At 69.8% G+C, this 56,723-nt stretch carries 52 protein-coding genes and 2 pseudogenes (2 of these 54 cut by a window edge); 34 read left to right on the plus strand and 20 right to left on the minus strand.

Features of this window, described 5'->3' with window-relative positions:
* The 5 genes from BJ998_RS31545 to BJ998_RS31565 all read left to right on the plus strand — a co-directional run.
* Positions 1-398 carry the 3' portion of an oxidoreductase gene (locus tag BJ998_RS31545; protein WP_312890418.1) on the plus strand. Its footprint begins 1,732 nt before the window's first position, so the window shows 398 of its 2,130 coding nt (coding positions 1,733-2,130); its start codon lies off the left edge, out of view; the stop codon is at positions 396-398.
* Positions 391-1,353 carry a carbon-nitrogen hydrolase family protein gene (locus BJ998_RS31550; protein ID WP_184866969.1) on the plus strand — a complete coding sequence of 321 codons (963 nt, stop codon included), beginning with the start codon at positions 391-393 and terminating at the stop codon, positions 1,351-1,353. Before BJ998_RS31545 ends, BJ998_RS31550 begins: the two co-directional genes overlap by 8 nt.
* A gap of 10 nt (positions 1,354-1,363) precedes the next feature.
* Entirely contained in the window at positions 1,364-2,284 is a 921-nt protein-coding gene (locus tag BJ998_RS31555; protein ID WP_184866970.1) for an aldo/keto reductase, read from the plus strand.
* A 117-nt stretch (positions 2,285-2,401) separates the two neighbouring features.
* A complete protein-coding gene (locus BJ998_RS31560; protein WP_184866971.1) occupies positions 2,402-2,998 on the plus strand; it encodes a helix-turn-helix domain-containing protein in 597 nt (198 codons plus the stop codon).
* A 9-nt stretch (positions 2,999-3,007) separates the two neighbouring features.
* The gene (locus tag BJ998_RS31565) at positions 3,008-3,610 is read left to right on the plus strand and encodes a TetR/AcrR family transcriptional regulator (protein ID WP_184866972.1); all 603 of its coding nucleotides are present in this window, start codon (positions 3,008-3,010) and stop codon (positions 3,608-3,610) included.
* On the opposite strand, the gene BJ998_RS31570 is transcribed toward BJ998_RS31565, so the two are convergent.
* A complete protein-coding gene (locus BJ998_RS31570) occupies positions 3,600-4,256 on the minus strand; it encodes a peroxiredoxin-like family protein (protein WP_184866973.1) in 657 nt (218 codons plus the stop codon). The genes BJ998_RS31565 and BJ998_RS31570 overlap by 11 nt on opposite strands.
* 120 nt (positions 4,257-4,376) lie before the next feature.
* A complete protein-coding gene (locus BJ998_RS47800) occupies positions 4,377-4,922 on the minus strand; it encodes a YdcF family protein (RefSeq protein WP_246489985.1) in 546 nt (181 codons plus the stop codon).
* Between the two features lie 54 nt (positions 4,923-4,976).
* Here BJ998_RS47800 and pyrH point away from each other — a divergent pair, with 54 nt between their 5' ends.
* From pyrH to ligD (BJ998_RS31585), 3 genes and pseudogenes are all read left to right on the plus strand, one after another.
* Complete coding sequence (pyrH, locus tag BJ998_RS31580; protein ID WP_312890419.1) at positions 4,977-5,720, plus strand: UMP kinase; 744 nt, start codon at positions 4,977-4,979, stop codon at positions 5,718-5,720.
* A gap of 10 nt (positions 5,721-5,730) precedes the next feature.
* Positions 5,731-6,162, plus strand: a pseudogene (locus tag BJ998_RS46735) (DNA polymerase ligase N-terminal domain-containing protein); the annotation flags it as partial.
* Positions 6,160-7,092, plus strand: a complete 933-nt coding sequence (gene ligD / locus BJ998_RS31585; protein ID WP_221339365.1) for a non-homologous end-joining DNA ligase — start codon at positions 6,160-6,162, stop codon at positions 7,090-7,092. The pseudogene BJ998_RS46735 and the gene ligD (BJ998_RS31585), both read left to right, overlap by 3 nt.
* A 50-nt stretch (positions 7,093-7,142) precedes the next feature.
* Here the strand turns inward: ligD (BJ998_RS31585) and BJ998_RS31590 are convergent, their stop codons facing one another.
* Both BJ998_RS31590 and BJ998_RS31595 read right to left on the minus strand, forming a co-directional pair.
* The gene (locus BJ998_RS31590) at positions 7,143-8,015 is read right to left on the minus strand and encodes an NAD-dependent protein deacetylase (protein WP_184866977.1); all 873 of its coding nucleotides are present in this window, start codon (positions 8,013-8,015) and stop codon (positions 7,143-7,145) included.
* Positions 8,016-8,030: 15 nt separating this feature from the next.
* Positions 8,031-9,122, minus strand: a pseudogene (locus BJ998_RS31595) (transcription termination factor Rho, short form); the annotation flags it as partial.
* Positions 9,123-9,347: 225 nt separating this feature from the next.
* Here BJ998_RS31595 and BJ998_RS31600 point away from each other — a divergent pair.
* On the plus strand, positions 9,348-10,022 hold the full coding sequence (locus BJ998_RS31600) for a hypothetical protein (protein ID WP_184866979.1): 675 nt from the start codon (positions 9,348-9,350) through the stop codon (positions 10,020-10,022).
* Between the two features lie 8 nt (positions 10,023-10,030).
* Here the strand turns inward: BJ998_RS31600 and BJ998_RS31605 are convergent, their stop codons facing one another.
* Positions 10,031-10,831, minus strand: a complete 801-nt coding sequence (locus tag BJ998_RS31605; RefSeq protein ID WP_184866980.1) for a helix-turn-helix transcriptional regulator — start codon at positions 10,829-10,831, stop codon at positions 10,031-10,033.
* Between the two features lie 43 nt (positions 10,832-10,874).
* A complete protein-coding gene (locus tag BJ998_RS31610) occupies positions 10,875-11,390 on the minus strand; it encodes a MarR family winged helix-turn-helix transcriptional regulator (protein ID WP_184866981.1) in 516 nt (171 codons plus the stop codon).
* A 55-nt stretch (positions 11,391-11,445) separates the two neighbouring features.
* Between BJ998_RS31610 and BJ998_RS31615 the strand changes: the two genes are divergently transcribed.
* The gene (locus tag BJ998_RS31615; protein WP_184866982.1) at positions 11,446-12,165 is read left to right on the plus strand and encodes an SDR family NAD(P)-dependent oxidoreductase; all 720 of its coding nucleotides are present in this window, start codon (positions 11,446-11,448) and stop codon (positions 12,163-12,165) included.
* Positions 12,166-12,180: 15 nt separating this feature from the next.
* Here BJ998_RS31615 and BJ998_RS31620 read toward each other — a convergent pair whose 3' ends face one another.
* The gene (locus BJ998_RS31620) at positions 12,181-13,947 is read right to left on the minus strand and encodes a discoidin domain-containing protein (protein WP_221338188.1); all 1,767 of its coding nucleotides are present in this window, start codon (positions 13,945-13,947) and stop codon (positions 12,181-12,183) included.
* A gap of 233 nt (positions 13,948-14,180) precedes the next feature.
* Between BJ998_RS31620 and BJ998_RS49620 the strand changes: the two genes are divergently transcribed.
* From BJ998_RS49620 to BJ998_RS31650, 6 genes are read left to right on the plus strand one after another with little or no spacing between them, the layout of a single operon-like run.
* Positions 14,181-15,530, plus strand: a complete 1,350-nt coding sequence (locus BJ998_RS49620; RefSeq protein ID WP_184866983.1) for a beta-1,3-glucanase family protein — start codon at positions 14,181-14,183, stop codon at positions 15,528-15,530.
* A 56-nt stretch (positions 15,531-15,586) separates the two neighbouring features.
* Positions 15,587-16,078, plus strand: coding sequence for a metallophosphoesterase family protein (locus BJ998_RS31630; protein ID WP_184866984.1), 492 nt, complete (start codon positions 15,587-15,589; stop codon positions 16,076-16,078).
* Between the two features lie 36 nt (positions 16,079-16,114).
* Positions 16,115-17,056 (plus strand): non-homologous end-joining DNA ligase, encoded by a 942-nt coding sequence (gene ligD / locus BJ998_RS31635; RefSeq protein ID WP_312890421.1) that lies wholly within the window; start codon positions 16,115-16,117, stop codon positions 17,054-17,056.
* A 29-nt stretch (positions 17,057-17,085) separates the two neighbouring features.
* On the plus strand, positions 17,086-17,637 hold the full coding sequence (locus BJ998_RS31640) for a nucleotidyltransferase family protein (protein WP_184866985.1): 552 nt from the start codon (positions 17,086-17,088) through the stop codon (positions 17,635-17,637).
* Positions 17,634-17,882 carry a BON domain-containing protein gene (locus tag BJ998_RS31645; RefSeq protein ID WP_184866986.1) on the plus strand — a complete coding sequence of 83 codons (249 nt, stop codon included), beginning with the start codon at positions 17,634-17,636 and terminating at the stop codon, positions 17,880-17,882. The genes BJ998_RS31640 and BJ998_RS31645 overlap by 4 nt, the downstream gene beginning before the upstream one ends.
* A complete protein-coding gene (locus BJ998_RS31650) occupies positions 17,879-18,610 on the plus strand; it encodes a metallophosphoesterase family protein (protein ID WP_184866987.1) in 732 nt (243 codons plus the stop codon). Before BJ998_RS31645 ends, BJ998_RS31650 begins: the two co-directional genes overlap by 4 nt.
* Here the strand turns inward: BJ998_RS31650 and BJ998_RS31655 are convergent.
* Positions 18,574-19,101, minus strand: coding sequence for a CGNR zinc finger domain-containing protein (locus BJ998_RS31655; protein ID WP_184866988.1), 528 nt, complete (start codon positions 19,099-19,101; stop codon positions 18,574-18,576). The two genes, BJ998_RS31650 and BJ998_RS31655, sit on opposite strands and share 37 nt — an antisense overlap.
* 86 nt (positions 19,102-19,187) lie before the next feature.
* Here BJ998_RS31655 and BJ998_RS31660 point away from each other — a divergent pair, with 86 nt between their 5' ends.
* Positions 19,188-20,051, plus strand: coding sequence for an alpha/beta fold hydrolase (locus BJ998_RS31660; protein ID WP_184866989.1), 864 nt, complete (start codon positions 19,188-19,190; stop codon positions 20,049-20,051).
* 119 nt (positions 20,052-20,170) lie between these two features.
* On the opposite strand, the gene BJ998_RS31665 is transcribed toward BJ998_RS31660, so the two are convergent.
* Both BJ998_RS31665 and BJ998_RS31670 read right to left on the minus strand, forming a co-directional pair.
* Positions 20,171-20,989, minus strand: coding sequence for a class I SAM-dependent methyltransferase (locus tag BJ998_RS31665; RefSeq protein WP_184866990.1), 819 nt, complete (start codon positions 20,987-20,989; stop codon positions 20,171-20,173).
* Positions 20,986-21,636 carry a TetR/AcrR family transcriptional regulator gene (locus BJ998_RS31670; RefSeq protein WP_184866991.1) on the minus strand — a complete coding sequence of 217 codons (651 nt, stop codon included), beginning with the start codon at positions 21,634-21,636 and terminating at the stop codon, positions 20,986-20,988. The genes BJ998_RS31665 and BJ998_RS31670 overlap by 4 nt, the downstream gene beginning before the upstream one ends.
* A gap of 82 nt (positions 21,637-21,718) precedes the next feature.
* Here BJ998_RS31670 and BJ998_RS31675 point away from each other — a divergent pair, with 82 nt between their 5' ends.
* Genes BJ998_RS31675 through BJ998_RS31695 form a run of 5 tightly spaced genes read left to right on the plus strand, consistent with a single transcriptional unit; the run spans position 21,719 to position 28,497 of the window.
* On the plus strand, positions 21,719-23,014 hold the full coding sequence (locus tag BJ998_RS31675) for an aminotransferase class III-fold pyridoxal phosphate-dependent enzyme (RefSeq protein ID WP_184866992.1): 1,296 nt from the start codon (positions 21,719-21,721) through the stop codon (positions 23,012-23,014).
* Between the two features lie 59 nt (positions 23,015-23,073).
* Positions 23,074-24,672, plus strand: a complete 1,599-nt coding sequence (gene boxC, locus BJ998_RS31680) for a 2,3-epoxybenzoyl-CoA dihydrolase (RefSeq protein ID WP_184869069.1) — start codon at positions 23,074-23,076, stop codon at positions 24,670-24,672.
* A gap of 1 nt (position 24,673) precedes the next feature.
* Complete coding sequence (boxB, locus tag BJ998_RS31685) at positions 24,674-26,095, plus strand: benzoyl-CoA 2,3-epoxidase subunit BoxB (RefSeq protein ID WP_184866993.1); 1,422 nt, start codon at positions 24,674-24,676, stop codon at positions 26,093-26,095.
* Positions 26,096-26,104: 9 nt separating this feature from the next.
* Positions 26,105-27,658, plus strand: a complete 1,554-nt coding sequence (locus tag BJ998_RS31690) for a benzoate-CoA ligase family protein (protein ID WP_184866994.1) — start codon at positions 26,105-26,107, stop codon at positions 27,656-27,658.
* On the plus strand, positions 27,655-28,497 hold the full coding sequence (locus BJ998_RS31695; protein ID WP_184866995.1) for an amidohydrolase family protein: 843 nt from the start codon (positions 27,655-27,657) through the stop codon (positions 28,495-28,497). Before BJ998_RS31690 ends, BJ998_RS31695 begins: the two co-directional genes overlap by 4 nt.
* A 30-nt stretch (positions 28,498-28,527) precedes the next feature.
* Here BJ998_RS31695 and BJ998_RS31700 read toward each other — a convergent pair whose 3' ends face one another.
* The 3 genes from BJ998_RS31700 to BJ998_RS31710 form a co-directional block, all read right to left on the minus strand.
* Complete coding sequence (locus tag BJ998_RS31700) at positions 28,528-29,397, minus strand: PaaX family transcriptional regulator (protein ID WP_184866996.1); 870 nt, start codon at positions 29,395-29,397, stop codon at positions 28,528-28,530.
* A gap of 203 nt (positions 29,398-29,600) precedes the next feature.
* Entirely contained in the window at positions 29,601-30,662 is a 1,062-nt protein-coding gene (locus BJ998_RS31705; protein ID WP_184866997.1) for a DNA alkylation repair protein, read from the minus strand.
* Between the two features lie 48 nt (positions 30,663-30,710).
* On the minus strand, positions 30,711-31,838 hold the full coding sequence (locus BJ998_RS31710) for an aminotransferase class V-fold PLP-dependent enzyme (protein ID WP_184866998.1): 1,128 nt from the start codon (positions 31,836-31,838) through the stop codon (positions 30,711-30,713).
* 95 nt (positions 31,839-31,933) lie between these two features.
* Here BJ998_RS31710 and BJ998_RS31715 point away from each other — a divergent pair, with 95 nt between their 5' ends.
* Entirely contained in the window at positions 31,934-32,458 is a 525-nt protein-coding gene (locus BJ998_RS31715; RefSeq protein ID WP_184866999.1) for a PadR family transcriptional regulator, read from the plus strand.
* A gap of 35 nt (positions 32,459-32,493) precedes the next feature.
* Positions 32,494-33,171: a TetR/AcrR family transcriptional regulator gene (locus BJ998_RS31720; protein ID WP_184867000.1), complete on the plus strand. Its 678-nt coding sequence runs from the start codon at positions 32,494-32,496 to the stop codon at positions 33,169-33,171.
* Here BJ998_RS31720 and BJ998_RS31725 read toward each other — a convergent pair.
* Positions 33,168-33,503, minus strand: coding sequence for a cupin domain-containing protein (locus BJ998_RS31725; protein ID WP_184867001.1), 336 nt, complete (start codon positions 33,501-33,503; stop codon positions 33,168-33,170). The two genes, BJ998_RS31720 and BJ998_RS31725, sit on opposite strands and share 4 nt — an antisense overlap.
* Positions 33,504-33,574: 71 nt before the next feature.
* Between BJ998_RS31725 and BJ998_RS31730 the strand changes: the two genes are divergently transcribed.
* A complete protein-coding gene (locus tag BJ998_RS31730) occupies positions 33,575-34,507 on the plus strand; it encodes a GlxA family transcriptional regulator (RefSeq protein ID WP_184867002.1) in 933 nt (310 codons plus the stop codon).
* Positions 34,508-34,667: 160 nt separating this feature from the next.
* Positions 34,668-38,723 carry a bifunctional nitrate reductase/sulfite reductase flavoprotein subunit alpha gene (locus BJ998_RS31735; RefSeq protein WP_221338189.1) on the plus strand — a complete coding sequence of 1,352 codons (4,056 nt, stop codon included), beginning with the start codon at positions 34,668-34,670 and terminating at the stop codon, positions 38,721-38,723.
* 5 nt (positions 38,724-38,728) lie between these two features.
* Here the strand turns inward: BJ998_RS31735 and BJ998_RS31740 are convergent, their stop codons facing one another.
* The 5 genes from BJ998_RS31740 to BJ998_RS31760 form a co-directional block, all read right to left on the minus strand.
* Positions 38,729-40,222: an SNIPE associated domain-containing protein gene (locus BJ998_RS31740; protein ID WP_312890422.1), complete on the minus strand. Its 1,494-nt coding sequence runs from the start codon at positions 40,220-40,222 to the stop codon at positions 38,729-38,731.
* A gap of 379 nt (positions 40,223-40,601) precedes the next feature.
* Complete coding sequence (locus BJ998_RS31745) at positions 40,602-44,327, minus strand: glycosyl hydrolase family 28-related protein (RefSeq protein WP_184867004.1); 3,726 nt, start codon at positions 44,325-44,327, stop codon at positions 40,602-40,604.
* A gap of 18 nt (positions 44,328-44,345) precedes the next feature.
* The gene (locus BJ998_RS31750) at positions 44,346-46,217 is read right to left on the minus strand and encodes a DUF2264 domain-containing protein (RefSeq protein ID WP_221338190.1); all 1,872 of its coding nucleotides are present in this window, start codon (positions 46,215-46,217) and stop codon (positions 44,346-44,348) included.
* Between the two features lie 62 nt (positions 46,218-46,279).
* The gene (locus BJ998_RS31755) at positions 46,280-47,536 is read right to left on the minus strand and encodes an enolase C-terminal domain-like protein (protein ID WP_184867005.1); all 1,257 of its coding nucleotides are present in this window, start codon (positions 47,534-47,536) and stop codon (positions 46,280-46,282) included.
* Complete coding sequence (locus BJ998_RS31760) at positions 47,533-48,660, minus strand: GntR family transcriptional regulator (protein ID WP_184867006.1); 1,128 nt, start codon at positions 48,658-48,660, stop codon at positions 47,533-47,535. The genes BJ998_RS31755 and BJ998_RS31760 overlap by 4 nt, the downstream gene beginning before the upstream one ends.
* Positions 48,661-48,840: 180 nt before the next feature.
* Between BJ998_RS31760 and BJ998_RS31765 the strand changes: the two genes are divergently transcribed.
* Genes BJ998_RS31765 through BJ998_RS31800 form a run of 8 tightly spaced genes read left to right on the plus strand, consistent with a single transcriptional unit; the run spans position 48,841 to position 56,505 of the window.
* Positions 48,841-50,211 (plus strand): ABC transporter substrate-binding protein, encoded by a 1,371-nt coding sequence (locus tag BJ998_RS31765; protein WP_184867007.1) that lies wholly within the window; start codon positions 48,841-48,843, stop codon positions 50,209-50,211.
* A 3-nt stretch (positions 50,212-50,214) separates the two neighbouring features.
* The gene (locus tag BJ998_RS31770; protein WP_184867008.1) at positions 50,215-51,123 is read left to right on the plus strand and encodes a carbohydrate ABC transporter permease; all 909 of its coding nucleotides are present in this window, start codon (positions 50,215-50,217) and stop codon (positions 51,121-51,123) included.
* Positions 51,120-51,932, plus strand: coding sequence for a carbohydrate ABC transporter permease (locus BJ998_RS47815; RefSeq protein WP_221338191.1), 813 nt, complete (start codon positions 51,120-51,122; stop codon positions 51,930-51,932). Before BJ998_RS31770 ends, BJ998_RS47815 begins: the two co-directional genes overlap by 4 nt.
* Positions 51,932-52,747 (plus strand): NAD-dependent epimerase/dehydratase family protein, encoded by an 816-nt coding sequence (locus BJ998_RS31780; protein WP_184867009.1) that lies wholly within the window; start codon positions 51,932-51,934, stop codon positions 52,745-52,747. The genes BJ998_RS47815 and BJ998_RS31780 overlap by 1 nt, the downstream gene beginning before the upstream one ends.
* On the plus strand, positions 52,744-53,343 hold the full coding sequence (locus BJ998_RS31785; RefSeq protein WP_184867010.1) for a ThuA domain-containing protein: 600 nt from the start codon (positions 52,744-52,746) through the stop codon (positions 53,341-53,343). Before BJ998_RS31780 ends, BJ998_RS31785 begins: the two co-directional genes overlap by 4 nt.
* Positions 53,328-54,395, plus strand: coding sequence for a Gfo/Idh/MocA family protein (locus BJ998_RS31790; RefSeq protein ID WP_184867011.1), 1,068 nt, complete (start codon positions 53,328-53,330; stop codon positions 54,393-54,395). Before BJ998_RS31785 ends, BJ998_RS31790 begins: the two co-directional genes overlap by 16 nt.
* Positions 54,392-55,504 (plus strand): Gfo/Idh/MocA family protein, encoded by a 1,113-nt coding sequence (locus tag BJ998_RS31795; protein WP_221338192.1) that lies wholly within the window; start codon positions 54,392-54,394, stop codon positions 55,502-55,504. Before BJ998_RS31790 ends, BJ998_RS31795 begins: the two co-directional genes overlap by 4 nt.
* Positions 55,504-56,505, plus strand: a complete 1,002-nt coding sequence (locus BJ998_RS31800; RefSeq protein ID WP_184867013.1) for a sugar phosphate isomerase/epimerase family protein — start codon at positions 55,504-55,506, stop codon at positions 56,503-56,505. The genes BJ998_RS31795 and BJ998_RS31800 overlap by 1 nt, the downstream gene beginning before the upstream one ends.
* Before the next feature lie 40 nt (positions 56,506-56,545).
* Here the strand turns inward: BJ998_RS31800 and BJ998_RS31805 are convergent, their stop codons facing one another.
* Positions 56,546-56,723 carry the 3' end of a LuxR C-terminal-related transcriptional regulator gene (locus BJ998_RS31805; protein WP_184867014.1) on the minus strand. The gene runs 530 nt beyond the window's last position, so 178 of the gene's 708 nt are visible here — the last part of the coding sequence; the start codon falls outside the window, past its right edge — the gene reads right to left on this strand; its stop codon occupies positions 56,546-56,548.

Raw genomic sequence — 56,723 nt, forward strand, 5'->3', positions numbered from 1 at the left:
ACGGGGCGGCGGCGATCGACGTCTCCAGCGGCGAAGTCGTGCCGCACGAGAAGCCCGCCTACGGCCGCAGCTACCAAACCCCGTTCGCCGAACGGATCCGTGCCGACGTCGGCGCGCCGACCATCGCCGTCGGCGGCATTTCCTCCTACGACGACGCGAATTCCATCGTACTCGCCGGTCGCGCCGACCTCGTCGCCATCGGCCACGCGCAGCTGCACGACCCGTCCTGGCCACTGCACGCCGCCGCGTCGCTCGACTACACCGGCGACGGCGCCTTCTGGCCCTCGATGCATCGGGCCGGCCGCCGGCGACCCCTGTCCGCCGGCCGTGCCCGTCCGCAGCTTTCCCTGCACACCACCGAGGATCTGGTGCACCGACGCTGGAGGGCCCATGGATGAGTTCCCGCGGTTCACCGCCGCCGCCGTGCAGGCCGCGCCCGTCTACCTGGACGCTGCCGCGACCGTCGACAAGGCCGTGTCGCTGATCCACGAGGCCGCCGCCAACGGCGCTGCCCTGGTCGCGTTCCCCGAGGTCTTCGTGCCCGGTTATCCGTACTGGAACTGGACCATGAACCCCGTCGACGGATCACCTTGGTACGAAAGGCTTTACCGCTCGGCCATCGACGTCCCCGGCCCACACGTCGAGACCCTGTGCTCCGCCGCGGCGGCCACCGGCTGCACGGTTGTCATCGGCGTCAACGAACGCGGCCCGCACAGCCTCGGCGTGCTCTACAACAGCGTCCTGATCATCGGCCCCGACGGCACTCTCCTGGGCGTGCACAGGAAACTGGTGCCCACCTGGGCCGAGAAGCTCACGTGGACCAACGGCGACGCCAGTTCCCTTCGGGTGCACCGGACCCCGGTCGGTCCGCTCGGCGCGCTGGCGTGCGGTGAGAACACCAACACCCTGGCCCGCTTCACCCTGCTCGCCCAGGGTGAACTCGTCCACGTGGCCAACTACATCTCGCTGCCCGTCGCCCCGGCCGACTACGACATGTCCGAGGCCATCGCCATCCGCACCGCCGCGCATTGCTTCGAGGGCAAGCTGTTCTCCGTCGTCTCCTGCTCCACCGTCACCGAGGAGATGATCGAGATCGCCGCCGGCGACAACGCCGTGATCGCCGAGCGCATGCGCCGCAAGCGCAGTGCCCTGTCCGGCGTCTTCGGCCCGGACGGCCGGCCGCTGGTCGACCCGCTCGTCGACGAAGAGGGCATCGTCTACGCCGAGATCGACCTGTCCCGGTGCATCCAGCCCAAGCAGATGCACGACATCATCGGACATTACAACCGTTTCGACATCTTCCACCTCACCGTCGACAACACGCCCCGGGCGCCGATCACCTTCACCGCCTAGTGTTGGCGGCATGAGTTCCACAACGATCGGCTCCCTCTCCGTCGGTCCGCTCTGCCTCGGCACGAACGTGTTCGGCCGCTCCGTGGACAGCCCTGCCGCGGCCCGCATCCTGGACGCGTTCGTCGAGGGCGGCGGCGACCACGTGGACACGGCCGACCTGTACGGCGGTGGCCTGTCGGAGACCTACATCGGCGAGTGGCTGGCCGGGCGGGGCAAGCGCGACGACGTCGTGATCGCGACCAAGGTCGGCTGGCCGGACAACGAGGTGCACCGCGGACTGCGGCCGGCGACCATCCGCGCGGCGGTGGACGACTGCCTGCGGCGACTGCGAACCGACCGGATCGACCTGCTCTACACCCACCACGACGACGAGTCGGTGAGCATCCCCGACATCATCAGCACGCTGGACGAGCTGGTCCGGGCCGGCAAGGTGCGGGAGATCGCCGCCTCCAACCTGTCGCCCGAGCGGCTGACCGAGTCGATGGAGTTCTCCGCCGCCGAGGGCAAGGCCGCCTATGTGGCGCTGCAGCCGCACTACAGCCTGATGTCCCGCGACACCTACGAGGGGCCGCTGGCCGACGTCGCCGAGAAGTTCGATCTGGCCGTGTTCCCGTACTTCTCGCTGGCCATGGGCTTCCTCACCGGCAAGCACCGTCCCGGCGTGCAGGCCGACTCGGCCCGTTCGGCCGGCGTCGCCCGGTATGTGGACTCCGAGCGGGGCCGGAAGGTGCTGGCCGCCCTGGACGCCATCGCGGCCAGGACCGGCGCCGAGCCGGCGTCGATCGCCCTGGCCTGGCTCAGCTCACGCAAGCAGGTCGCCGCCCCGATCGCCAGCGCCCGGAAGCTGGAGCAGCTCCCGGCCCTGCTGGCCGCGGCGTCGCTGAAGCTGACCCCGGCCCAGCTGGACGCCCTCACGGTGGCCTCCGCCTGACCCCTTCATCCACGTCGTGAAGTTAGGAAGGGACCATTCCTATACTCCGAGTTGAGGAATGGTCCGTTCCAAGCATGCCGAATTGACAAACTCCGTTGCCGAAACTGCAATGGAGGCGTGGCCGATGACCTGGAGCAGGTGCTGACGGAGGTGGGGCCCCGGCTGCGGGCCCTGCGGGAGAGTCGGAGCGTCACGCTGGCGGCGCTGTCCAAGGCCACCGGTATCTCGGTGAGCACGCTGTCCCGCCTGGAGTCCGGGGGCCGCCGGCCCAGCCTGGAGCTGCTGCTCCCGCTGGCCAAGGCGCACCGGGTGCCCCTCGACGAGTTGGTCGGCGCGCCGCCGACCGGCGACCCGAGGGTGCACCTGCAGCCGATCCGGCGGGGCAACGAGACGATCATCCCGCTGAACCGCCAGCCCGGCGGCCTCCGCGCGTTCAAGCACATCATCCCGGCGGGCACCCGCCTGGCGCCGGAGCTGAAGACGCACGAGGGCTACGAGTGGCTGTACGTGCTGGCCGGCCGGCTGCGGCTGGTCCTCGGCGAGCACGACGTCGTGCTGAAGACGGGCGAGGTGGCGGAGTTCGACACGCACGTGCCGCACTGGTTCGGCAACGGCGACGACCGCCCGGTGGAGGTCCTGAGCCTGTTCGGCCCGCAGGGCGAGCGCATGCACGTCCGCGCCGCGCCGAAGGGTTCTGGAGTGGACGGTCGGTAAACTGGGGACATGTCCGAGCGCCTGACCGCCAAGGGACGGGCCACCCGCGACCGGATCGTCTCGACGGCCGCGACGCTGATGTTCGAACGGGGCGTCGCCGGCACCAGCACCGAGGACGTGCAGGCGGCCGCCGGGGTCAGCACGTCCCAGATCTACCACTACTTCCGCGACAAGAAGGCCCTCGTACGGGCGGTGATCGCGCACCAGACCGAGGTGGTGGTCGGTCACCAGGAGGCGGTGCTGGCGGCGCTGGACTCGATGGCGTCGCTGCGGGCCTGGGCGGACGCCATCGTCGCGCTGCAGCGGCGGCTGGAGTGCAAGGGCGGCTGCCCGATCGGCTCGCTGGGCGCGGAGATCGCCGAGCACGACGCCGACGCCCGCGCCGACGTCGTGGCCGGCTTCGACCGCTGGGAGCGGGCGATCCGGGACGGCCTGCACGCCATGCGCGACCGCGGCGAGCTGCGCCGCGAGGCCGACCCGGACCGGCTGGCGATCATGCTGTTGGCGACGCTGCAGGGCGCGCTGGCGCTGACCCAGCTTCGGCGCGACACCGTGCTGCTGCGCATCGCGCTGACCGAGGCGATCGATCACATCGAGTCGTTCACGGCCTGATCCGGTCGAGCGCGGCCAGGATGTCCGGGACCTCGCTGCGAGTCGTGTAGTTCGGGTGCACGTCGATCCAGCGGATGACGCCGTCCGCGTCGAGCACCACGGTGGTGGGCATCGGCAGCGTGGTCGTGCCGTCCGCGTTGACGGTGGTGAGGTCCAGCCCCAGCGCCTGCTGCGCCTCGCGGGCGCCGTCGGCCGGCGCGGTGAGGATGCCCAGCTTGCCGGCGATCTGGTTGCCCGGGTCGGACACCACGGCGTAGGTCAGGGCGTTGGTCTCCTGCATGCTCAGCGAGCCGTCCGGCTTCTGCGGGCTGAGGGCGACCATGGTTGCGCCACGCGCGGTCAGTTCCGGCACCAGCTCCTGTTCGTACGCCCGGAGTGCGACGTTGCAGTACGGGCACCAGGCGCCCCGGTAGAATACCACGACCGCCGGCTTGCCGCCGGTGACCTGGGCCAGCGTGGTCGGCTCGCCCTGGGCGTCCAGCAGCTCGCCGTCCGGCATCGCGGTGCCCGGCTCGGCGAAGCCGGACGGCGTTCCCGCGGCGTCCAGGCCGGCTTGTTCCTCGGTGAACCGGTCGCGCAGCTCGGCCGGCATCTTGCCCATCGCGCCCTGTTGCAGTGCCTCGACCTGGTCGGCAATCGACCCCATGGTCCCCAGCCTTCCCTCTTGGAGTGTTTACTCCATTCCACTCCGCCATTTTTGGAGTGTCAACTCCAAAACTCCGGCGAGTCACGCTCTCGGGCACACCGAAATGCGGTTTCGGGCAGGTCAGCAGCTCGTCTGGAACAGCAGGGCCTTCGCGCTCGCCGCCCACTGGTACGGAATCTGCCGGAACCAGTCCCACCAGGGCAGCGGCGCGGTCGCCACGTAGACCGTGCCGGGGAAACACCGGCTGACCCGCAGCTGCGCACGCAGGGCGTGGTCGGGCGTGGTGACGATGATGACCGACTGCCAGTGCCGCTGCGCCGCCATCTCGCCGATGTACCGGGCCTCGCCGCGAGTGGTGCCGGGATCGGGGTTGAAGCACAGCACCTCGACGCCCGCGGACGCCGGCAGGCACCGATGCGTGCCGGCCTCCACCGGCACGGTCGACTGCGCAACCACGGGCGCCTTGCCTGCGTGCACGAGAGCCATGGTCGCGGCGTCCCGGTTGCCGGGGCCGGCCAGCTCGATGATCGCGTCGGCGTGCGCCGGCAGCGGCGTGAGCTCGGGCAACACGAACAGCCGGACCGTCGCCACGCCGAACACGACCAGCGCGAGCACCACGACCACGGCCAGCTTGCGACGCCAGGTGGTGGCGACCGGCTGCTCCATGCCCGGTACATCGTTCGATCGCGCGCGGACGTTGCCGGCCTCTACGCTCGCGTCGTGCGTCGCATCGTGGTCAAGCTCAGCGGCCGGGCAATCGCCGGCCCCGACGAATACGGGTTCAGCGCCGCCGCGCTGGACCACCTGGCGTCCGAAGTGCTCTCCGTGCGCCGCCTCGGCATCCAGGTGGCGGTGGTCGTGGGCGGCGGCAACGTGTTCCGGGGCAACAGGTCCGAGTCCTGGGGCATCGACCGGGTCGAAGCGGACAACATCGGCATGCTCGGCACCGTGATCAACAGCCTGCTGCTGCGCGGCCGGCTGACCGCGCTGGGCGAGCACGACGTGCGGGTGATGACCGCCGTGCCGATCGACACCGTCGCCGAGCCGTACATTCGGTTGCGCGCGGTGCACCACCTGGAGAAGGGGTCCGTGGTCATCATGGCCGGCGGGATCGGCCAGCCGTTCCTCACCACGGACTATCCCAGTGTGCAGCGGGCCATCGAGGTCGGCGCGGACGCGCTGCTCGTCGCCAAGCACGGCGTCGACGGCGTCTACGACAGCGATCCCAACAAGCATCCCGAGGCGCTGCGGTTCGCCAAGCTCACCTACGCCCACGTGCTGGACGAGGAACTGGGCGTGATGGACCAGTCCGCGTTCATCCTGGCTCGCGACCACAAGCTGCCGCTGCACGTGTTCGACATCGAACAGACGGGCGTGATGGCCGCGATCTGCCAGGGCGAACGCCTCGGCACGTACATCGGGCCGGACGTCGAACGATCGGTGCACGCGCACGATCGGCGGTAGCCTGGCGATTATGGCCGATCTCGGTGAGTACCGGCGGAAACGGGATGCGCGGCGCACCCCGGAGCCGGTGCCCGCGGACGGACCGCTGCCCGCCGGCGACGACGACGTGTTCGTCGTGCAGGAGCACCACGCCACCCGGCTGCACTACGACGTCCGGCTGGAGCGGGACGGCGTGCTGGTGTCGTGGGCCGTGCCGAAGGGCCTGCTGATGAATCCCGGCTCGGTGCGGCTGGCCGTGCACACCGAGGACCATCCCATGGAGTACGCCTCGTTCGAGGGGGACATTCCCAAGGGGGAGTACGGCGGCGGCCATGTGTCCATTTGGGACAGAGGAACGTACGAGACGCACAAGTGGACCGACTACGAGGTCGACGTCACCTTCCACGGCACCCGGCTGGACGGTCGCTACGTGTTCATCCACAAGGAGGACAAGGACTGGCTGGTCCGCAAGCGCGGCAAGCAGCTCAACACCTCGCACGTGGTGGACGTCGATGGCCGGCGGCTGAAGCTGACCAACCTGGAGAAGGTGCTCTACCCGGACGGCTTCACCAAGGCGCACGTGATCGACTACTACCGCCAGGTCGCGCCGTACCTGCTGGAGCACCTGGCCGATCGGCCGGTGACGTTGAAGCGCTTTCCCGACGGCGTGGACTCGGCGTCGTTCTTCGAGAAGAACGTGTCCCGGCACGCGCCGGAGTGGTTGCGGACCATGACGCTGCCGACGCCGGGCAGTTCGCGCGGCGCGGAGACGCTGGACTTCGCGATGATCGACGACCTGGCCGGCCTGGTGTGGGCGGCCAACCTGGCCGCGCTGGAGCTGCACGTTCCACAGTGGACCGTCGGTCCCCGCGGCGGCGTCCGGGAGCCCGATCTGCTGGTGTTCGACCTCGATCCGGGGCCGGACACCACCATCGTCGAGTGCTGCCGGGCGGCCGAGCTGATCAGGGAGATCCTGGCCGAGGACGGCCTGACCGGCTTCCCGAAGACCAGTGGCTCCAAGGGCATGCAGCTGTACGTGCCGGTACGGGTGAGCAACGCCGAGCGGACCTCCCAGTACGCCAAGGAGGTCGCCCAGCGGATGGCATCCGCGCATCCCGACCGGTACGTCGCCGTGATGGCCAAGGCGCGTCGAACCGGACGGGTGTTCGTGGACTGGAGCCAGAACAACCCGGCCAAGACGACGGTCGCCCCGTATTCGCTGCGGGCCCGCGAGATTCCCACCGTGTCCACGCCGCTCACCTGGCGTGAGGTGGAGCGCTGCCGCAAGCCCGCCGACCTCACCTTCACCGCCTCGGACGTCCTCGCCCGTCTGGACAAACATGGCGACCTGCTGGCCGACCTGCACAAGGACCCCGGCCACCTGCCGAGGTGAGCCGGCCGAGGAATCCACCCCGGAGGACCGGTGCCCGCGGACACTGCCAACTACACTGATCTGACCAGTTCAGTCAGGGCCTCGCCGAGCGGCCGGTCCACCCGGACGGTGGCCTCCTTGTCGCCCCGGGTCCGGCCCTTGTTGATGATCAGCACGGGCTTGCCGGCCCGGGCGGCGTGCCGCACGAAACGCAGGCCGGACATGACCGTCAGGGAGGAGCCGAGGACCAGCAGCGCGTCGGAGTCGTCGACCAGCTGGTAGCACTGCTCCACCCGCGGCCGCGGCACGTTCTCGCCGAAGAACACGACGTCCGGCTTGAGCACGCCGGCGTCGCAGCCGACGCAGTCCACCAGTGCGAAGCCGGCGACGACCTGCTCGTCCAGCTCGACGTCGCCGTCCGGGTTGATCCTGGTGGCGACGCCGCCGAAATGGGGATTGGCGGCGTGCAACCGCCGGTCCAGCTCGTCACGGGCGGACGTCTGGCGGCAGCCGAGGCAGATCACCCGGTCCAGGCTGCCGTGCAGCTCGATCACGTCGGTCGCCCCACCGGCCTGGTGCAGGCCGTCCACGTTCTGCGTGATGACACCGGTGAGCAGGCCGCGTTTCTGCAGCTCGGCGACGGCGCGATGGCCGTCGTTCGGGGCCGCGCGGGCGATGGTGCGCCAGCCGACGTGGCTGCGGGCCCAGTAGCGGCGCCGGCCGTGCTCGCTGGCCACGAAGTCGTCGTAGGTCATCGGGGTGTGCCGGCGCAGGCTGCCGCCGTCGCCGCGGTAGTCGGGGATGCCCGACTCGGTGGAGATGCCGGCGCCGCTGAGCACTGCGACCCGGCCGCGCCCGACGACGTCGACGACCTCGGCCAGGCTGGTGGTCCGTGGCAGCTCCGCCGAGGAGTCCGTCCAGGTCAGGGTCGGTCGAGTCCGCACTCTCCCAGCTTACGTTCAGCGCGCCGGCGGTGTGGTCTGCGTGATCTGGACCAGGAAGTCGGCGTTGGTGCTGGTCTTGCGCAGGCCGTCGAGCAGCACGTCCACGTCCCGGGCGTCCAGCGCGCGGCGCATGCGGCGGGTCGCGGCGAGCTCGGCCGGCGTCATCAGCAGCTCCTCGCGGCGGGTGCCGGAGCCGGCCACGTCCACGGCCGGGAACACGCGCTTGGCGGCGATCTTGCGGTCCAGCCGCAGCTCGGCGTTGCCGGTGGCCTTGAACTCCTCGAAGATCAGGTTGTCGCCAGCCGAGCCGGTGTCGACCAGCGCCGTGGCGAAGATCGTCAGGGAGCCGCCGTCCTCGATGTTGCGGGCGGCGCCGAGGAACTTCTTCGGCGGCACCAGCGCGCCGGCGTCGACGCCGCCGGACAGGATGCGGCCCGACTGCGGGGCGGCCAGGTTGTAGGCGCGGCCCAGCCGGGTCAGCGAGTCCAGCAGCACGACGACGTCCCGGCCCATCTCGACCAGGCGCTTGGCCCGCTCGATGGCCAGCTCGGCGATCGCCGTGTGGTCCTTCGGCGGCGTGTCGAACGTCGCCGCGATCACCTCGCCGGGCACCGCCCGGGCGAGGTCGGTGACCTCCTCCGGCCGTTCGCCGACGAGCACCAGCATCAGGTGGCACTCCGGGTGGTTCTTGCTGATGCCGTGCGCGATCGCCTGCAGCACGGAGGTTTTGCCCGCCTTCGGCGGGGCGACGATCAGAGCCCGCTGGCCCTTGCCGACCGGCATCACCAGGTCGGCGACCCGGGTGGTGAGCAGGTGCGGCTCGGTCTCCAGCCGGAGCCTTTCGTTGGGGTACAACGGGGTCAGGTTCTCGAACTGCGGCCGGCGGTAGCCCGGCCGCTGGCCGTTCACCGTCTCGACGCTGGTCAGTTTCCTTGCGGCGGTTGCCTTTCCGGTGATGGTGTCGCCTCGGCGCAGCCCGTGCTCGCGGACCTGTGCGGTGGTCACCTGCACGTCGTCCGGACCGGGCAGGTAGCCGTCGACCCTGAGGAAGGCTCGGTTTCCGACGATGTCGAGGATGCCGCCGACATCCTCGATCGCGGTGTTCTCGGTGTTGTTCATGGGGTTTCCTAGCTTCGATGGATGCGGCGGACATGCCGCTGAAGGAGATCGACGCGTGGATCGGCGATGGATCTCGGTGGAGGGTTCCTCGGTGGGGGAGAGCTCCGCACCCACTTGAGGTAGACAACTCGGATGGTAGGGCAGACCGGGCTCGGTGCGCAAGTGGTGGCCGTGACCATGATCGTCCGGCCGTGGGGGCGCTATCGTTCTCGTATGGAGCGTGCCGAGATCGTGGCCGTGTGGACGCGGGAGATCGCGTCCGTGTGGGGGCCGCTGCCGGACTCGAGTCTCGACGCGATGCCCACCCCGCACGGTTGGTGCGGTCACGTCGCCGGCACGACGCCGCAGCTCGCGTTGGCCGCCGCCGAGCAGATCGCCGAGGCCTACGGGCTGCCCGCCCGTTCCGTCATCGTTCAACAAACCGACGGGGGTGGTGTATTCCTGTGGGCCTACCGGACGCCGTCAGCGGCCGACTACCACCGGCAGTGGCCCCAGCCCGTGATCGACGGCAGCGAGTTCACCGACGTGGCCCGTTCCGGCTCCGGCAGCAGCCTGCTCGACTACGTGCGCCTTACCGAGATGGCGCGGAAACACCAGGCCGAGTGGCGTGACCTGCGTGGTGGCCGTCCCGTCGACATCCAGCGCTTCACGCGTCGCCTCGCCCTGCTCCGCGCCGGCGTCTTCGACATCCTCGCCCGCTCCCGCCCGGCTCAGGTGCGAGAGCTGTTGCTCCGCGTCGGCGTCCCCGCCGAGTCGCTGCCGGACGACGTGCTCCGGGCTCTCGACTACCCGATCGGCAACCTCCCCACCATCCCCCGCGCCCGCGGCGTCGCCTTCGCCCCGGACCGCGACCGCACCGACCGCATCGCCGCGCCGGGGCAGGGATAGGGGGCGGGTCAGCGCGTCGCGGCGCTCGGCAGCAATCCCAGCGACTGGGCCCGCAGGACCGCCGTCAGCCGGTCGGTCGCGGCCAGCTTCCGGTACAGGTTCTCGGTGTGCTTGTGGACGGTTCGGTTGGAGATCCCGAGCCGGCGGCCGATCGCCTCGGCGGTCATGCCGTCCGCGAGCAGGCTCAGCACCGCAAGCTCCCGGGGCGTCAGCTTCGCCTCCGCGGCTGACTCCAACGGCCGGGGCTCCTCGCGCACGGCTTCGCCCCAGTCGGCGAGTTGCCGCACGAACCGGTCCACGCTCACCAGCAGCGGCTGCAACCTGCGCACATAGCTCCGCTCGCGGTCGTCGAAGTCGCCGCCGTCGCGGTGCACCACGAACGTCCGGAACCGGCCGCGTTCGTTGGCGGGCAAGGGAATCGCGATGTGTCGGACGACCCCCACCACTTCCCGCAGCGTCGCGTACGCCTCGGTTCGCCGCCACACGCTCATCTCCACCACGTCCGTCACCGCCAGCGGCCGCTGATCCCCGGTTCTGGCGTAGTGCTGCGGCAACGGGTGCCCGCCCTCAAGTCCCCTGCGCAGCAACCTGTTCAACGGCAGCGACCCGATCCACTCCGGCGCCCAGGCGTCCACGCTCGCCGTCCCTGCCGGCCCGTTCACGTCCGTCAGCAACACCATCGTGCCGCCCAACGACCGCGCCAGCTCCTCCGCCACCAACCGCCACGGCGACTCCGGCACCGCCGTCCCCATCACCGCGGCCGCCAGGTCCAACATGCGTTCGTAGTCGCGTGCAGCCAGGCCGCCCATGGATTCCCCTCAGAATTCGGACGGCCCATGTATAGCGCACTTGTCACGCAAGGGCGGCATCGATCTTGGCCAGGCAACTGGCGAGCACCGATCGCTCCGCCTCGGTGAGGGAGGCGACCAGTCGGGACTCGTGCTCCAGCAGTTGACGCACGGTCAGCTCGATGAGGTGGTGGCCGGCATCGGTGAGTCGGACGGCGACCGCGCGGCGGGAGGCGGTCGACGGTGAGCGCTCCACGAGGCCGACCTCCTCGGCGCGGGCAATGCGCTGCGAGACGGCCCCGGCGGTGACGAGGGTCCGGCGGGTGATCTCCCGGGTGGTCAGCTCGTACGGCGGGCCGGCGCGCCGGATCACGCTGAGCAGGTCCAGTGTCGACGGGTCGATGCCGAGCACGGACAGTGTCCGCCGACGGTCGTCGGCCAGCGCCTTCGCCGTGCGCCAGAGCGGGGTGATCACGGCGATGGAGTCGGTGTGCGCGCCGGGCAACTCGCGCGCCCACGCGTCGATGATGTCCGCGACGGGCCACGACGACAGCTGATCGTCGAGCGGATAGTTGGACATCGGCCCCGCCTCCCGGTTACGTTTAGCGCTAAACATAGCAACCAGGGGGCATGTGATGACACGCAAGGTCCTTGTCACGGGCGGTAGCGGTGGCATCGGCAAGGCGGTGGCGGCGAGGTTCCGCCGGGCAGGCGACACGGTGGTGATCACCGGCCGGGACGGCGCACGGCTCGCGGTGGCCGCGAAGGAGATCGACGCCGAGCCGATCGCCTGCGACGCGGCGGATCCGCTTCAGGTTCAGGAACTTGCCGACGCGCTGGGGGCGGAGTTGGACGTGCTGGTCAACATGGCCGGCGGCAACACGGACTTCGGCCGGCCGCGGGCTTCGAGCCTGCACGAGGTGGCGGAGTCCTGGCGGGCGAACCTGGACGCCAACCTGCTCAGCGCCGTCCTCACGACCACGGCGGTGCTCGACAAGCTTCGCCCCGGCGGCACGGTGATCAACGTCGGCTCGATCGGCGCGGAGTACGCCGGTAGCGGCTACGGCGCAGCGAAGGCGGCGTTGCATGCGTGGACGGCCGGCTTGTCGGCGGAGATCGGTCCCCGGGGCCTGACCGCCAACCTGGTCTCGCCCGGTTACATCGAGGCCACCGACTTCTTCCACGGCCGTCTCACGGAAAAACGCCGCGAGGCGCTGATCGCCGCCACGCACACGGGACGCGCCGGCAACCCGGACGATGTCGCGGCGACGGTGGAATTCCTTGCGTCGCAAGGGGCACGGCACATCACCGGGCAGACGGTTCACGTCAACGGGGGCGCGCACACCACCCGTTGACGTGAACCGTTCAGTTCAGCTGCCGTAGACCTGGAATTCCCAGAGCGAGTAGCCGTACTGGGTGGCGCGGGTGGTGCCGTAGAGGCGGACGTAGCGGCCGGAGCCGGAGACGGTCAGCGACTGGTTGCCGCCGGTGCCGGCGGTGGTGCTGTAGATGGATGTCCAGGTGGTGCCGTCGTTGGAGGTCTGGATCTGGTAGCCGGTGGCGTAGGCGGCCTCCCAGTTCAGGTCGACGCGGCTGATGGTGTGGGTGGCGCCGAGGTCGACCTGCAGCCACTGGGGGTCACTGAAGGCGGACGACCAGCGGGTGCCGGTGTTGCCGTCGACGGCGTTGGCGGCGGTGAAGCTGCCGTTCTCGGTCGATGAGGCGGTGGCGGTCTTTCCCTGCGACAGCAGGGATCCGGAGCCGCCGCCACCGGAGGTCGGCGAGCCGTACAGGGCCAGCTCGTACAGCGAGTCGCCCCACTGCGATGCCCGGCTGGTGGCGTAGACCCGAACGTACCGGGCGGTCGCCGACAACCCGAACGACTGGATGTCCTGTGGGGAGTTGTTGTTGGAGTACACGGTCGACCAGGTGGCGCCGTCGGTCGATGTCTGTAGCTGGTAGGCGGACGCGGCGGCGGCCTCCCAGGTCAGGGTGGCGTGGTTGAGGTTGTAGTTCTGCCCGAGGTCGACCTGCAGCCACTGCGGATCGCTGAACGCCGAGGACCACCGGGTGGTGATGTCGCCGTCGGTGGCGTTGGAGGCCGGGAACTGCGCGCTCTCGGCGGACGAGGCGGTGGTGGGCTTGCCCTGGGCGATGTTGGCGCCGTAGTTGGGCGACTTGTTGTACACGGCGACGTAGTCGACGTTCAGTGTGCCGCCGGAGGCGGTGGCGGCGTTGGGACCGCCGCCGAACGCGGCCGGGAACGCGCCGCCGATGGCCAGGTCGAAGATGATGAAGAAGCTGTGGTCGACGGCGTTGGCCCAGGTGGTGGCGTCGACCTGGGTGGAGTTGAGGGTGAAGTAGTTGGCGCCGTCGAGGTACCAGCGGATCTGCTCGGGCGAGGTGGAGCGGTCGATCTCCACGGCGTAGGTGTGGTAGCCGGTCTGGCAGCCGCCGCAGGCGCGTTCACCGCTGCCGATGCCGGTGCCCTCGTTGCAGGGGCCGCCGGGGCTCACGCCGCAGTGCAGTGTGCCGAACAGCGAGCTGCGCCCGTTGATGTCCTCGAGGATGTCGACCTCGCCGGAACCCGGCCACGGCACGCCGATGCGCAGCGGCGCGCCGAGCATCCAGAACGCGGGCCAGTAGCCGGCACCGTTGGCGGTGGACAGGTTGGGCTGTTGGATGGAGGCCTGGATTCGGACGACGCCGCCGGGTTGGGCGCCGAATCCGTCGGCTTGGGTCTCGACGCGGCCGGAGGTCCAGCCGGAGTTCGGGTCGCTGCCGGAGTGCAGGGCCCTGAGCACCAGGTGTCCGTTGCCGTCGTGGTAGACGTTGTCGGTGCTGGTGGTGGTGGTCTCGATCTCGCCGGTGCCGAAGCTGGAGCCGGGGCCGGCGTCGTAGCGCCAGGTTCCGGTGTCCAGGCCGGTGTTCGCGGCGCCGGTGAAGTCGTCGCTCCAGGTGGTGGTGAAGCCCGCGGGCGGCGCGGGCACGGCGGAGGGCTGCGCGACGGCGGCCTCCACGGTTGTGGGCGCGGTCATTCCGATCGCGCTGGTTGCTGTCAGGGTCAACGCGAGCAGGCCGGTGGCGAGCCGTCCGGGTGAGCGGACCAGGCGCGCGCACTTGTCCCTGATCGACATGGGCACTCCTTGCGGGCGGGCAGGGGCGACCGCATCTGGCGGGAGGCGTCACCTAGGCAGGGGACACGGAGCAGGCGAGAGCGCTCTCACGGAAGCATCTCCCTCGATTCCGATAACTGTCAAGGGGTCTGCCGCCAGTCGCGGCAACACCCTTGACATCTCGGCGTAATCGTATGAACCTGCCACCTTGAGAGCGCTCTCCCCTTGCCCCCTGCCGGCTTTGGAGAGGGACCATGTCCACCACCGCACCGCCGCGGCGCTGGCTTCGCGCCCCGCTGCTGCTCACCGCCGTCGCCCTGGCGGCCACCTTCCTCGGCGCCGTTCCGGCGAACGCCGCGGGAACCCTGATCTCGCAAGGCAAGACGGCGACCGCGTCATCCACCGAGAACGCCAGCTTCGGCGCGGCCAACGCGGTCGACGGCAACACCGGCACCCGGTGGTCGTCGGCGTTCAGCGACCCGCAGTGGATCGAGATCGACCTCGGCGGCGCCGCCACCATCGACCAGATCGTGCTGAACTGGGAGGCCGCCTACGCCAAGGCGTTCCAGATCCAGGTCTCCGGCGACAACTCGTCCTGGACGACCATCTACAGCACCACCGCCGGCACTGGCGGCGTGCAGACGCTCAACGTGACCGGATCCGGACGCTACGTCCGCATGTACGGCACCCAGCGCGCCACCCCGTACGGCTACTCGCTGTGGGAGTTCCAGGTCTACGGCGCCGGCGGCGGCTCCAACCCGGGCGGCGGCACGGGCGCGCCGCCGGACTCGTTCTGGGGCGACACCGGCTCGATCCCGCCCGCGCAGAACGTGCTGATGGTGAAGGTGCTCAACCGCACCAACGGCAAGTACCCGGACAGCCAGGTGTACTGGAGCTTCAACGGCCAGACGCACTCCATCGCCGAGCAGCCGTACGTGGACATGCCCGCGAACTCCGCCGGCCGCATGTACTTCTACCTCGGCGCGCCCAACAGCCAGTACTACGACTTCATCGAGTTCACCGTCGGGCCGTCGGTGTTCAACGGCAACACCACCCGGGTGGACGCGTTCGGGCTGAAGCTGGCCATGCGGCTGCACGCGCACGACGGCTACGACGTGCAGGTCGGCGAGGACTACCAGACCTTCCAGGAAGACCGCAGCGCGACCTTCCAGAAGTTCATCGACGAGGTGCCGGCCGAGTTCAAGCAGCTCGCGCAGGTGCAGTCGCCGTACCGGATCCCCGCCCCGGGCAGCGTCGCCGCGTTCCAGCCGGGCGGCCAGTACGCCAACTACTTCACCAGCTACGCCCAGTCGGTCGGCGTCAACGAGACGACGCAGTTCATCTTCGGCTGCGCCAACTCGATGGCGTCCAACCCGAACATGTGCGCCGCCCTGAACCGGCACACCGCGCAGCTGCCGTCCTCGCAGCAGCAGGACCCGACCCAGTTCTACAAGGCCGCGCCGGCCAACTACTACGCCAAGTTCTGGCACGACCACGGCATCAACAAGCTCGCGTACGGCTTCCCGTACGACGATGTCGCCGGTCAGTCGTCCTTCGTGTCGCACGGCAACCCCCAGTGGCTGGAGGTCGCCGTCGGCTGGTGAGTCGTGATCTGCTCGGCGGAACGGTGACTGTTCCGCCGAGCAGGCATGATGGTGCCGTGCGAGTGGTGGTCCTGTCCGACACGCATGCGCCGCGCCGGTGGAAGGCGTGCCCGCCGAGGGTGGCCGAGCACCTGCGGGGCGCCGACCTGATCCTGCACGCCGGCGACGTGTGCGTGCCGTCCGTGCTGGACGAGCTGGCGGCCTACGCGCCGGTGCACGCGGTGTGCGGCAACAACGACGGCCCGGACGTCGTCGCGTGGGGCGCGCCCGAGACGCTGGAGCTGGACATCGACGACCTGCGCGTGGCGATGATCCACGACAGCGGCCAGAAGGTCGGCCGGGCGGCCCGGATGCGTCGCCGGTTTCCGGACGCCGACCTGGTGGTCTTCGGCCACTCGCACATCCCCGTCGACCTGACCGAGGGGGGCCTGCGGATCTTCAACCCCGGCTCGCCGACCGACCGCCGCCGCCAGCCGCACGGCACGATCGGCCTGCTCACGGTCGCGGACGGCCGGCTCGTGACCGCCGAGATCGTGCCGGTTGACTGATTCGCGCCGCTACTCCATCCGGGTTACCGTGGGTCGGTGGCGGAGCGGTCGGCGGTGCCGGACCCGGTGGAGCCGATGTTGGCCGGCTCCGACGGTGGCACGCTGCCGGACACGGCGGCATGGTCGTACGAGTTCAAGTGGGACGGCTACCGGGCGATCATGCGGGTCGCCGCGGACGGCACGACCCAGCTGAACAGCCGCAACCTCAACGATTTAACCCTCCGGTACGCGGAGCTGACCGAGCCGGGCCTGGACACCGCGGCGGTCATCGACGGTGAGATCGTCGCGCTGGACCGGGACGGCGTCCCGGACTTCAGCCTGCTCCAGAACAAGGCCGTCAAGGTGCGGTACTTCGCCTTCGACCTGCTCCGGATCGGCGACCGGGACCTGATGGACGAGCCGTACCGCAGACGCCGGGAGCTGCTCGCCGAGCTGAACCCGCGCAGCCCGCGGATCTCGATCACGCCCTACTACGACCACGCCGACGTCGAGCCGGAGGAGCTGCTCCAGATCGCGGCGGCGTCCCGACTGGAGGGGCTGGTCGCCAAGGCCAGCGCCTCGCGCTACCACCCGGGCCGCCGCAGCCTCGAATGGCTGAAACACCCCTTCATCCACACCCAGGAGGTCGTGCTCGCCGGCTGGCGCCCGGGCCAGGGCCGCCGCGACGGCACGATCGGGGCGCTGCTGCTCGGCGCGCACGACGACACCGGGCTGAAGTACATCGGCGACGTCGGCACCGGCTTCACCGACCAGGCGCTGCGTGATCTGCAGCGCGAGCTGGAACCGTTGGAACAGAAGCAACCCCCGTTCGTCAACGCCGTGCCGCGCGACCGTGCCCGGCGCGTGCACTGGCTACGGCCGGAGCTGGTCGGCGAGGTCGAGTACCGCAAGTTCACCGTGGACGGCATGCTGCGGCATTCCTCGTGGCGGGGGTTGCGGCCGGACCGCCGCCCCGAGGAGGTGCGCTGCCCGGATTAGCCGTGGGCACAGCGGGTATTCGACGTGGCGTGGAGCAGACCGAGCTGCTGCGCTCGCTGGCCAAGGTCGCGAACACACTGACGGCCGCGGAGGTGCCGTTCGCGCTGACCGGCGGATGCGCCGTGTATGCCAGGGGCGGGCCGCCGACCACGCACGACGTGGACGTGCTGGTCCGCGAGCAGGACGTGTCGCGGGCCGTGAGTGCCTTGGTGGCGAACGGAATGCGCGCCGCCGAGACGCCGCTGGACTGGCTGGCCAAGGTGTACGACGGCGACCGGCTGGTGGATCTGTTGCACCACCCCAATCGCGAGCCCGTCACCGACGAGGTGCTCAAGCGGGCGGAGTGGATGCGGGTGGGGCCGGCGGAGATGCCGGTCGCCACCGCGACCGACCTGATGGTGGACAAGCTGAAGGTGTTCGGGCCGCATCGGTGCGACTTCACCGAGGTGCTGCCGATCGCGCGGGCGCTGCGTGAACAGGTCGACTGGAAGCAGGTGTGGGACCGCACCGCCGAATCCCCTTATGCGGAGGCGTTTCTGTTGCTGCTCAAGCGATTGGACATCGAGGAGGTCGTGCCGTGAACGTGCCGCAGTACGACGTGGCCGCGCTGCGCCGCGCGCTCGCCGAGGACCCGCGGACCGCGGAGCTGGGCGTGCACGTGCGCATCCGCGGTGATCAGCTGTTCCTGTCCGGCGATGTGGCGTGCGAGCAGCGGCGCGCGGCGGTGGCCGAGGTCGTCGCCGAGCACGCGGATGGACTGGTGCTGCACAACGAGGTGCACATCGTGCGGGCGGATCCGCCGACCGAACAGGAGGACCTGCGATGATCCGGGTCGCCGCCGTCGGCGACGTGCACCTCGGCGTCGACACCAAGGGCACCCTGCGCCCCGCCTACGAAGGCATCGCCGAGCACGCCGATCTCGTGCTGCTGGCCGGCGATCTGACCAGGCTCGGCACCGTCGCCGAGGGCGAGGTCGTCGCCGACGAGTTCGCCGGGCTGGACGTGCCGGTGGTCGCGGTGCTCGGCAATCACGACCACCAGTCCGACGCCGAGGAGAAGATCGCCGGGCTGCTCGTCGACCGGGGCATCACCGTGCTGGAGGGCAGCGGCACCGTGCTGGACGTCGACGGCGTGCGGGTCGGCATCGCCGGCGCCAAGGGTTTCGGCGGCGGGTTCGCCGGCAAGTGCGGGCATGCCTTCGGCGAGCGGGAGATGAAGGCGTTCATCCACCACACCGAGGACGTCGCCGAGCAGTTGCGGACCGCGCTGCTGGGGCTGACCGCCGACGTCCGGATCTCGCTGACGCACTACTCGCCGTCGGCCGACACGCTGCGCGGCGAGCCGCCGGAGATCTTCCCGTTCCTCGGCTCGTACCTGCTCGCCGAGGCCATCGACGACAGCAACGTCGACCTGGCCCTGCACGGCCACGCCCACTACGGCAGCGAGGCCGGCACCACCGCGGGCGGGGTTCGGGTCCGCAACGTCGCGCAGCCGGTGATCCAGGCCGCGTACCGCGTCTACACCCTGGAGCCGGCTTCGGTCGTGCCGGAGTGACGCTCGCGGTGCCGGGCCTGGCGGGCTCGGTTGGCGCATGTCTTGGTGTCGCAGAACTTCCGCCGCTCGTCGCCGTGCGCGAAGAACAGCACGCAGTCGTGGTTGGCGCAGCCCCGCAGCGTTGCGCCGGCCACGACCTCGACCGCCGACCGGGCGATGACGGCGAGCGCGCCACCACCCCACTCCACCACCGGACCGTCCGAAGTGGACGACAAGGTGGCCACACACCGGTGCGCGGCCTTGTTGATGCTCGTCGTGGCCGCCGGTGACGGCGGGCGGCTGTCAACGGCCGAGCGGAAGACCTCGCGGACGGCGTCCCGCAGTTCCCGGAGCTCGTCCCCGTCCACCGCGCCCAGCGCCGGGTGCAGGTCGAGCCAGGCGGCGAGGCCCGCGTCATCGGCGATCAGGTCCACGTCCCGGCCGCGCATCCGCACGGTCGTGTTGGCCAGATCGACCGCCAGGGGCTCGCCGAGCAGTGGAAAAGTGGTCACGACATCCAGAGTAACGCATCTTCCGTTACTTGTGCTACGGTCGCTCAAGTAACGCATCGTGCGTTACTTCGACTTCGGAGGATGTCATGGCGATCCGGTACCGCAGGGCGACCGTGGACGGGGTGTCGGTGTTCTACCGGGAGGCCGGCGACCCGGCCCGGCCCACGCTGCTGCTCCTGCACGGCTTCCCGACCTCGTCGGTGATGTTCCGGGACCTCATCCCGCTGCTCGCCGACGACTTCCACCTCGTCGCGCCCGACCTGCCCGGCTTCGGCCAGTCCGACATGCCGCCCGTCGACGAGTTCGAGTACAGCTTCGACCACCTCGCCGAGGTCATCGACAAGTTCGTCGGGCAGCTCGGCCTGGGCACTTTCGGCGTCTACGTGCAGGACTACGGCTCACCCGTCGGTTTCCGCCTGGCGGTCAAGCGACCCGACCAGGTGCGGGCGATCATCACCCAGAACGGCAATGCCTACGAGGAGGGCCTCGTCCCCGAGTTCTGGGCCCCACGTCGGGCGTCCTGGGCCGACTGGAACCCCTCCGCCGAGGCGCAAGCCGCCGCCGCGCTGACCTTCGATCTCGTCCGGTGGCAGTACCTGCACGGCGAGCCCGATCCCGAGCTCGTCAGCCCCGACGCCTACACCCTCGACGCCCTGCTGCTGGAGCGTCCGGGCGCCCGTGAGGTCAACCTGCGGCTTTTCCACGACTACCGCACCAACCCGCCGCTCTACCCCGCCTGGCAGGCCTTCCTTCGGGAGCGCCGCCCCGGCGTCCTGGCTGCCTGGGGCCGCAACGACCAGATCTTCGGCCCCGACGGCGCCCGCGCCTTTGCCAGGGACGTCCCCGACGCCGAGATCCACCTCCTCGACGCCGGCCACTTCGCGTTGGAGACCCAGGCGTCGACCATCGCCGCGCTGATCCGCGACTTCGCGCCCAAACACCTGTCCTGAACCCCGGCGAGTCACGCGCTCAGACCCACCGAATGTAAGAACCAGGCAGAACTGAAACTCGACTCTCAGTTCTGTCCGAAACCTACATTCGGTGGGTCCCAGAGCGTGACTCGCGGGGTTCAGAAGGTGTAGCGGAGGTAGAGGCCCAGGTCGCGGAGGGGCGGGAAGTGCTTGACGAGGCGGGTGAGGAGTCGGGTGCTGGGCGGGAGGGCACGGGACGCCGGGGCGAGGAGGGCGCTGTCGGCGTTGACGCAGTGCAGGCGGGAGTCGATGGCATCGATGTCGGCGCGGCTGTTGATGGCCCACTCCAGCATGGGGTTGCCGAAGGCCCGCTTGAGCATGAGGTTGACGAGCCAGATGCCGTAGCGGTTGTGGCCGTCGAAGGCGAAGGTGCCGTGTCCGAAGTGGTCGACGACGCGGCGGAACAGGAGGTGGCCGTCCGCGGGGGAGAGGTACATCGTGAGGCCCTCGGCGAGCAGGAACACGGGGCGGTCGGTGGGAATGGCCGAGAGCCACGCCTCCGAGGTCACAGATGACGCGATCATCTGGTAGCCGGGGCGCGCGGGGAAGAGCTTGCGGCGGACGTCGATGACGTCGGGGAAGTCGACGTCGAACCAGGCCACTGACGGGCCGGGGTCGATGCGCCACACCCGGGTGTCCAGGCCGCAAGCCAGGTGCACGACGGTGGCGGTGGGGTTCGCGGCAAGGAACTCCCGGGTCCAGTCGTCGAAGTGCTTGGAACGGGAGGCGGCGTTGGGGGCGACCTTCTCGTTGACGGCCTTCATCCGCGAGAAGTCGTAATCGATCTTCGACAGCGCCTCGACGGCCATGTGGTCGTTGAGGATCGACGGGGTCATCCGGGCGTCCAGAGCCTTGCCGTACAACGTGACGAGCGAGGTCTCCATCGCCCGGTCCAGCCGAACCTTCACCTGCGTCATGGCAACTCCCCGAGAAGTTCGGACAGCCAGTCCGAGAACAGGCCCACGACCTCGACAGCGGCGGCCGAGGGATCCGGTGTCGCGGAAGGCTCGAAGGCCCGGCGCACGGTCAGCGCGAGCGCGTCGGCCTTGTCCTCGACGTCGAAATCCGGCGTCAGCGACTCCAGCACGAACGAACCGGTCACCGCCGCGGACAGCCGGTACGCCAAGAGATCCGACGGCTCGTCGAGCAGCAGGCCGTGCTTGTGCAGCACGGCCAGGTAGCGGTCGGTCGTCTCCCGCTTCCCGCCGGCGAAAAGCATGCCGCTCCGCGACCGCGTCATCAGCTCACCCAGCAGTTCGACGTCACCGGTCGACCACGCCCGCGCCAGCGGCCGGGCCATGATCGCCAGGAACACCCACCGCATCGACCGGTGCAGCAGCACCTCCGCGGGATCGGCCCGCATCGCATCCAGCTGATCGGCGACCAACCGGGCGGCGTCCCGGGTCAGCACGGCGCCGAACAGTTCCAGCTTGCTGGGCCAATAGAGGTACACGGTGCCCTTGCCGACACCGGCCCGCCGCGCGACCTCGTCCACGGTGATCCGCCGATACCCGTAGCTGACCAGCAGCTCCTCGGCCGCGTCGAGGATGCGAGCCGCCTTCACGCCGAAGCCTCCTGACGAACTGACTGAATCCGTTTTTCAGTCAGTCTAGCCCGCGGCCACGAGCGGGGCCAGGATCGAGGGCATGACCGACAGCGTGAAGAGGGGCCTGCGCGACCACCTGCTGCTGCACTTCGGCCAGCACGCCAAGCTCCGTGACGGTGAGTATCCGCTGGTCATCGACCGTGCCGAGGGTGTGCACGTGATCGACACGGACGGCCGCCGCTACCTGGACGCGCTGTCCTGCCTGTTCTGTGCCCAGCTCGGCTACTCCTACGGGGACGAGTTCGCCGAGGCGGCGACGGCCCAGCTCAAGCGCCTGCCGTTCAACACCAACTGGAACACCGCCCACCCGCCGGCGATCGAGTTGGCCGAGCGCCTGGCCGGTCTCGCGCCGGACGGCATCAACCGGGCCTTCTTCACCTCGGGCGGCTCCGAGGCGGTGGAGTCGGCATGGAAGATCGCCCGCCAGTACCACGTCGCCAACGGCCAGCCGGAGCGTGTGAAAGCGGTTGCCCGCCGGACCGCCTACCACGGCCAGACTCTGGGCGCCCTCGCCCTCACCGGCATCCCGGCGCTGAAGGACCCCTTCGGCCCGCCGGCCATCGACGTGGCCAGGGTGCCCAACACCGGCGAGGGCGACCTCGAGTTCCTGCTGCGCGAGACCGAAGAGACGATCATCGCCGCCGACCCGGGGACCATCGGCATGCTGATCGCCGAGCCGGTGCAGAACGCCGGGGGCTGCTTCACCCCGCCGACGGGCTACTGGGCCGGCCTCCGCGAACTCGCCGATCGCTACGGCTTCCTGCTCGTCGCCGACGAGGTGATCACCGGCTTCGGCCGCATCGGCGAGTACTTCGCGGTGCCCGAGGTCGTCCCCGACATGATCACCATCGCCAAGGGGCTGACCTCGGCGTACGCCCCGATGGGCGCCGTCCTGGTCAGCGACCGGGTCGCCGAGCCGTACTTCCGCCCCGGCCAGGCGCTCTCGCACGGCATCACCTTCGGCGGCCACCCGCTGGCGGCCGCGATCGCCCTGCGCAACCTGGAGATCTTCGAGCGGGACAAGATCCTGGACGGGGTCCGCGAGCTGGCCCCGCACCTGCGGCGGAGGATGCACGAGCTGCACCGACTCGACGTCGTCAAGGACGTCCGCGGCGACGGCTTCTTCTACGCAGCCGAGCTGGACCTGGCCGATCCGGCCCAGATCAAGGGCGCGATTCCGCGACGGCTGCGCGAGGTCGGCCTGATCGCCCGCGCCGACGACCGCGGCGCGCCGGTGGTGCAGATCGCGCCGCCCCTGGTGTGCGAGCGGGAGCACCTGGACGAGATCGTGGACAAGATCGGCAACGTTCTGGGTGAATTTCTACAGGAACATTGACGTAACGGCGTCATGTTGTAGAAACTGAGATCCTCACCACGAGGAGGCGGACCGTGCAGGTGTCCTTCGACGCGCACCCGGACACTTACCGGCACTGGCGCATGCGGGTCGAGGGGGAGCTGGCCTGGCTGGTGCTGGACGTGGACGAGTCGGCCGGCATCGTGCCCGGCTACGAGCTCAAGCTGAACTCCTACGACCTCGGCGTGGACATCGAGCTCTACGACGCCACCCAGCGACTGCGCTTCGAGCATCCCGAAGTACGCACGGTCATCGTCACCTCGGGCAAGGACCGGGTCTTCTGCGCCGGCGCCAACATCCGCATGCTGGCCGCGTCCAGCCACGAGTGGAAGGTGAACTTCTGCAAGTTCACCAACGAGACCCGCAACGGCATGGAGGACGCCACCGAGCACTCCGGCCAGACCTACCTGGCCGCCGTCAACGGGTCCTGCGCGGGCGGCGGCTACGAGCTGGCACTGGCCTGCGACCACATCGTGCTGGTGGACGACAACTCCTCGGCGGTGGCGCTGCCCGAGGTGCCGCTGCTGGGCGTGCTGCCCGGCACCGGCGGCCTGACCCGGCTGGTGGACAAGCGCCGGGTGCGCAAGGACCGCGCGGACGTGTTCGCCACCCGCAGCGACGGCATGCGCGGCCGGCCCGCTGTCCAATGGGGACTGGTCGACGAAGTCGTGCCGCCGCGGCGGTTCGACGAGGTGGTCAGGGAGCGTGCGCTCGAAGCAGCCGAGCGCTCCACCCGTCCGAAGGACGCCAAGGGCATCGAGCTGACACCGCTGCGGCGTGAGGTCGACGAGGACGGCATTCGCTACCGCTACGTGAAGGCCGCCTACGAGCGGGACCTGGGTCTCGTCAAGATCACCGTCCATGCTTCCGAGGACGAGAACTGGCCGCTGACCGTCACCCGCGAGCTCGACGACCTGATCCTTCGCCTGCGCACCAACGAGACCGAGCTCGGCACCTGGGTGTTCACCACCGCGGGCGACCCGGACGCCGTGCTGGCGCAGGAACACCGACTGCTCAACGACGATTCCTGGCTGGGCAACGAGATCCGGCACTACTACAAGCGGGTTCTCAAGCGGCTCGACGTCACCAGCCGCAGCCTGATCGCGCTGATCGAACCCGGTTCCTGCTTCGTCGGAATGCTGCTGGAACTGGCCTTCGCCTGCGACCGGCAGTACATGTTGGACGGACCGCCGATCGACGACGAGGACAGCGACGAGCGGGCGGCGATCCAGCTCACCCCGGCCAACTTCGGGCCGTTCCCGATGGGCAACGGCCTGACCCGGCTGCAATCCCGGTTCTACGGCGAGGATGTCGGCCGACTGTCCGAACTGGACAAGCCGGTCGACGCCGTCGAGGCGGCCGACCTCGGCCTGGTCACCGAGGCGTTCGACGACATCGACTGGACCGACGAGATCCGCATCGTGCTGGAGGGGCGGGCCTCGCTCAGCCCGGACGCGCTCACCGGCATGGAGGCCAACCACCGGTTCGTCGGCCCGGAGACCCTCGAAACCAAGATCTTCGCCCGGCTCACGGCCTGGCAGAACTGGATCTTCAACCGACCCAACGCCGCCGGCCCCGATGGCGCGCTGCGCCGCTACGGCACCGGCCAGAAGCCGGTGTTCGACCGGAAGCGAGTGTGAGATGGCCAGCCCCATCAACTATGACGAGAAGATCCCCAACAACGTCGACCTGTCCTCGGACCGCCGGCTGCAGCGCGCCCTGGAGGGTTGGCAGCCGAAGTTCATGAACTGGTGGTCGGAGATGGGCCCGACGCTGGAGACGCACGACGTCTACCTGCGCACCGCGGTCAGCGTCGGCCGCGCCGGCTGGGCCCACTTCGACCACGTCAAGCTGGACGAGTACCGGTGGGGCATCTTCCTGGCCGAACGCGAGCAGGAGCGGCGGATCGGCTTCGGCGAGCACCGCGGCGAGCCGGTGTGGCAGCAGGTGCCCGGCGAGTACCGGGCCGACCTGCAGCGGTTGATCGTCATCCAGGGCGACACCGAGCCGGCCTCCGTCGAGCAGCAACGCCACCTCGGGCTCACCGCGCCGAGCCTCTACGACCTGCGCAACCTGTTCCAGGTCAATGTCGAAGAAGGCCGGCACCTGTGGGCGATGGTGTACCTGCTGCACGCCTACTTCGGCCGCGAGGGCCGCGACCAGGCCGAGGATCTGTTGCTGCGCAACTCCGGCAGTCCCGACTCGCCGCGCATCCTCGGCGCGTTCAACGAGGAGACCGCGGACTGGCTCGCGTTCTACATGTTCACGTACTTCACCGACCGGGATGGCAAGTATCAGCTGGGCACGCTGAAGGAGAGCGCCTTCGACCCGCTCTCGCGGACCTGCGAGTTCATGCTCAAGGAGGAGGCGCACCACATGTTCGTCGGCACCACCGGTGTCGACCGGGTGGTGGCCCGCAGCGCCGAACTGATCCGCGAGCACGACACGTTCGACATCGCCCCGCACGGCGGCATCCCGCTGGAGATCATCCAGAAGTACATCAACTTCCACTACAGCGTGTCGCTGGACCTGTTCGGCAGCGAGACCTCGACCAACGCCGCGAACTACTACACCGCCGGGCTGAAGGGCCGCTGGCAGGAGGGCCGGCGCAAGGACGACCACAAGCTGACCGACACCGGCGGCCTGCTGGAGACGCCGCGCCCGGACGGCACGTGGGGCGCCGAGGAGCTGTCCACGATCCTGATGCTGAACCTGGACCTGCGCAACGAGTACATCGCCGACTGCGAGCACGGCGTCACCCGCTGGAACCGCATCCTGGCCGAGGCCGGCATCGACCGGAAGCTGCGGCTGCCGCACCCCGCCTTCAACCGCCACGTGGGCGTGAACTCGGCCTTCCATGTCTCGCCGGACGGGGAGATCCTGGACGAGGCGACGTGGACCAGGGCCAGCGACAAGTGGCTGCCGACCAGCCAGGACCTGACGTTCGTGCAGTCGTTGATGCGTCCGGTCTACGAACGGGGCAAGATCGCCTCCTGGGTCGCGCCGCCGACCAACGGCATCAACGGCAAGCCGTTCGAGTACGAATACGTCCATCTGGCCTGAGGAGCACCGATGCCGGACCGGTTCAACGCCGCGGAGTACCTGGTCGACCGGCATCTGGAGTGCGGGCACACCGCCGTCGTCACCGGCCGGCGCACGCTCTCGTACGCGGAGCTCGCGGAGCAGGTGCACCGGGTGGCGGCCGGGCTGCGGGAGCTGGGGGTCCGGCCCGAGGAGCGGGTCGTGCTCAGCATGGCCGACGACGTCGAGATGCTCAGCGCCGTGCTCGGCGCGATGTACCTGGGCGCGGTGCCGGTGCCGGTGTCGACCATGTTGACGCCGGTCGAGCTGGCCACGCTGCTGGCCGACTCGCGGAGCCGGGTGCTGCTGGCGTCGGTGGAGTTCGCGACGGCGTGCCAGGCCGCCGTGGAGCTGGCGCCCGAGGTCGAAATCGTGGTGCTGGACGGGGAAACCGACTTCGCGCCGCGCCAGGGCGTGGCGGTGAGCCAGTGGCACGACCTCGTCGACGCCGGCGCGCTGGAGACGCCGTATCGGACGTGGGCCGACTCGCCGGCGCTGTGGCTGTACACCTCCGGGACCACCGGGCAGCCGAAGGCGGCGATGCACCGGCACGAGAGCATTCGCGCCGTCGGCACGTACTACGGAAACGGGGTGCTGGAGCTCAATCCTGAGGACCGTTGCCTGTCGGTGTCGAAGCTGTTCTTCGCGTACGGGCTGGGCAACTCGTGCTTCATGCCGCTGGCCGCCGGCGCGGTCGCGCTGCTGGAACGGTCGCGGTCCACGCCGGAGCTGATCGCCGGCCGAGCCGCCGCCGATCGGGCGACGGTGTTGTTCGGCGTGCCCACCTTCTACGCGGCGACCCTGGCCAGTGCTGTTCCCGATGACGCGTTTTCCACCGTGCGGCAAGGGGTTTCGGCCGGGGAGGCGCTGCCGGCGGTGCTGTTCGAGAAGTTCCGCGCCCGGTTCGGCGTGGAGATCCTGGACGGCATCGGCTCCACCGAGGCACTGCACATCTTCCTGTCCAACCGGCCCGGCGAGGCGGTGGCCGGCACCAGCGGTGTGCCCGTGCCCGGCTACCAGGTGGAGATCCGCGACGAGGCCGGAAACCTCGCCGACACGGGGGATCTGCTCGTCAACGGGCCGTCGACGGCGACGGGTTACTGGTGCCGCAACGACATCACCCGCGAGGTGTTCCAGGGCAGATGGCTGCGCACCGGCGACACCTACCGGCGCAACGCCGACGGCACCTACACGTATCTGGGGCGCAGCAACGACATGCTCAAGGCCGGCGGCGTGTGGGTGTCGCCGTTCGAGGTGGAGAACCGGCTGCTGGAGCACCCGGACGTGGAGGAGGTCGCCGTGGTGTCGGCGACCGACGAGTCCGGGCTGCAGAAGCCCGTCGCGTGCGTGGTGCCGGCGTTGGGGCACAAGGTGGACGAGGATGCGTTGATCACGTGGTGCCGGGACGGGCTGGCCTCGTACAAGCGGCCGCGGGCGGTGGTCGAGGTGACCGAGATGCCGAAGACCGCCACCGGCAAGATTCGCCGGAACGTGTTGCGGGACATCGTCAAGGACGTATTGATCGATGACCGGGTTGACCGATGATCGTTGACGCGCACGTGCACGTGCCGCGACTGTCCACTTTGAAGCCGGCGTGGCTGGAGTGGGCCGACCAGTTCAGCGGCGACCACCCGTGGCGCTCGGTCTACTCCGAGAACGGCGACCCGGTGCCTTCGAAGCTGGACGCGTTGCTCGCGGAGCAGGGCGTCGACCGGGCGCTGCTGTTCTGCGAGTACAGCCCGCGGGCGACGGGAATTCAGCCGATCGAGGACCTGCTGCCGATCGTTTCGTACAACCCGGAGCGGTTCCGGCTGGTCGCCAACGTGAACCCGCACCTGCACCACCCGCTGGCGTCCGAAGTGGAGCGTCAGCTCGACCTCGGCGCCGTGGCCGTGAAGCTGCATCCCGTGCACGGCTGCTTCTCGCCCGGCGACCGCGAGGTCTATGCGGTGTACCGGGTGTGCGAGGAACGCGGCGTTCCGGTGATCTTCCACTCGGGAGTGTCCAGCTTCCCGGGATCCCGTTCCAGCTACGGGGATCCCGCGCTGCTGGTCGACGTGGTCGAGGACTTTCCGGCCGTGCAGTTCGTGTTCGCCCACGGCGGCCGGGGCTGGTGGTACGACACGGCGGCCTTCCTCGCGCTGGCCAAGCCCAACGTGTGGCTCGACCTCGCCGGCCTGCCGCCGCGCAAGCTTCCCGAGTACTACGCCCGCTTCGACCTGCGGCGACTCGCCGCCCGCTGGATTTTCGGCACCGACTGGCCGGGAGTCCCGGGCGCGGCCCGCAACGTGGCCGCCCTCAGGGAGTTGGGGCTCGGGGAGGAGCTGCTGGCCGGAGTGCTCAGCGGAAACGCCGCCAAGGTGTTCCCGGGATTGGATGTATAGGCAAGGAAAGGGTGGGCACGGCCGGCGCGCTCACGCCTGCTGCGACACCAACTCCTGCCAGCCACGCTGGGCCGGTTCCCGCCACGCCGCATGGTTGTCGTTGAACAGCTGGGTCGCCCGCGAGCCGCTCCACTTCGCCGGCAACAGCTCGCCGGGCAGCTGCGGGTCGAGGAACGGGAACCGGCGCCACTCGTGCACGAGCCGGGTCTGGGCCAGCAGCGCGGCCTCCGGCGTGCGGGCGTCCAACCCGCTGAACTGGTCGATGAAGGATTCGTACCGCTCGGCGACCTCCTGCAGGTCCCAGGCGGCGGCGACCATGCGCTGCACGTCGCCCAGCGCGCCGTAGGTGGCGATGAAGGACATGACGTCGCTGGTCAGGGCCAGGTCCTCCAGAATGGACTTCGCCTCGACCTCGGCGCCGACGTGCGGGGACACCCACACTCCGGGCTCGGGGGAGCCGAAACCGGCCCAGCTCAACCGGGTCCGCAGCCGGTGCCGCAGCTCGCGCTTGGTCTCGGGCACGGACACCATGACCACCAGCCAGCGGCCGTCCCATTGCTGGATGCCGCTGCCGAAGCCGTATATCCGCTCGGCGCCCTCGACGAGCAGCCGCCGCCCGGGCGGGGTGAGCGCCCAGCGCACCCGGCGCCCGACCCGCTCGGAGCTGAGCCAGCCCTCGGCGGCGACCCGGGCCAGCGCCTGCCGGGCCGACTTCTCCTCGATGTCGAAGCGGCCGAGCACGTCGACGATCGTCTGTGTCCAGACCGGTTCTCCCTGCGGCAGCACGTACTCGCCCAGTACCGTGGTCAGCAGCGAGCGCGCGCTGGCGTCGCTGACCTCCCTGCGCCGGGTGACCGTCGGGCGGGCGCCACGGCCCGACCCGGTTGCACCAGAACCCATCTGAACCGTCCTCAGTGACTGCCGTGAATGCACTACTGTGCCACGCACCGGCCGTCGACCGCGAACCTCGGGTCACCTGACCGTCGTAGTCCCGCCGTTGTAAAGCGGCCTGACGCCCACGGGAATTGCTCCCACCGGGTGATGGCGGGGGTGGCTGCTCCGGCGATTATCTACAGGACGGTGGCGTGACACCACCCCTGTGTCTAGCCCTGGGGGCGCAGGGTGAACGAGGTTCGCCCGAAAGTGCGGCCGTTGACCTGAAGTTCCAGGGCGTGTTCCCCGGCGTGGTAGACGCGGGTGCTGATCGGACGGAACGAGTGGCGGCGGCCGATCGTCACGGATTCGCCCGCCGCGAGGGTGCGGGTGGTCAGCTTGAACACCTTGGGACTCAGCGTGCCGTTGGCCTTTCGATGGTGCACCACGTAGTCCACGGCCAGCCGCACCTCCGCGCCGCCGTCGTTGCGCAGGGTGAACTCGAACGGCAGTTCCTCGCCGATGCGAACGTGTGCAGCGCCGAGCGTCGGCCCCACCACGGTGACCGCGGTGGCCGGTGGAAAGCCCAGCAGCGACAACGCGCCGGGGTCGGCGGCCTTGATCAGGGTGCGCAGGGCGTGTCGCACCAGCGGCAGCGTCTCCGTTGTCAGCCAACGGGTCGCGATGTCGACGGCCAGCGCGGGATCGGCCCGGCTGATGTCGTTGAGGTGGTTGGCCACCGACCGCCGCACGTACGGCGACGGGTCGCGGTGCAGGGCGTCGAGGATCGGCACCGTCGACTGTGGATCGTCGAGGATGGCGGGAACCCGCTTCGCCCACGGCAGCCGCGGCCGGGTTCCCTCGCTGGCCAGCCGCCGGACGTGCTCGTCGGGGCTGGCGGTCCAGCGCAGCGCGGCCGCCAGCGTGCGGTCCAGGTCGGCGGCGAGGAAGGTGCGGAGCGCGAACTCGCCGGTGAGCCGGGACGTCAGGTCGGCGACCAGCGCCAGGCCCTCGTCGAACGCGTCCGGCACGGCGCGAACCGCCACCGCCTCGGTGACGGGCCAGATCATCCAGCCGGTGAAGCGCGGATCCTGCATGGCCCTGCGGATCGCCCGTTCGAACGACGCGTACTTCGCGGGCAGGTCGGCCAGCAGCGCGTCGCGGACCAGCCGGCCCCGGTCGCTGAAGGCCGCCCCGTCCAGCTGCACGGACCGGACCGTCGGCGCCTGGCCCAGCACGTCGGCCAGCGTCCGCACCGCCGCCACGCTCAGCATCTCCTCGGCGGTGGGCATCAGAACCCGCTATACGTCGGCATGTATCAACTGTAGCGAATGGCGGGGCTATGCCGTCAGCAGCGACCTGATCTGTGGAATCCACGCCGATTCGAAGTCCACGTGCGGGCTGAGCCGCAGCATCGGCCGCGGGATGTCCATCGGCGCCCGCTCGGGCCCCGAGGCCGTGCACACCATCTTGCGTTCGATCAGATCCGACCGCAGCTGGACCAGATCCCTCTCCGCGTCCGGCACCAGCGCGACGATCGCGCCCGGCGCGTCGACGGCGTCCCGCAGCGACCAGCCGGGGAGATCGGCCAGTCCGGCGCGGAGTTCACGGCCGATGGCCGCGAGCCGTTCCCGGATCCGCGCCGGCCCGATCTCGACGTACTGCCGGAGTGCGGTCGCCAGCCCGACCCGGCCGGCGACGTACGCCTCCCGGCTCTCCAGGTTGCGGACCGGCTGTCCGCCCAGGTTCAGCGCCGGGGCGCGGGGAGTGAGCCTCCGCTGCCACGGTTCGCGCACGGCCAGGTAACCGACGCCGCGCGGCCCGCACAGGAACTTCCGTCCGGTGCCGTACACCGCGGCCGCACCGGCCGGGATGTCGATGTGCCCCAACGCTTGCGCGGTGTCGATCACCACCGGCACCTCGGCGGCGTCACAGATCGCGATGATCTCCGCCGCCGGCTGCGCGAGCGCCCGGTGCGCGGTGAAAGCGGTCAGGTGCACCATGGCGGGCCGCTCGGTGCGCAGCCTCTTCCGCAACGCGTCGAGATCGATCAGGCCCTCGTCGTCCACGTCGAGGATCGTGACGTCGAGCCCGCGGTCGCCGAACGCCGCCAGGTTCCAGCCCCACTCGCTCGGCGCGATCCACACCCGGTCGCCCCGCTCGCACGGCCACGCCGCCAGCAGCTGCGCCCCGGCGGCCGAGCCGCTGTCGAGCAGCGCCACCTCGTCGGTCCGGAAACCGAGCAGGTCGCCGAGCAGCCGGCGGGCCGTCGTGATCGCCTCCGCCGCCTCCGCCTCGGCGACATAGCCGCCGAGCTGGGCTTCCAGTTCGAGGTGCTCGGTGATAGCGGCCCGGGTGGCGACACTGGTGCGGCCGCACGCCGCCGTGTCGAGGTGCAGCATCGGGGTTTCCGTCCGCAGCGCCGTCCAGGCCGTGCGCACGGCCTCGTGTGGCAGTCCCGTCGTCATGTCAGGCATCCTGCCAGGCAGTCATATTTCTGTACTGACATGTCAGATATGTAAGTTGCTCAGCGAACATGTCAAAGCTGGAGTATCATGGCGGCATGAGCCTGCGCCACGCGGCCCTCGGGCTGCTCACCTTCGGTCCCGCGAGCGGATACGACCTGCTTCAGACGTTCAACGGCTCGCTGGCGAACGTGTGGCCGGCGACGCAGAGCCAGCTGTACGGCGAGCTGGGCAAGCTGGCCGAGGCGGGCCTGGTGACCGTCACCGAGGAGGGCGCGCGCCGGCGCAAGGAGTACGCGCTCACCGACGCCGGACTGGCCGAGCTCAAGCACTGGCTCACCGACGTCGAGCCGACCGTCCTGCGGCGCAACGACATGCTGCTGCGGGTGTTCTTCCTCGGCGTGGTCGACCACGAGCAGGGCGAGGAGTTCCTGCGCAAGCGCGAGGGTCAGGCCGTCGAGCACCAGTCCGAACTGCGCGCCACCCAGGAGGCGATCGCGCCCGAGACCGCCGACCTCGCCGTCTACGGCCGGATCGCGTTGGAATGGGGCCTGCGCTACACCGAGATGCAGCGGCAGTGGGCGGCGTGGGCGCAGGAGGAGCTGGCCAAGGCCAGGAAATGACGCTACAGGCCGCCGTGTAGCGCTAGGCTCTGGGCATGACGAGTTCGGCCCGGGACCGGCTGCTGCTGGCCGCCGGGCAGCTGCTGCACGAGGCGCGGGGCGGCAACGTCTCCACCCGTGCCATCTGCGAGCGCGCCGGCGTGCAGGCGCCCACCCTGTACCACCACTTCGGCAGCAAGCAGGGCCTGCTCGACGCCGTGGTCAACTACGGGTTCACGCAGTACGTGGAGCAGCACACCGAGGACACCGCCGATCCGGTGCGGGCGCTGCGATCCGGCTGGGACAGCCACGTGCGCTACGGCCTGGAGCATCCCGGCTTCTACGTGCTGCTCTACGGGCAGATCGAGCCGACGGTGCCGTGCACGCTGACTGCTCGGGCCGAGGCCATGCTGCTGGACCGGCTCGTCGAGGTCGCCCGGCAGGGACGGCTGCTCGTGCCGCCGGCCGAGGCCGCGCGGGAGATCGTCGCCGCCAACGTCGGGGTCACCCTGAGCCTGATCGCCCGGCCGGAGGACGACCGCGACCTGGGCATGTCCGCCCGTGTCCGGGATGCCGTGCTCGGTTCGTTGGTGACGGACGACGCTGCTCCCGGCGACGGTTCCGTCGGGGCGCTGGCGGTGGCGCTGTCGGCGGCGCTGGGAGAGGGCGGCGGGAAGCTGTCCGCGGCGGAGACGGCGATGCTGCGGGAGTGGCTGGACCGGCTGTCGGGTTAGCCCTCGGGGTAGAAGAGGAACAGCGTGCAGCCGGTGGCGGTCGACGGCACGTGCCACGATCCGGCCGGCGCGTGGAGGAACGTCCCGGCCGGGTAGTCGCGTGCGCCGTCGTTGAACGTGCCCGCGACCACGTAGACCTCCTCCGGGCCGGGCTCGTGGACGTCGCGGCGCGGCCAGGACGTGCCCGGATCCATCTCCAGGACATTGGCGTGGGCGCCGCTCGGGCCCGTCCACAGTGGACGGAGTCGAATGCCGGGGAACAGCTCGCGGACCGGGGAATCCTTGACGTGGGCGGAGATGTAGCCCGGCTGGGCGAGGATCTCGGGGTGCATGGTCTTCACGGTGCCGGGTTCGTGGCCGGCGGGCCAGTGTCGTAAATGACACCATGGGGTACTTTCCTGCCATGCATCGCGTGGTGGCCCTGGTGCGCCCGGTGCAGTCGACGTTCGAACTCGGCTGCGCCGCCGAGGTCTTCGGCACGGCGCGGGCCGGGATCCCGCAGTACTACGAGTTCGAGGTGTGCACCGAGACGCCCGGCCCGGTCCCGACCTCGGCCGGGTACGCGATGTCCGTGACGCGGGGCCTCTCGGCGCTCACGTCCGCGGACACGGTGATCATCCCCGGCTGGCTGCCGGTGGAGGCCCCGTTGTCCGCCCGCGTGCGCCGCGCGCTGCTGCGGGCACACGCCCGTGGGGCGCGGCTCGTCACGATCTGCTCCGGCGTGTTCGCGCTGGCCCGCACCGGCCTGCTGGACGGTCGTTCCGCCACCACCCACTGGGCGAGGGCCGAGCAGTTGCGGCGGGAGTTCCCGCAGATCCGGGTGGAGCCGGACCGGCTGTACGTCGACCACGGCGACGTCGCCACGAGCGCCGGGGCCGGCGCGGGCATCGACCTGTGCCTGCATCTCGTCCGGCGGGACCACGGCGCCGGGCACGCCACCCTTGTCGCGCGACACATGGTGATGCCGCCGCACCGCGACGGCGGACAGATCCAGTACGCACCTGCGTCGCCGCAATCGTCCTCTTTGGACGGTCTGTTGGCCTGGGCCGGCGCTCGCCTGGGCACGCCGCTGTCAGTCGGCGACCTGGCCGCCCAGCTCAACGTCTCGCCCCGCACGCTGGCACGGCGGTTTGCCGACCAACTCGGCACGAGCCCGGGCAGCTGGCTGCTGTCCCGCCGGATCGCCGAGGCCCGCAGCCTGTTGGAGGAGACCGATCTGCCGGTGGAGGCCATCGCCGCCCGCGTCGGATTGACGTCCGCGGTCAACCTGCGCCGGCGCTTCCGGGCTGTGGTGGGCACCACTCCGGGCGCCTACCGGCGAGCGTTCCGGGTCTAGCTGAGCGCATCCCCAACCCGTTCTGGTACGTCGCCGGTATCGTGGTTTGCCCGATTCGCCGGCGCCCTCACCGCCCGCGAAACACGATTGTGCAGTAGATGTAACGGCCGCAGCGGGCCGTGTCACCACCGCGCAACAGCCCGTTCCTATGTTTGCGCCCGTGCCCGATTCGACGGTCAGGACCGTGTGCTCGTACTGCGGCGTGGGCTGCGGCATCGTGCTCACCGTTCGCGACGACCGCGTGGTGTCGGTCGCCGGTGACAAGGATCACCCGGCCAACCTCGGCCGGTTGTGCACCAAGGGCGCGACCAGCCACGAGATGCTCGCCGCGCCCGGCCGGCTCACCACCGCCCTGGTCCGCGCCGACCGGGAGGCCCCGGCCGAGCCGACCGATGTGGACCGAGCGATCACCCTCGCGGCGACGAAGCTGCGCGCGATCCTCGACGAGCACGGTCCGGACGCGCTGTCGTTCTACGTCTCCGGGCAGCTCACCCTGGAGGCCCAGTACCTGATCACCAAGCTGGCCAAGGGGTTCGTCCGCACCAACCAGCTCGAGTCCAACTCCCGGCTGTGCATGGCCAGCGCCGGCAGCGGCTACAAGCTGTCGCTCGGCGCGGACGGGCCGCCCGGATCGTACGAGGACTTCGAGCACGCCGACGTGTTCCTGGTGATCGGCTCCAACATGGCCGACTGCCACCCGATCCTGTACCTGCGGTTGATGGACCGGGTCAAGCGCGGCGCCAAGCTGATCGTCGTCGACCCCAGGCGCACGGCGACCGCCGCCAAGGCGGACCTGTTCCTGCAGATCGCACCGGGGACGGACCTCGCCCTGCTCAACGGGCTGCTGCACCTGATCCACGCCGACGGCCTCGTCGACGAGGAGTTCGTCGCCGCGCACACCGAGGGCTGGGAGGCGATGCCCGAGTTCCTCGCCGACTACCCGCCGGACGTGGTCGCCCGCATCACCGGCATTCCCGAGGACGACATCCGCACCGCGGCCAGGTGGATCGGCGCCGCGGGCAACTGGATGAGCTGCTGGACCATGGGGCTCAACCAGAGCACGCACGGCACGTGGAACACCAATGCCCTGTGCAATCTCCACCTCGCGACCGGCGCGATCTGCCGGCCCGGCAGCGGGCCGTTCTCGCTGACCGGGCAGCCGAACGCCATGGGTGGCCGGGAGATGGGCTACATGGGCCCCGGACTGCCCGGCCAGCGCTCCGTGCTGTCCACAGAGGACCGGGCGTTCGTCGAGGAGCTCTGGGAGGTGCCGCCCGGCACCATCCGCACCGAGGTCGGCCGCGGCACGGTGGAGATGTTCGAGCGGATGGCCGACGGCGACATCAAGGCGTGCTGGATCATCTGCACCAACCCCGTCGCCTCCGTGGCCAACCGGCGCACCGTGATCGAGGGCCTCGAGGCCGCCGAACTGGTCATCACCCAGGACGCCTTCGCCGACACCGAGACCAACGGCTACGCCGACATCGTGCTGCCCGGGGCCATCTGGTCCGAGGTCGAGGGCGTGATGGTCAACTCCGAGCGCAACGTCACGCTCGCGCGCCGGGCCGTGTCTCCCGCCGGGCAGGCGCTGCCCGACTGGCAGCTCATCGCCCGCGTCGCCGTCGAGATGGGCTTCCCGTTCCACTACGACAGCGCCGAGGAGATCTTCGAGGAGATCAAGCGCTTCGGCAATCCCTTCACCGGCTACGACTTACGGGGCATCACCTACTCGAGGCTGCGCGAGACTCCCGTCCAGTGGCCCAGCGCCCCGGACGGCCCGGCCCGCAACCCCATCCGTTACGTCACCGACGAATCGGTGAGCTTTCCCACCGCTTCCGGCAAGGCGGTGTTCTTCGCCCGGCCCCACCTGCCGGCCGCGGAGCTTCCTGACGACGAGTTCCCGTTCACCCTGAACACCGGCCGCGTGCAGCACCAGTGGCACACCCTGACCAAGACCGGCAAGGTCGCCAAGCTCAACCGGCTCAACCCCGGCCCCTTCCTGGAGCTGCATCCCTCCGACGCCGCCGACATGTCTATTGTGGACGGCGATCAGGTGGAGATCGCCTCCCGTCGCGGCCGCGCCGTGCTCCCCGCCGTGGTGACCGATCGGGTCCGTCCCGGCTGCTGCTTCGCCCCGTTCCACTGGAACGACCTGTTCGGCGAGTACCTCAGCGTGAACGCCGTGACCAACGACGCCGTCGACCCCATCTCGTTCCAGCCGGAGTTCAAGGTGTGCGCGGTGTCCCTGGCCAAGGTCGCTGCCGCCGCCGCGCCAGGCGGGTCGGAGCCGGGCGGGGATGTGCCGCCGGCCTGGACGATTGCCTCCGCCGCGTCCGGTGCGTCCGTCTCTCCGGGATCAGCCGCATCTGCCGTGGCGGCTGCGGCGGCCGGGTTCGCCGCGGGTGCTTCTGGCGTGGCTGCGGCCGGCGGACCCGGCGGGCAGGTCGCCACCACCGAGCGCACCATCCCCCTCGCCGCGATGCTCGGCGTGGACGACGTGCCGATGCCCGATTTCACCTCCGCGGAGCGGCAATACCTCGCGGGCTTCGCTTCCGGCGTGACTGCCGGGGGTGTCGGCGTGCCGGTGCTGCCGCCGCATGCGCCGATCGAACCGACCCGTGCGGCCTGGGTCGACGGTCTGCTCGCCGGCATGTATTCACGCGGCGGTGCCGCACCGGAACCATTACCCGGCAAGGAGATCGCGGTCCTGTGGGCGTCGCAGACCGGCAACGCCGAGCAGTTCGCGGCCGAGGCGGCGCGGCGGTTGGCGGAGAACGGGTGGCGGCCGGTGCTGGTGAGCATGGCCGAGGCGTCCGCCGAGACGCTGCGTACCGGCAATCCGGTGCTGCTGATCACCAGCACCTTCGGCGACGGTGACGCCCCGGACAACGGCGTCACGTTCTGGGACCATCTGTCCACACAGGACACGCTCGCCGGGCTCCAGTATGCGGTGTTGGCCTTCGGCGACTCCAGTTACGACAACTTCTGTGGCCACGGCAAGCGGATCGACCAACGGCTCCGTGAACTGGGCGCGACCCATCTCGTGCCGCGGGTCGACTGCGAGCCCGACTACCAGGCCACCGCGCGGCGATGGCTCGACCAGGTGATCGTCGCGCTGAACTCGTCCCCGGCCCGGCACCGTGAGATCGAGCTGGTCGGCAACCGGCTGCTCAGCCTGCCCGGCGCCGGCAAGGAAGTCCGGGAGTTCACCTTCGACGCCGGCGACCTCGTCTACGAGACCGGTGACGCCCTGAGCGTGCTGCCGGTCAACAGTACCGCGCTGGTCGACGAGTGGCTCGACGTGACCGGCCTCGACGGCTCGTCCTCGATTTCCCTTGAGGGCCTCGACTTCGACCTCGGCGACGCCCTCCGGGACGAGTTGGAGATCGCGCGGATCACCCCTTCGCTGCTGCACTTCGTCGCCGAGCACAACGGCGACCGCGAGCTGCGGCACCTGCTGCGCCCCGACAACAAGGGCGAGCTGGCCAAGTGGGCCTGGGGCCGGCACGCCGTCGATGTGCTGCGGGAATACCCTGTGCGCGCCGATGCCCAGGCTTGGGCCGAGGTCCTCAAGCGGCTGCAGCCCCGGCAGTACTCCATCTCGTCCAGTCCGCTCGTCAGCCCGTCCCGGATCCGGCTCACCGTTTCCGTTGTCCGCTACGGATCCCATGGCGGCGTCTGCTCCACCTACCTCGCCGACCGCGCCGCCGGCTCGCCCGTCAAGGCGTTCATCCAGCGCTCGCCCCATTTCCGCCCGCCCGCCGACCCCTCAGCCCCCATGATCATGGTCGGTCCCGGCACCGGCATCGCCCCGTTCCTCGGCTTCCTGGAGGAACGCGCCGCCCGGGGCGCCGGCGGCCCCAACTGGCTGTTCTTCGGCGAACAGCGCCGTGCCACCGACTTCTACTACCGTGACGAGCTTTCCCGGTTCCGCTCCGACGGCCTCCTCTCCCGCCTCGACCTGGCCTTCTCCCGCGACCAGCGCGCCAAGGTCTACGTGCAGGACCGGATGCGCGAACACGGTGCCCATCTCTGGCGCTGGCTGAAGGACGGCGCCCACGTCTACGTCTGCGGCGACGCCACCCGCATGGCCAAGGACGTCGACCGGACCCTCCGCGAGATCGTCGCCACCCACGGCGGCATGACCACCGACCAGGCCACTGCCTACCTCAAGCAACTCGCCACCGACCGCCGCTACCTCCGCGACGTCTACTGACCCGGTCACGCGGCCGGCGTGCGTGCCCCCTGCTCGGCGTCGGACAGGCGTTGGCTGGACCGCCATTCCTCAGCCTCGGGTTCCTCGACGTAGTCCACGAGGTTGTCCTGGAGTCCCATCGTGTGGAGGATGTCGAGGACTTCCGCCGGCGTGACGTGGAAGAACTCGCGCCGGAGATTGACGCGGTTGACCCGCCGGCTGTCGAGCCGTTGGTGCAGGCGGGTTTCCAGGCTCACCGCATCGGCGTCGAAGATCAGTGCGTGCACGTCGAACTTGAACGGGACCGAGGCGTCGCCGAGCTCGCGCACTCGCTCCGTGGGGTCCAGCCGCCTGGTCAGGCCGATCTTCACGACGTCATGACCGAACGACCCGACGTTGGAGATCACGTAGACCCATCCGGTGCGGATGTTGGCCTCCCGCTCCTCCACGCCCTTGATCGCCTCGCCGATCTCGGCCAGCTTGCTCTCAGCCTCGGCGATCTTGGCGGCGTCACCGGCGCCCGTCCACTTCTGCATGGCGGTCCGCCAGTGCGACAACTCCTTGGCCAGCCGCGCCTTCTCCCGTTCGAACTCGCGTTGGGCCTGTGCCTCGTCGCGCTGGCGCTCGCGCTCCGCCCGGACGCGCTCCTTCTCCTCCTCGACCTTCGCCAGATAGTCGGCGGTGAGTTCGAGTTCCTCGATTCGCAGTCTGTGGTATCCGGAGGCAATGTTGATGTGCATGGTCTTGCCGAGTCTGGAGATGATGTCCCGGACCTTGGTGAGGCGGTCCTTGGACGACTCCAGTCGGTGTGGGCGCATGGACCGAACACAATTGTCCGCTTCGGTGTTGTATGCGCGGAGCATCAGTTTCGAGAAGTCGCGGACCATACGCTGCCCCTCGACGGCCGAGTTGTTGACCGTCCAGTTCGTGGTGGCCGTGATCGCATGGTTGTTCTTGGCCGACGTCTTGATGGCGTCCTTGAGCCGCTCCAGGGATGCCTTGTACGCCACGGAGTCCGCCAGTCGGTGACGGAACTCGTAGATTCCTGCTTCCTGCAGCAGTGCGAGTTCTTGTGTCTCGACGATCTGGCCCCGGATCCGCTGCAATTCGGACTGCGCCGCCTCGACCTGCTGGTGCACAGCCATGAGCGCGTTCGACGCTTCGCTCTGTCGGGCTGCATCGCTCGCCCCCTGCGCCTCCGCGTCGGCGGTGAGCTTGGCCAGCAGCCGGCGGGCGTTCGCGATGTCATTCTCCAGTGCGACCGCGTCCCTGCCGCGCAGCTCGTCGTACCGCGCCGACACTTCCGCGAGTTGCGCCGCCAGCTGCGTCGCGCGGCTGCTCTCCTGGTGCAAGGCCCCTTGGAGTCGACGCTCCTGCTCTCGGGATAGCTGCAGCTCGGCCTCAACCTGCGGGAGCCTCTTCCGGGCCGCGAACAATCCGACTCGCTTTTCCGGCGGCTGGGCGTCGACCGGCTGCTGGGGCTGTGCCGCCGCGGCACTTGCCTGCGGGACGTCCGGCACCCAGAGCTGCCAGGAATCGGGCGGCCTCGGCCACTCCGCGGGCGGCTGCCACCCTTGGGGCGGAATCCACCCCGCCGGCGTCGGCGGCCAGTTCGGTGGGGGATTGAACCGGTACTTCATCGCCTGGGCCTCCTGACCGCAACCTCGGCAGGTGCTTCGTCGTGCAGTCGGGTTCCGTTATGACCGGGCGCAGAGCAGCCCCCGTTTCCATCCAACCACACCGCACCGACACTTCGCCGTGACGGCAAGATCATTCCTGGTGAAATCCAGAACTGCCAGGTTGATCTGGTTGGATGGAAACGGGGGCTGCGTTTTCAGTGGCGCCTGTGGCTGGCCGCGCCACGTTCAGCGGGTGAAGGTGGCTACCAGGGTGGCGTCCTCAACGGGCGAAGGTGGCCACCAGGGCGGCGTCGGTCGTGACGGTGAAGGTGTAGGTGGGTGAGGTGGAAACCTCCTTGCCGGCGACGGTCCAGGCGACGAAGTGGTAGCCGGGGGCCGGGCGCGCGGTGGCCGTGACCGAGCTGCCGGTTTCGTATTTGCCGGGTTCCGTTTCGGCGCCGGTGAGGTGGGCCGAGCCCCCGGGGGTGGCGGAGACGGAAACGGCGGACTGGACCATGTTGATGGCCATGACGTCGACGAGACGCACGGGGCCGGTGCTGGTGGCGCCGTTGTAGCGCAAGAGGTTGAGCACGGTCGTGGAACCAGCGGCGGCCTTGACGGTGAAGCCGTCGGAGCCGAGGTTGTCGGTGCCGAGGTTGAAGGCGTGGACATCGCCGGATTTGACGACGAGGCCGTTGTGGAGGCCGTAGCCGAAGGCGTCGGTGACGGTGAGGTTGTGGGCGCCGTCCACGGTGACCAGGTCGGCGGATTTGCGGGTGAATCCGTCGATGACCTGGGGGAACAGGTTGGCGCCGGAGGCCCAGTCGGGCAGGTAGAAGCCGAGCCGGACGAAGGTGTTGCCGTTGGTGAGCACACCGTTGATGACGCCGTCGTCGGAATGGCCGACGGTGATGCCGTGCCGGACGAAGGTGCCGGCGAGCTTGCCGACGAAGAAGTGGTCGTTGCGGAAGGTGGCCAGGTCGATGCCGTTGTAGGCGTTGGACATGCCGACGTTGATGACGTACGTGCCGGCGCCGTTGCCACGGATGGCGTACGGGTAGGGGACGAGGCCGTCGGGAGCGGCGGGGTTCTGGCCGGGGTAGAAGACCCGGAGGCCGCGAACGCCGGAGTTCCTGCCGTCGAGCGTGACGAGGGCGGGATCGGTGTCAGGGGTGGCGGTGCCACGGCCGGAGTAGGACATGAGCACGGTCCCGCCGCTCTTGCCGTCCTCGTCCCGGTTGGGCACGGACGAAGCGCCGCGCAGCTCGACGCCGGCGGGAACGGTCAGAAGACCGGAAACCCGATACCAGCCGGCCGGCAGGTAGACGATGCCGCCGCCGTCACGGCCGGCGCGGTCGAGGGTGCGCTGAATGCCGGTGGTGGCGTCGGCGGCGGGGACGTAACCGTTGCCGTGCGGGGCGTCGGTAACGTACAGGGCGTTACGCGACGGGCGGGGAGAGGGCTGCGACGAGTCGTAGGCGGGTGCCTTGCCGGACAGTTGGTAGACGGTGCCCTTGAGCGGCCCGGTGACCTTGACGTCGGTGAGCTTGACGAAGCCGGCCGAGTTGTTGGTGACGGCCCCGTCCAAGGTCCCGCGACCGATCATCAAACCCCAGCGAGAGTCGAACCGGTCGACGAGCAGCGCGGTGTCGGCGCGCCTGATCTGCACGCCCTGGAACGCGCCGGCGAAGTCGACGCGCTGGCCTGGCACGATGTGGATGCCGACGTGGTAGTCGGCGGCGGCGATGTCGTTGAACTGGTCCCACTCCAGGTCCCCGAGCACGAAACCGGTGCCGTGCGCGCGGGTCCAGGCGTCCACAGTGGAGCGACGTGGGGGGTTGTACTGGTGCGGCGCGGAGGCCCAGTAGGAGTTGTCGAAGGTGACGTTCTCCCAGGTGCCGACATCGGCCCCGTTGTACGCCTCGACGCCCTCGAACAGCGCGGTGCCCTTGACGTTCCGCACGGTCGCGGACTCGTGGGTCTGCCCGACGGCCGGCGGCCGGCCGCGCTCGTCGCGCATGGTGCTGATGCCGATGCCGCGGTACGAGTTGAGCATGGTGACGTCGGAAACCGTGCCCATCATGTAGTTCTCGTCGCTGGCCCAGGCGCTGCCGGTGATCTCGAACGTGTAGCTGTACGGCACGGGCGACGTCGCGCTCTGGTGGGGGTAGTACGTAGTCAGCCCCATGACGCCGGCGCTGCCGCCGATCCGGAACAGCACCGGGCCGTTGTCGCCGGACGGCAGGTCGGCGCTGATCACGGTGCCGTAGCTGCCGCCGCCGTGATCGGGATCGCGCCGGTCGCCGCGCAGCGAGCAGAACGCCGGCACCTCGACGGTGTCGGTGACGCGGTAGGTGCCGTCGGGCAGCCACACGGTGCCGCCGCCGGCGTCGTAGCAGTCGTACAGCGCGGCCTGCAGCGCCTTGGTGGAATCCTTGACACCACGGGGATCCGCGCCATAGTTCGTGGCGACGAAGTCGGCGATCACCGGGTCGGCGGTCGGGTACTTGGTCCTGATCAGCTGCGGCTTGGGCGTGACCACCCGCTGATTCCGAACTTGAAGGTCGGCGACGTCGGCCGATCCGTCGTAGTCCAGCCGGACGTAGCGTGCGTTCACCACCGGGAAGTCGGTACGCGACGAGCGGTTGGCCTCGGTGGCACCGGATTCGCCCACCGTGACGAACGACGAGCCGTCGACCGAGGTCTGCACCTTGTAGTCGTGCGAGAAGGCCTGGCCCCACTGGACGTAGACGTCGTTGACCGGCTGGGGCTTGCCGAGATCGACCTGAGTCCAGCCCGGACCGGTCGAGAGCGGCCGGCCGGCGGCGACATTCGTGTTGACCGCGGACGCCCTGAACGCCTGGTAGCTGTCGTAGAGCGCCTGCAAGGCGGCCTTGACCTGCGCGGGAGTGGCGTTCGGGTCGTCGATCACGGCCTGCGCCTTGGCGATCTGCGCGCCGAAGGCGGCCTTCGAACCGGCGGGGTACTGGCCGTCCCGGGTCCCCTCGCGAGCGCCGTAGACGGTCAGATCCGCCTGGGCGGTGAGGTTGCGCAGGCCGGCCTTGACGTCCAAGGTGGACGGGATCACGGTCACCCGCACGGCGGCGACCTTCACCTCCACATCGGACCCGTCGTGGGCGATGCGGAAGTCGGAACCGTTGGTGCGGTTGGTGAGGATCGCGTCGTCGAGCACGAAGTCGTGCGTCTGCCAGGCGCCGGTGTCGCCGTAGCGCACGATCTCCGAGGGCTTGAACTTGTTCGGCAGATCGTTGCCGGGGGAGTCGTACTGCAGGTCGAGGGTGCCGTTGCCGGCATCGAGATAGTCCACGTCGACGAGGACGACGTTCTTCGTGTCGTACGCGTACGAGTCGGCGACGTTCATGTAGAAGTAGTTGGTGGCCGGCGCGGGCGACGCGGCGTTGGTCTGCCAGTAGCCACGACCGGCCGCGGTGCCGGTGATCAGGCCGGACGGGTTGTCGCCGGGATTGGGCGCGACGCCGGTGTTGGACGCGTTCGGGCCGAGCGTGGCGCTGGGACCAGCGGCGGTGATCCGGATCTGCGCGACGGTGATGTCCGAAGCGCCGCCGGTCAGCCGGACGGGCGCCAGCGCGGGCAGGGTCGTCGCGGCATGCTTCCACGTGTTGCTGCCGGCCAGGGTCGCCACCGGGCTGCCGTTGAGAGTCAGGGTGCCAACGCCGCTGTCGTAGTACGTCACCAGGGCGACGACCGGGCCGGTGACGGAGTAGTCGGGATCGGGCGCGAAGTTCAGGTATCCCGTGCCGGCCGAAACGTCGGTCTGCCAATAGCTGTGGCCGTCCACGGAGCCGGTGCGCAGGCCGGCGGCGTTGTCACCGGCGGTGGCGGTGACGCCCAGCGTCAGCGGGGTGGGCCCGAGATCGGCACCGACCCCGTTGGGATACCACACCGGGGCCGCGCCGGCCGGCACGGCCAGCGCGGCGACGAGCGCGACCAACAGTCCTAACAGGACCCATAAGCGGCGGGTCATCGTTGACCTCCCAGATTTTCAGACGGGTGGCATCGCCACCCGGTCAACTCGGCCGTCGGGCCACCGCACGTCGACGACGTCGACGGTGATGTCCAGTTCTGGCAACGCTTCGAGCGGGGAGCCGCCGAGATGCACGGCGGCGGCGTAGATCCGGCCGTACTCGACGTCGCCGTCGGTGAGCAGCACGGGGATTTCGGACACCGGCCCCAGCGGGTTGGAGTCCTTGCCCACCGCGGTCTCGGTGACGTCGAGGCCGGCGAGGTCGATCAGCAACGAGTGCAGACCGCTGCCGGGAACCGTTGCCCAGCCGCCGATCCGCAGCCGCCACGGTCCGGGATGAGTGCACTCGTCGGCCTCGTCGACCCGAACGAGTCGAACCTCGGTGGCACCGTGGATCACCGAGGCCACGGTGATCCAAGGCCCCAGCCTATACGTGGTTTCGGGACTGTGGAAGGGATTCCAGCTCTCATCCGCGGGCCAGTGCGCACGGCTGCGCGACACCCCCGGCCCAAGCGCCTGCAGCGGGCGGCGATGCGCGGCGCGGCCGTCGGAGTCGACCAGGGTCGCCGAGGAGTCGAGCGGCGGCGTCATCTCCGGAGCGGCATGCGTGCTGTACGCGATCCGGGCGTAGGCGGGGTCGTCCGTCGCCAACTCCGCGGGGTCGATGTGGTCGCTGCCGTGGTTCAGCACCCGCACCACGCCGTCGGAGCGAGTGCCGGAGACCGTCCACCCCGGTGCCGGCAGGGAGATCTCGTAGTCCTCCTGTTCCACCGGCAGCGGAACCTCGGGCGCCGTCCAGACTTCGTGGTCGGGCGGCAGCAACAAACCGGCGAAGCCCTTGCTGGCCCAGTACGGCGACGCGGGGCCGGAATAGGCCTGCCGGATGCGCGGGAACCGGGCGTGCCAGCCCAAGGTCAGCAGCCCGTCGTCGTCGACGGCGCCGGCGTTCATGAAGTGGTCGAGCATCAGGCCGCCGATGCGCCGGGTCTGCCCCGGCGGCAGCGGCGTGGCGTCGTGCCGCGCGCCGATCCACAGTGGAGCGAGCACCGCGAACCGGTACGTCAGCGACCGGCCCTGGATCAGCGGGGACCCGTTGCCGCCGATCAGCCGGGCGTAGTCGGCAAGGTACAGCCGCAAGCGATTGCGGTACCGCTCGGCGAGGCGATCATCGCCGGTGATCTCGCAGAACAGCAGCGGGTAGAAGTGCATTGCCCAGCCGCTGTAATGGTCGAAATTGCGATGTGCACCGCCGGCCAGGCCGTCCGAGTACCAGCCTTCGCCCGCGTGCCAACGGTCCGTGGACTCGATGGCATGGTCGAAATCGTCCTGACTCCACGCCCCGCCGACGGTCCTGGCGAAGGCGCCGGTGACGGCCCGGAACCACAGCCAGTTGTTCTGCGGCATGTCGTCCCCGACCATCGGGGCCAGCCAGTCGAGCAGCCGCTGCTGGGTGCGCGAGCTCAGCCGGTCCCACAGCCACGGCCGGGTCAGGTGCAGCCCGAGCGCGATCGACGCGGCCTCCACCTTCGCCTGCACGCACTCGCCGAACCGCGGCCAGCGGTCGGGATTGGCGGGATCGACGCCGGCCGCCAACCCCTGCGCGTACCACTCGGCGAACCGATGTGGATCGTCGCCGGACGCCCCGGCCAGCCGGAACGCCGCCAGCAGGAAGGTCCGCGCGTAGCCCTCCAACCCGTCGCTCCAGCGGCCGCTGCCGCTCACCGGGCCGGGCAGGTGGATCAACGCGTGCGTGTCGGTCGCCCACGGCCGCACGGCGAGCAGCATCGAGTCGGCAAGGCGTTCCCATTCGGCACGGGACGGGGCAGGATGCACGATCACCTCTTCACAGCGCGGCGTGACGATCTGGCCGGGCCGCGACACCAGCGCCACCGCGTCGCCCCGGTGTGCAACGGCCGTTCGAGCAGGTGGGTCTCATGCGAAGTGCCTCCATGTCAGGGCGCTTCGAGACCTCCGTCCGGCCGGCGCACCCGCGCCGACCAGCGTTCGTGCAGGAACTTGGTCGGCGGGAACTTCGCCGCCGCGGCCTCGTCGAGGTCGACGCCCCAGCCGGGCTCGTCGGACGGCGTCAGGTGCCCGTCGCGAACCACCGGCGTGCCGGGGAAAACCTCGTGCGTGGCCTCGTTGTAGGTGTGGGACTCCTGGTAGCCGAACGCCGGCGTGGACACGTCCACGGCGAGGTTCGCGGCCACGCCGACCGGCGAGATGTCGCCGGGGGAGTGGAAAGCGGTGCGCACGCCCAGCAACTCGGCCAGCGCCACCAGCTTCCGGGTCGGGGTGAGGCCGCCGATGGCGGACGTGTGCAACCGCAGCAGGTCCACGCCGCCGTCCTTGATCAACCGGGCCGCGTCGGCGACCGAGCCGACCTGCTCGCCGACCGCGATCGGCACCGGCGACGCCGCCCGCACGGCCGGCAGCTGGTCGTAGTGCTCCGGCGGGATCACATCCTCCAGAAAGGACAGTCCGTACGGTTCCAGGGACCGGGCCAGCACGATCGCCTGCTTCGGCGTCAACCTGCTGTGCACGTCGTGCATCAGGCTGACCTCGCCGAGCCGTTCCCGCGCGGCGGCGAACAACTTCGGCGTGTCGTTGAGGTACTGCCGGACGTCCCACCCGTCCGGATGCGGCGAGCGGGGATAACCGCCGCGCGTGCCCGGCGCCCCGTAGGTGCCGAGGCCGGGACCGCCGACCTGGAGCCGGATGTGCCGATAACCCTGGTTCAGCAAGGATTCCGCCGCGTCCAGCGTCTCGTCGACGGTCGCGCCGGCGGCGTGGGAGTAGACCTCGATCGCGGACCGGCTGCGGCCGCCGAGCAGCTCGTGCACCGGCATCCCGGCCCGCTTGCCCATGATGTCCCACAGCGCCTGGTCGATCCCGGACAGCGCGTTGTTCAGCACGGGACCGTTGCGCCAGTAGGACGAGTAGTGGATGAGCCGGGTGATGTCCTCGATGTCGGCGGGGCTGCGGCCGATCACCAGCGGGCCCATGTGCTCGTCCACGGCCGCCGCCACCGCCGCGAACCGCTGCGTGAAGGTGGCGCAGCCGAGGCCGTACAGACCGGGCTCGGACGTGTCGACCCGGACGACGACGAGCGGAATCCCTTCCGGCGCGGTGACAATCGCGCGCACGGCGGTGACCCTCACGGAGTCACGCGGCGTCCACGGCGGCAGCACCTCGGGCAACCCGGTCACGACGCCCCCTGTTCCAGCCTGGAAACGCGCAGATACCCCATCGACGACTGTCGGGTCTGGACTCTTATCGGCAACACCAGCAGCTGGGTCTCGGCCACCGCGCCGGTCACGCGGTCGTGCAGCAGGGTCATCGCCTGCCGGCCCATCTCCCGTGACGGTAGGGAGATCGCCGCCGCGGTCAGGGGCAGCACGTCGAACGGACCGGCGTCGTCCATGCCGGCCAGGTCGACGTCGCCGGGCACCTCCAACCCCAACGCCACCAAGTCCTGCGCGGCGGTGGCCAGGGCGTACCCGTTGGAGCACAGCAACACCGTCGGTGGCTGACTGCTCCGCAGCAGCTCGTTGAGCATCGCCCGACGGGCCTCGGTCGGCTGATCACGGTAACGGCGCAACACGGTCAGGTCCGGTCGGACCGGAATGTCGTGTTCCCGCAACGCCTGCACGTGGCCGGCGAGCCGATCCCGGATGCTGGTCACGTCGATCTCGTCCCACAGCGTGGCGATCGTGCGGTGCCCGGCCTCGATCAGCGCGGTCGTCAGCTCACGGCCGGCGGACATGTTGTCCGCCACCACGGCGTCCGTGGCCAGGTCGGGCCGGTACCGGTCGACCATCACCAGCGGCACTCCGCGCCGCCGCGCCTCCGCGTACGGGGTGAGCACCGCCGAACCCTCCGCCGGGTACACGATGATGCCGCTGACCTGGTGTTCCAGCGCGCCCCACAGCGCCTTCTCCTCGCGCGCGGGGTCGTTCTCGCAGTGGTTGAGGAACAGCCGATAACCCAGATCCGCGCACACTTCCTCGATGCCGGCGAGGATCTGGCCGACGTGCGGGCCCTGGTTCTGCAGCACGCACGCGATGGTCCGGTCCGACGGCGGCGACGCGGCCGGCGGCCGGTCCGCGACGAAGGTGCCCTGACCGCGGCGGCGCACCACGTAACCCTCGGTGGCCAGGTCGTTCAAGGCGCGCACGGCCGTCGCATGGCTGACGTTGAACCGCTCGCAGATCTCCCGCTGCGTGACGAACGGCCGGCCCGGCGCGTACTCGCCGGCGGCGATCGCGGCCAGCAGCTCGCGCTTGACCTGCTGGTAGAGCGGGGGCTTGTCGCCGCCGGTCGCCGCTGCCATCCCGGTTCGCCCTTCGAGATCAACTGACTCGAACGCGGCCACTTTAGCATGTCTAATTCGGCCCAGTCCTGGCCGTGAGTCGAGTTGGGCCGGTCGAGTTTGGCCTATTGACCTGTTAAAGACCCGTCACTATGGTCTGGCTCACTCGACCGAGTGACAGCCGACTTGGCGGAGGACGGCATGGGCACAAAGCGGTGCGGCGGAAGAGTCCTGGCAGTCGTGGCGGCACTGGCCATGGTCACCACCGCGTGCGGTGGTGGCGGCGGCTCCGGCGACGGGACCACGCTGTCGATGTGGACGTTCAAACAGACCCACGTGAAGGCCCTCGAGGCCGCCGCGGCCAAGTTCAAGGCGCAGACCGGCATCACGGTGAACGTCACCGCCTACACGCCGGACGACACGTTCACCAGCAAGGTGCAGAGCGCCGCGGCCAGCCACGACGTGGCCGACGTGCTGGAGGTGCACGCCGCCGGCGAGGACCGGGTGCTCGGCGGCGCCGGCATCACCAGCGATCTCGCGGCGGACGTCAACGACCAGTACAAGAGCCGGTTCCTCAAGGGCACCGCGGACACCGGCCTGATCACCGAGCAGGTGTACCAGGACTCGTTGAAGCCCAAGGCGACCGACCCCGGCGTCCACACGGGACAGCTGCTCAGCATCCCGTTCACCGCCGGCACCTTCGGCGTCGTCTACGCCAACAAGGACAAGCTCACCGCGGCCGGCGTCGACGCGAGCAAGGCGCCGGCCAGCTGGCAGGAGCTGATCTCCTGGCTGAAGGCCACGCACGACAAGGACGCGCAGAACGGCGGCATCACGATCGGCCTGAAGAGCTCGTCCACCGGCCTGGACTGGGCGCTGGAGCCGCTGGCGTTCGCGCTGCTCGGCCCGCAGGACTTCCACGCCCTGTACGGCACCGACAAGGCCAAGGCCTGGGGCAGCCCCAACGGCCAGCGGGTGTTGGAGCAGTACAACCAGCTCACCCCGTACTGGACGCCGGGCACCCAGACGCTCGGCATCGACGACGCCGACCGGGCCTTCGCGCAGGGCAAGGCCGCCTTCGACATCGGCGGCACGTTCACGATCTCGGCGATCCAGCAGAACGGCCTGAACCCGGACAAGATCCTGGCCTTCCCGATACCGGTGCCGGAAGCCGGTGTCGTGAAGGACTTCAAGCTGGCGCCGTTCGCGCTCACCGGCCTGGCCGTGTCCGCGCAGACGCCCAACCGCGACGCCGCCCTGAAGTGGCTGGACTTCCTCACCCAGCCGGCGCAGGCCGGCGCGTTCGCCCAGGCCGCGCTGGATCTTCCCGGCACCGACCTCGGCGCGGACGCGGAGAAGCTGGTCGGACCGTACCTGAGCTCGATGGAGGCGGCGTTCGGCACCGGCGACTCCGCCTGGAACCCGGGCGACAGCACGTTCAAGGGCCCGAGCTGGGACATCCAGGCGGCCGGCGACATCCTGGTGAAGATGACGCCGCTCAAGGAGCTGGACCCGGCCGCGACCAACCAGCAGCTCGCGGTCTACAACACCAGCGTGCACAGCGGGAACTAGCCGATGGCGAGGCGTTTGCGGGGCCGGGAGGCTTTGACCGGTTATGTGTTCGTGCTGCCGGCGGTGGCCCTGTTCGCGATCATGGGCCTCTACACCGTCGGTTACGGGCTGGCGCTCAGCTTCGCCCAGTGGAACGGGTTCACCCCGACCTGGACATGGGTGGGGCTGGGCAACTACCTCGACCTGATCTACCGGGACCCGACCATCGCGCCGATCGTGCACGGCGCGGCGCTGCGGACGCTGGTGGTGATGATCGCGGTGCCGCTGCTCACCGTGCTGGTCGGCTTCCCGCTGGCGGTGGCGCTGAACCACATCACCTGGCTGCGTTCGGCCTATCGCACGGTGTTCTTCCTGCCGCAGGTCACCGCCGGCATCGCGCTGTTCTACGCCTGGACGTACGCGCTGCAGCCGGACGGCTCGCTCAACTTCATCCTGCGCCACCTGGGGCTGGGCACGATCGCCCAGCCCCAGGGCTGGCTGGGCAATCCGGCGACCGCGCTGCCCACGCTGATCGTGGTGATGGTGTTCAGCGCGGTCCCGGTGGCGATGCTGCTGTACCTGAGCGGGTTGCAGACCCTGGACGCGGCGGTGATCGACGCGGCCAGGGTGGACGGCGCGGGTGGCCTGCGCACCATGGCGTCCATCATCTGGCCGCTGCTGCTGCCGATCACCGGCGCGGTGACCATGCTCAACCTGCGCAACGCCCTGCAGGACTTCCAGACCTTCCTGCTGATGACCAACGGCGGCCCCGGCGGGCACACGCTCGTGCTCGGCCTGGAGTCGTACAACCTGGCCTTCTTCAGCGGGTTCAAGCCGACGCTGGGCCTGTCCAGCGCGCTGGGCTGGATCCTGTTCCTGATCGCCCTGGTGCTGGCCTTCGTCAACCTGCGGGTGCTGCGGAGCCGCGCGTGAAGGCCCGCGTGCTCGTGTACGCGATGCTGACCGCGTACGCGCTGATCAGCCTGTATCCGTTCCTGCTGATGGTCTCCGGCGCGTTGAAGGACAGCAAGGAGATCCTGCTCGACGGGCACCTGATCCCGTCGAATCCGACGCTGGCCACGCTCGCCCACACGTGGAACGAGCTGCACTTCTTCACGTACTTCGGGAACAGCCTGATCGTCACCGGCTTCACCACGGTCGGCGTGCTGCTGGTCTACTCGCTGGCCGGTTACGCCTTCGCGGTGCTGCGGTTCCCCGGCCGGCGGCTGCTCTACGGCATGTTCGTGGCGCTGCTGTTCGTGCCGGGCGTGACCATGCTGCTGCCGGTGGTGATCCTCCAGCAGAAACTGGGGCTCATCGGCACCTTCCCGGGCATCATCCTGCCCTTCGTCAACGGCACCGCGCCGCTGTCCATCATGTTGCTCACCAACAGCTTCCGGGCCGTTCCGGCCGAGCTGAAGGAGTCCGCGCGGTGCGACGGGGCCGGCGAGCTGCGCACCTTCTGGTCGATCTACCTGCCGGTGGGCCGGCCGGCGCTGATCACGATCGCGCTGCTCACCGCCGTGCCGACCTGGAACGAGTACGTGCTCACCCGGGTCTCCCTGAACGACGCGTCGCGGTACACGCTGCCGCTGGCGCTGCAGAACCTCAACTCGTCGACCGCACCGCAGGAGAACGTGCTGATGGCCGCCTCGCTGATCATCGTGATCCCGGTGATCATCCTTTTCGTGCTGCTGCAACGGTACTTCGTGAACGGGCTGCAGGGCGCGGTGAAGGGCTGATGCGGGTCCTGGTGACCGGGGCCGGCGGCATGCTCGGCGCGGAGATCGTCGCCGTGCTTTCGGTTGCGCATGAAGTGCTGGCCCACGACCGGAATGTCGGCGACCTGCGGGACCGCGCACAGGTGGAGGCGTTGCTGGACGGGGTGGACGCGGTGGTGCACGCCGCCGCGCTGCCGTCCCCGCTGAGCGCGGCCGAGCCGGTGGTGTTCGGCAACAACGTGGACGCCTCGTTCCACCTGCTGGACGCCGCCGGGCGGGCCGGTATCAAACGGATCGTCTACGTGTCAAGCCTTTCCGCGCTCGGACTGGCCTGGTCGTCGCGGCCGGTGTCGCCGCTGTTCGCGCCGGTGACCGAGCGGCACCCGTACGTCGGCGACGACGTGTACGGGCTGTCCAAGCTGGTCGGCGAGCTCATCGGGGAGACGGTGAGCCGGCGCTGGGGGACCGAGGTGGTCAGCCTGCGGTTCCCGTTCATCGGCAGCGGCGACCGGCTCCGGCGGCACCTCGACCACGTGCGCCGCGATCCCGGCGCGGACCGGGCGGCGCTGTGGAGCTGGATAGACACCCGGGACGCGGCCCGGGCGGTGGTCGCCGCGTTGACCGCGCGGGTCGAGGGGTACGCGCTGGTCAACGTGGCGGCGCCGGACACGACGTCGTCGATCCCGACGGGTGAGCTGATGCGGCGGTTCCATCCGTCGACGCGAATGGATGGCCCGCTCGACGGGTTCGCCGTACCGTTCTCCCTGGAGCTGAGCCGGGAGCTGCTCGGCTTCACGGCCGTGCACACGTGGCGTCCGACGATTGGGGGCACATGAAAACCGCGCTCGTGGTTCGTGGTGGCTGGCCCGGGCACGCGCCCGTCGAGGCGAGTGACCGGTATGCGGGGGAGCTCGCCGCGCGTGGCTATGACGTGACGACGTCGGACAGCCTGGACAGCTATCTGGACGCCGAGTTGTTGGCCCGTACGGACCTCATCGTGCAGTGCTGGACGATGGGGTCCATTTCGCCAGCCCAGGTGGAGGGCCTGACCGCGGCCGTCCGCGCCGGCACCGGATTTGCCGGCTGGCACGGGGGAATCGTCGACTCGTTCCGGGACGAGACGCGGTACCAGCTGATGACCGGCGGGCAGTTCGTGTACCACCCGGCGGAGTTCGTCGAGTACTCCGTGCGCACCGGCGGTTCCTCGTTCACCGTGCACACCGAGCAGTACTACGTGCACACCGATCCGGCGATCGAGGTGCTGGCGGTGACCGACTTCGTGGAGGACGGCACCACCCTGCCCGTCACATGGACGCGGAAGTGGGGCGAGGGTCGGGTCTTCGTCACCACGATCGGCCACAAGCTGGACGACTTCGACGTGCCGGAGGTGGATCGGATGATCATCGAGGGGCTGACATGGGCGAGCCGATGAGGATCGGACTGATCGGCGCCGGCAACATCAGCGGCCAGTACGTGAACACGCTGCCGCGGCTGGACAACGTGGTGCTGACCCGGATCGCCGACCTCGACCCCGCGAAGGCGTCCGCGCTGGCCTCGAAGGCCGAGGTGCCGGCGTGCACGCCCGACGAGCTGTACGCGGCGTCCGATGTGGACATCGTGTTGAACCTGACGATTCCGTTGGCGCACGCCGAGGTCGCGCTGGCAGCCATTGGCGCCGGCAAGCACGTGTACGGCGAGAAGCCGTTGGCGGCCGATACTGCCGCAGCAAAGTCGATCTTGGACGCTGCTGCGGCGGCGGGCGTCGTTGTCGGCTGTGCGCCGGACACCGTGCTGGGCACCGGCGTGCAGACGGCCCGGGCCAGCCTGGATGCCGGTGACATCGGCGTTCCCGTTGCGGCGACGGCCTTCATGACGACGCCGGGACACGAGCGTTGGCACCCGTCCCCGGAGTTCTACTACGAGCCCGGCGGCGGGCCGCTGCTGGACATGGGGCCGTACTACCTGACGGCGCTCGTGACGCTGCTCGGGCCGGTGCGGCGGGTTGTCGGCATGTCGTCGGCGCCCCGGGCGACGCGGGTGATCGGCAGCGGACCCCGGGCGGGCACGACGTTTCCGGTGCGGGTGGCGACGCACGTGACCGGTGTGCTGGAGCATGTCGGCGGCGAGCTGTCGACGTTGATGATGAGCTTCGACATCTGGGGCGCGCAGCTGCCGCGGATCGAGGTGTACGGAACCGAGGGCAGCCTGTCGGTGCCGGACCCGAACAACTTCGACGGCACCGTGCAGATCTTCCGTGACGACTGGGTCGACCTGCCGGTGCTGGCCGGCTACCCGGACGCGGGGCGCGGCTTCGGCCTCGCCGACATGACCAGGTCCATTGTGGACGGAACGCCGCACCGGGCCGACGGGAAGCTGGCGTACCACGTGCTCGACGTGATGGAATGCCTGCTGCGGGCGGCCGAGACCGGCACGTCCGTGCGGATCGGCAGCACCTGCGAGCGACCGGCGGCGGTGACGGCATGAAGATCGGCATGATCGGCTACGCCTTCATGGGGGCGGCGCACTCACATGCGTGGCGGACCGCGGGCCGGTTCTTCGACCTGCCCGCCACGCCCGAACTGGCGGTCGTGTGCGGCCGTTCGGCGGACAAGGTCGCCGCCGCGGCGGCCAAGTTCGGCTGGGAGAGCGCGGAAACCGACTGGCGGGCCGTGGTGGACCGGCCGGACATCGACGTGATCGACATCTGCACGCCGGGCGACAGCCACGCCGAGATCGCCATCGCCGCGTTGGCGGCCGGCAAGCACGTGCTGTGCGAGAAACCCCTGGCCAACACGGTCGAGGAGGCGTCAAGGATGGCCGCGGCGGCCGCTTCGGCCGCCGGGCGGTCGATGGTGATGTTCAACTACCGTCGCGTGCCGGCGCTGGCGTTGGCGCGGCAGCTGATCGCCGACGGCCGGATCGGCGTGGTGCGGCAGGTTCGGGCCCAGTACCTGCAGGACTGGTTGGTGGACCCCGACTTTCCGCTGACCTGGCGGCTCGACGCCGCCAGCGCAGGCTCCGGGGCGCTCGGCGATCTCGGCGCGCACAGCATCGACATGGCGCAGTTCCTGACCGGGCAACGGATTTCCGCCGTCGGCGGCGTGCTGGAGACGTTCGTCGACTCGCGGCCGCTGCTCGACGGTTCCGGCCGCGGTCCCGTCACCGTCGACGACGCCGCGCTGTTCACCGCCCGGTTCGACGGCGGCGCGATCGGCGTGTTCGAGGCGACCCGGTTCGCCACCGGGCGGAAGAACGCGATGCGGATCGAGGTCAGCGGCTCCCTCGGCACGCTGTCGTACGATCAGGAGTCGATGAACGAGCTGCGGTTCTACGATGGCGCCGAGGATGCCCGTACGGCCGGGTTCCGGCGCATTCTCGTGACGGAGTCGACGCATCCGTACATGGACGCGTGGTGGCCGCCCGGGCACATCATCGGCTACGAGCACACTTTCATCCACCAGGTGCGGGATTTCGTGACCGGTGTCGTCGAGGGCACGGAGCTTTCGCCGTCGTTCGACGAGGGTTTGCAGGTGCAGCGGGTGCTGGATGCCGTGCAGCGTGGTGTTTCGCTGACCGAGGTCGGGGGTGCGTGATGGTTCGTCCCGTGACGTTGTTCACCGGGCAGTGGGCCGACCTGCCGTTCGAGGAGGTCTGCCGGCTCGCGTCCGGATGGGGCTACGACGGTCTGGAGGTCTGCACCTGGGGTGATCACTTCGACGTGCAGGCGGCGCTGGCCGACGACTCGTACCTCCCGAAGTTCAAGGAAACCCTGGCCCGGCACGATCTTCAGTGCTGGACGCTGTCGTGCCACCTGACCAGCCAGGCCGTCTGCGACCACCCCATCGACGAGCGGCACCAGAACATCCTGCACCCTCGGGTGTGGGGTGACGGCGATCCCGAGGGCGTGCGGCAGCGGGCCGCCGCCGAGATCGCCGACACCGCTCGGGCCGCGGCCAAGCTCGGAATCAGCACCGTCGTCGGCTTCACCGGTTCGTCGATCTGGCACACCCTGGCCATGTTCCCGCCCGTGCCCGATTCGATGATCGAGCGCGGCTACGCCGACTTCGCCGACCGCTGGAACCCGATCCTCGACGTCTTCGACGAGGTCGGCGTGCGTTATGCGCACGAGGTCCATCCCGGCGAGATCGCCTACGACTACTGGACCACCGTTCGTACCCTGGAGGCCATCGGCCACCGCCCCGCGTTCGGCCTGAACTTCGACCCCAGCCATTTCGTGTGGCAGGACCTCGACCCCGTCGGCTTCCTCTACGACTTCCGGGACCGGATCTATCACGTGGACTGCAAGGAGTCGGTCAAGCGGTTCAACGGCCGCAATGGCCGGCTCGGTTCCCACCTGCCGTGGGGCGATCCCCGTCGTGGCTGGGACTTCGTGTCCACCGGGCACGGGGATGTGCCGTGGGAGGCGTGTTTCCGGATGCTGAACAGCATCGGCTATGACGGGCCCATTTCCGTCGAGTGGGAGGACGCCGGCATGGACCGCCTCACCGGCGCCCCCGACGCTTTGGCGTTCGTCCGTTCCATGACCCGCATCGAACCCCCCGAGGCCTCGTTCGACTCGGCCTTCAGCTCGTAACCCCCGCGAGTCCCGCTCTGGAGCACACCGAATGTCGGTTTCAGGCAGAAATGAGACCCGAGGCTCGGATGTGCACGGAACCGACATTCGGTGTGACTGAGAGCGGGACTCGCCGGGGTGTGTGTGCGCCGATGCCGGCGTCGCGGGCACGGGCGATGGCCTCGGCGCGGTCGGCGGCGCGGAGCTTGGTGAAGATCGCCGAGATGTGGTTGCTGACG

Origin of the sequence: Kutzneria kofuensis (assembly GCF_014203355.1) — a bacterium.
Classification (GTDB): Bacteria; Actinomycetota; Actinomycetes; order Mycobacteriales; family Pseudonocardiaceae; genus Kutzneria; species Kutzneria kofuensis.

Excerpts from the sequence above, each read along its gene's own strand:
- BJ998_RS31550 (WP_184866969.1), top strand. The coding sequence starts at position 391 with ATGGATGAGTTCCCGCGGTTCACCGCCGCCGCCGTGCAGGCCGCGCCC.
- BJ998_RS31555 (WP_184866970.1), top strand. The coding sequence starts at position 1,364 with ATGAGTTCCACAACGATCGGCTCCCTCTCCGTCGGTCCGCTCTGCCTC.
- BJ998_RS31565 (WP_184866972.1), top strand. The coding sequence starts at position 3,008 with ATGTCCGAGCGCCTGACCGCCAAGGGACGGGCCACCCGCGACCGGATC.
- BJ998_RS31570 (WP_184866973.1), bottom strand. The coding sequence starts at position 4,256 with ATGGGGTCGATTGCCGACCAGGTCGAGGCACTGCAACAGGGCGCGATG.
- BJ998_RS47800 (WP_246489985.1), bottom strand. The coding sequence starts at position 4,922 with ATGGAGCAGCCGGTCGCCACCACCTGGCGTCGCAAGCTGGCCGTGGTC.
- BJ998_RS31600 (WP_184866979.1), top strand. The coding sequence starts at position 9,348 with ATGGAGCGTGCCGAGATCGTGGCCGTGTGGACGCGGGAGATCGCGTCC.
- BJ998_RS31605 (WP_184866980.1), bottom strand. The coding sequence starts at position 10,831 with ATGGGCGGCCTGGCTGCACGCGACTACGAACGCATGTTGGACCTGGCG.
- BJ998_RS31610 (WP_184866981.1), bottom strand. The coding sequence starts at position 11,390 with ATGTCCAACTATCCGCTCGACGATCAGCTGTCGTCGTGGCCCGTCGCG.
- BJ998_RS31615 (WP_184866982.1), top strand. The coding sequence starts at position 11,446 with ATGACACGCAAGGTCCTTGTCACGGGCGGTAGCGGTGGCATCGGCAAG.
- BJ998_RS31620 (WP_221338188.1), bottom strand. The coding sequence starts at position 13,947 with ATGTCGATCAGGGACAAGTGCGCGCGCCTGGTCCGCTCACCCGGACGG.
- BJ998_RS49620 (WP_184866983.1), top strand. The coding sequence starts at position 14,181 with ATGTCCACCACCGCACCGCCGCGGCGCTGGCTTCGCGCCCCGCTGCTG.
- BJ998_RS31650 (WP_184866987.1), top strand. The coding sequence starts at position 17,879 with ATGATCCGGGTCGCCGCCGTCGGCGACGTGCACCTCGGCGTCGACACC.
- BJ998_RS31660 (WP_184866989.1), top strand. The coding sequence starts at position 19,188 with ATGGCGATCCGGTACCGCAGGGCGACCGTGGACGGGGTGTCGGTGTTC.
- BJ998_RS31665 (WP_184866990.1), bottom strand. The coding sequence starts at position 20,989 with ATGACGCAGGTGAAGGTTCGGCTGGACCGGGCGATGGAGACCTCGCTC.
- BJ998_RS31675 (WP_184866992.1), top strand. The coding sequence starts at position 21,719 with ATGACCGACAGCGTGAAGAGGGGCCTGCGCGACCACCTGCTGCTGCAC.
- boxB (WP_184866993.1), top strand. The coding sequence starts at position 24,674 with ATGGCCAGCCCCATCAACTATGACGAGAAGATCCCCAACAACGTCGAC.
- BJ998_RS31690 (WP_184866994.1), top strand. The coding sequence starts at position 26,105 with ATGCCGGACCGGTTCAACGCCGCGGAGTACCTGGTCGACCGGCATCTG.
- BJ998_RS31695 (WP_184866995.1), top strand. The coding sequence starts at position 27,655 with ATGATCGTTGACGCGCACGTGCACGTGCCGCGACTGTCCACTTTGAAG.
- BJ998_RS31700 (WP_184866996.1), bottom strand. The coding sequence starts at position 29,397 with ATGGGTTCTGGTGCAACCGGGTCGGGCCGTGGCGCCCGCCCGACGGTC.
- BJ998_RS31705 (WP_184866997.1), bottom strand. The coding sequence starts at position 30,662 with ATGCCCACCGCCGAGGAGATGCTGAGCGTGGCGGCGGTGCGGACGCTG.
- BJ998_RS31710 (WP_184866998.1), bottom strand. The coding sequence starts at position 31,838 with ATGACGACGGGACTGCCACACGAGGCCGTGCGCACGGCCTGGACGGCG.
- BJ998_RS31715 (WP_184866999.1), top strand. The coding sequence starts at position 31,934 with ATGAGCCTGCGCCACGCGGCCCTCGGGCTGCTCACCTTCGGTCCCGCG.
- BJ998_RS31720 (WP_184867000.1), top strand. The coding sequence starts at position 32,494 with ATGACGAGTTCGGCCCGGGACCGGCTGCTGCTGGCCGCCGGGCAGCTG.
- BJ998_RS31725 (WP_184867001.1), bottom strand. The coding sequence starts at position 33,503 with ATGCACCCCGAGATCCTCGCCCAGCCGGGCTACATCTCCGCCCACGTC.
- BJ998_RS31730 (WP_184867002.1), top strand. The coding sequence starts at position 33,575 with ATGCATCGCGTGGTGGCCCTGGTGCGCCCGGTGCAGTCGACGTTCGAA.
- BJ998_RS31745 (WP_184867004.1), bottom strand. The coding sequence starts at position 44,327 with ATGACCCGCCGCTTATGGGTCCTGTTAGGACTGTTGGTCGCGCTCGTC.
- BJ998_RS31760 (WP_184867006.1), bottom strand. The coding sequence starts at position 48,660 with ATGGCAGCGGCGACCGGCGGCGACAAGCCCCCGCTCTACCAGCAGGTC.
- BJ998_RS31765 (WP_184867007.1), top strand. The coding sequence starts at position 48,841 with ATGGGCACAAAGCGGTGCGGCGGAAGAGTCCTGGCAGTCGTGGCGGCA.
- BJ998_RS31770 (WP_184867008.1), top strand. The coding sequence starts at position 50,215 with ATGGCGAGGCGTTTGCGGGGCCGGGAGGCTTTGACCGGTTATGTGTTC.
- BJ998_RS31780 (WP_184867009.1), top strand. The coding sequence starts at position 51,932 with ATGCGGGTCCTGGTGACCGGGGCCGGCGGCATGCTCGGCGCGGAGATC.
- BJ998_RS31785 (WP_184867010.1), top strand. The coding sequence starts at position 52,744 with ATGAAAACCGCGCTCGTGGTTCGTGGTGGCTGGCCCGGGCACGCGCCC.
- BJ998_RS31790 (WP_184867011.1), top strand. The coding sequence starts at position 53,328 with ATGGGCGAGCCGATGAGGATCGGACTGATCGGCGCCGGCAACATCAGC.
- BJ998_RS31795 (WP_221338192.1), top strand. The coding sequence starts at position 54,392 with ATGAAGATCGGCATGATCGGCTACGCCTTCATGGGGGCGGCGCACTCA.
- BJ998_RS31800 (WP_184867013.1), top strand. The coding sequence starts at position 55,504 with ATGGTTCGTCCCGTGACGTTGTTCACCGGGCAGTGGGCCGACCTGCCG.